Origin of the sequence: Pseudomonas sp. B7 (assembly GCF_016735645.1) — a bacterium.
Classification (GTDB): Bacteria; Pseudomonadota; Gammaproteobacteria; order Pseudomonadales; family Pseudomonadaceae; genus Aquipseudomonas; species Aquipseudomonas glycinae.
This window is the reverse complement of the sequence record NZ_JAERRE010000017.1, coordinates 1-56,212: the sequence shown is the minus strand read 5'-3', so window position 1 is coordinate 56,212 and position 56,212 is coordinate 1. Positions and strand designations below refer to the sequence as shown.

58 protein-coding genes (1 of these 58 cut by a window edge) are annotated in these 56,212 nt (G+C 60.2%); 37 read left to right on the top strand and 21 right to left on the bottom strand.

Going from position 1 to position 56,212, the window contains the following annotated elements; all coding sequences use genetic code 11:
- The 7 genes from JKA62_RS27875 to JKA62_RS27845 all read right to left on the bottom strand — a co-directional run.
- Positions 1-267, bottom strand: the 5' portion of a protein-coding gene (locus JKA62_RS27875) for a ribonuclease E inhibitor RraB (RefSeq protein ID WP_007959978.1). Its footprint begins 81 nt before the window's first position; only the first 267 of its 348 coding nucleotides appear in the window; it begins with the start codon at positions 265-267; its stop codon lies off the left edge, out of view.
- A gap of 210 nt (positions 268-477) precedes the next feature.
- Entirely contained in the window at positions 478-711 is a 234-nt protein-coding gene (locus JKA62_RS27870) for a hypothetical protein (protein WP_007959980.1), read from the bottom strand.
- Positions 712-867: 156 nt separating this feature from the next.
- The gene (speE, locus tag JKA62_RS27865; protein ID WP_011333216.1) at positions 868-1,743 is read right to left on the bottom strand and encodes a polyamine aminopropyltransferase; all 876 of its coding nucleotides are present in this window, start codon (positions 1,741-1,743) and stop codon (positions 868-870) included.
- A gap of 134 nt (positions 1,744-1,877) precedes the next feature.
- Positions 1,878-2,069: a PLDc N-terminal domain-containing protein gene (locus JKA62_RS27860; protein ID WP_007959984.1), complete on the bottom strand. Its 192-nt coding sequence runs from the start codon at positions 2,067-2,069 to the stop codon at positions 1,878-1,880.
- A 71-nt stretch (positions 2,070-2,140) separates the two neighbouring features.
- Positions 2,141-2,671 (bottom strand): hypothetical protein, encoded by a 531-nt coding sequence (locus JKA62_RS27855; protein ID WP_011333215.1) that lies wholly within the window; start codon positions 2,669-2,671, stop codon positions 2,141-2,143.
- A gap of 90 nt (positions 2,672-2,761) precedes the next feature.
- A complete protein-coding gene (locus JKA62_RS27850; protein ID WP_011333214.1) occupies positions 2,762-3,280 on the bottom strand; it encodes an ankyrin repeat domain-containing protein in 519 nt (172 codons plus the stop codon).
- Positions 3,281-3,377: 97 nt separating this feature from the next.
- Positions 3,378-5,216, bottom strand: a complete 1,839-nt coding sequence (locus JKA62_RS27845) for a long-chain-acyl-CoA synthetase (protein WP_011333213.1) — start codon at positions 5,214-5,216, stop codon at positions 3,378-3,380.
- Between the two features lie 388 nt (positions 5,217-5,604).
- On the opposite strand from JKA62_RS27845, the gene JKA62_RS27840 reads away from it, so the two are divergent.
- On the top strand, positions 5,605-5,883 hold the full coding sequence (locus JKA62_RS27840) for a DUF3509 domain-containing protein (protein WP_041475181.1): 279 nt from the start codon (positions 5,605-5,607) through the stop codon (positions 5,881-5,883).
- Between the two features lie 77 nt (positions 5,884-5,960).
- On the opposite strand, the gene mtnC is transcribed toward JKA62_RS27840, so the two are convergent.
- The 5 genes from mtnC to aroC all read right to left on the bottom strand — a co-directional run bounded on the left by mtnC (position 5,961) and on the right by aroC (position 10,176).
- Positions 5,961-6,644 carry an acireductone synthase gene (gene mtnC / locus JKA62_RS27835; RefSeq protein WP_011333211.1) on the bottom strand — a complete coding sequence of 228 codons (684 nt, stop codon included), beginning with the start codon at positions 6,642-6,644 and terminating at the stop codon, positions 5,961-5,963.
- Between the two features lie 3 nt (positions 6,645-6,647).
- Positions 6,648-7,193, bottom strand: coding sequence for a 1,2-dihydroxy-3-keto-5-methylthiopentene dioxygenase (locus JKA62_RS27830; protein ID WP_039770173.1), 546 nt, complete (start codon positions 7,191-7,193; stop codon positions 6,648-6,650).
- Positions 7,194-7,284: 91 nt separating this feature from the next.
- Positions 7,285-7,911 (bottom strand): methylthioribulose 1-phosphate dehydratase, encoded by a 627-nt coding sequence (locus JKA62_RS27825; protein ID WP_011333209.1) that lies wholly within the window; start codon positions 7,909-7,911, stop codon positions 7,285-7,287.
- Entirely contained in the window at positions 7,908-9,053 is a 1,146-nt protein-coding gene (locus JKA62_RS27820) for an MFS transporter (RefSeq protein WP_201820448.1), read from the bottom strand. The genes JKA62_RS27825 and JKA62_RS27820 overlap by 4 nt, the downstream gene beginning before the upstream one ends.
- A gap of 31 nt (positions 9,054-9,084) precedes the next feature.
- Positions 9,085-10,176: a chorismate synthase gene (aroC, locus tag JKA62_RS27815; protein WP_011333207.1), complete on the bottom strand. Its 1,092-nt coding sequence runs from the start codon at positions 10,174-10,176 to the stop codon at positions 9,085-9,087.
- A 130-nt stretch (positions 10,177-10,306) separates the two neighbouring features.
- Here aroC and JKA62_RS27810 point away from each other — a divergent pair, with 130 nt between their 5' ends.
- A complete protein-coding gene (locus JKA62_RS27810; protein ID WP_201820446.1) occupies positions 10,307-11,260 on the top strand; it encodes an alpha/beta hydrolase in 954 nt (317 codons plus the stop codon).
- 96 nt (positions 11,261-11,356) lie between these two features.
- Positions 11,357-12,148 carry a hypothetical protein gene (locus tag JKA62_RS27805; protein ID WP_011333205.1) on the top strand — a complete coding sequence of 264 codons (792 nt, stop codon included), beginning with the start codon at positions 11,357-11,359 and terminating at the stop codon, positions 12,146-12,148.
- 42 nt (positions 12,149-12,190) lie between these two features.
- Here JKA62_RS27805 and prmB read toward each other — a convergent pair whose 3' ends face one another.
- Positions 12,191-13,099 (bottom strand): 50S ribosomal protein L3 N(5)-glutamine methyltransferase, encoded by a 909-nt coding sequence (prmB, locus tag JKA62_RS27800; RefSeq protein ID WP_007960007.1) that lies wholly within the window; start codon positions 13,097-13,099, stop codon positions 12,191-12,193.
- A gap of 239 nt (positions 13,100-13,338) precedes the next feature.
- Between prmB and JKA62_RS27795 the strand changes: the two genes are divergently transcribed.
- The 5 genes from JKA62_RS27795 (at position 13,339) to JKA62_RS27775 (ending at position 16,110) form a co-directional block, all read left to right on the top strand.
- A complete protein-coding gene (locus JKA62_RS27795) occupies positions 13,339-13,929 on the top strand; it encodes a cysteine hydrolase family protein (RefSeq protein WP_011333204.1) in 591 nt (196 codons plus the stop codon).
- A gap of 131 nt (positions 13,930-14,060) precedes the next feature.
- On the top strand, positions 14,061-14,381 hold the full coding sequence (locus JKA62_RS27790) for a hypothetical protein (protein ID WP_007960009.1): 321 nt from the start codon (positions 14,061-14,063) through the stop codon (positions 14,379-14,381).
- A 74-nt stretch (positions 14,382-14,455) separates the two neighbouring features.
- Positions 14,456-15,013, top strand: coding sequence for a Smr/MutS family protein (locus JKA62_RS27785; RefSeq protein ID WP_011333203.1), 558 nt, complete (start codon positions 14,456-14,458; stop codon positions 15,011-15,013).
- Positions 15,014-15,090: 77 nt separating this feature from the next.
- On the top strand, positions 15,091-15,636 hold the full coding sequence (gene folE, locus JKA62_RS27780) for a GTP cyclohydrolase I FolE (protein WP_011333202.1): 546 nt from the start codon (positions 15,091-15,093) through the stop codon (positions 15,634-15,636).
- Between the two features lie 102 nt (positions 15,637-15,738).
- A complete protein-coding gene (locus tag JKA62_RS27775; RefSeq protein WP_011333201.1) occupies positions 15,739-16,110 on the top strand; it encodes a glutaredoxin family protein in 372 nt (123 codons plus the stop codon).
- Positions 16,111-16,142: 32 nt separating this feature from the next.
- On the opposite strand, the gene JKA62_RS27770 is transcribed toward JKA62_RS27775, so the two are convergent.
- The gene (locus tag JKA62_RS27770) at positions 16,143-17,309 is read right to left on the bottom strand and encodes an aminotransferase-like domain-containing protein (protein WP_011333200.1); all 1,167 of its coding nucleotides are present in this window, start codon (positions 17,307-17,309) and stop codon (positions 16,143-16,145) included.
- A gap of 82 nt (positions 17,310-17,391) precedes the next feature.
- Here JKA62_RS27770 and JKA62_RS27765 point away from each other — a divergent pair, with 82 nt between their 5' ends.
- From JKA62_RS27765 to JKA62_RS27750, 4 genes are all read left to right on the top strand, one after another.
- On the top strand, positions 17,392-17,835 hold the full coding sequence (locus JKA62_RS27765) for a MarR family winged helix-turn-helix transcriptional regulator (RefSeq protein WP_011333199.1): 444 nt from the start codon (positions 17,392-17,394) through the stop codon (positions 17,833-17,835).
- Positions 17,836-18,031: 196 nt separating this feature from the next.
- Positions 18,032-19,381 (top strand): NCS2 family permease, encoded by a 1,350-nt coding sequence (locus JKA62_RS27760; RefSeq protein WP_011333198.1) that lies wholly within the window; start codon positions 18,032-18,034, stop codon positions 19,379-19,381.
- 87 nt (positions 19,382-19,468) lie between these two features.
- Positions 19,469-20,098 carry a LysE family translocator gene (locus JKA62_RS27755; protein ID WP_011333197.1) on the top strand — a complete coding sequence of 210 codons (630 nt, stop codon included), beginning with the start codon at positions 19,469-19,471 and terminating at the stop codon, positions 20,096-20,098.
- 169 nt (positions 20,099-20,267) lie between these two features.
- Complete coding sequence (locus JKA62_RS27750) at positions 20,268-21,893, top strand: hypothetical protein (RefSeq protein WP_011333196.1); 1,626 nt, start codon at positions 20,268-20,270, stop codon at positions 21,891-21,893.
- Positions 21,894-21,997: 104 nt separating this feature from the next.
- On the opposite strand, the gene uraH is transcribed toward JKA62_RS27750, so the two are convergent.
- Positions 21,998-22,351: a hydroxyisourate hydrolase gene (gene uraH, locus JKA62_RS27745; protein ID WP_011333195.1), complete on the bottom strand. Its 354-nt coding sequence runs from the start codon at positions 22,349-22,351 to the stop codon at positions 21,998-22,000.
- Between the two features lie 430 nt (positions 22,352-22,781).
- On the opposite strand from uraH, the gene puuE reads away from it, so the two are divergent.
- The 9 genes from puuE (at position 22,782) to JKA62_RS27700 (ending at position 30,853) form a co-directional block, all read left to right on the top strand.
- Positions 22,782-23,708: an allantoinase PuuE gene (gene puuE / locus JKA62_RS27740; protein WP_064594599.1), complete on the top strand. Its 927-nt coding sequence runs from the start codon at positions 22,782-22,784 to the stop codon at positions 23,706-23,708.
- A complete protein-coding gene (gene uraD / locus JKA62_RS27735) occupies positions 23,705-24,220 on the top strand; it encodes a 2-oxo-4-hydroxy-4-carboxy-5-ureidoimidazoline decarboxylase (RefSeq protein ID WP_011333192.1) in 516 nt (171 codons plus the stop codon). Before puuE ends, uraD begins: the two co-directional genes overlap by 4 nt.
- 90 nt (positions 24,221-24,310) lie before the next feature.
- Complete coding sequence (alc, locus tag JKA62_RS27730; RefSeq protein WP_011333191.1) at positions 24,311-25,306, top strand: allantoicase; 996 nt, start codon at positions 24,311-24,313, stop codon at positions 25,304-25,306.
- 120 nt (positions 25,307-25,426) lie between these two features.
- Positions 25,427-25,930, top strand: a complete 504-nt coding sequence (locus tag JKA62_RS27725) for an ureidoglycolate lyase (RefSeq protein WP_011333190.1) — start codon at positions 25,427-25,429, stop codon at positions 25,928-25,930.
- A 51-nt stretch (positions 25,931-25,981) separates the two neighbouring features.
- On the top strand, positions 25,982-27,295 hold the full coding sequence (locus tag JKA62_RS27720; protein ID WP_011333189.1) for a urate hydroxylase PuuD: 1,314 nt from the start codon (positions 25,982-25,984) through the stop codon (positions 27,293-27,295).
- A gap of 169 nt (positions 27,296-27,464) precedes the next feature.
- Entirely contained in the window at positions 27,465-28,823 is a 1,359-nt protein-coding gene (locus tag JKA62_RS27715) for a nucleobase:cation symporter-2 family protein (RefSeq protein WP_011333188.1), read from the top strand.
- A gap of 86 nt (positions 28,824-28,909) precedes the next feature.
- Entirely contained in the window at positions 28,910-29,695 is a 786-nt protein-coding gene (locus JKA62_RS27710) for an outer membrane protein OmpK (protein WP_011333187.1), read from the top strand.
- A 1-nt stretch (position 29,696) separates the two neighbouring features.
- Complete coding sequence (locus tag JKA62_RS27705) at positions 29,697-30,071, top strand: hypothetical protein (RefSeq protein ID WP_011333186.1); 375 nt, start codon at positions 29,697-29,699, stop codon at positions 30,069-30,071.
- Positions 30,068-30,853 carry an outer membrane protein OmpK gene (locus tag JKA62_RS27700; RefSeq protein WP_011333185.1) on the top strand — a complete coding sequence of 262 codons (786 nt, stop codon included), beginning with the start codon at positions 30,068-30,070 and terminating at the stop codon, positions 30,851-30,853. Before JKA62_RS27705 ends, JKA62_RS27700 begins: the two co-directional genes overlap by 4 nt.
- Positions 30,854-30,991: 138 nt before the next feature.
- On the opposite strand, the gene JKA62_RS27695 is transcribed toward JKA62_RS27700, so the two are convergent.
- Both JKA62_RS27695 and JKA62_RS27690 read right to left on the bottom strand, forming a co-directional pair.
- The gene (locus JKA62_RS27695) at positions 30,992-32,164 is read right to left on the bottom strand and encodes a patatin-like phospholipase family protein (protein WP_011333184.1); all 1,173 of its coding nucleotides are present in this window, start codon (positions 32,162-32,164) and stop codon (positions 30,992-30,994) included.
- A gap of 35 nt (positions 32,165-32,199) precedes the next feature.
- On the bottom strand, positions 32,200-33,132 hold the full coding sequence (locus tag JKA62_RS27690; protein WP_007960061.1) for a lipid A biosynthesis lauroyl acyltransferase: 933 nt from the start codon (positions 33,130-33,132) through the stop codon (positions 32,200-32,202).
- Between the two features lie 117 nt (positions 33,133-33,249).
- Between JKA62_RS27690 and minC the strand changes: the two genes are divergently transcribed.
- From minC to JKA62_RS27650, 8 genes are all read left to right on the top strand, one after another.
- Positions 33,250-33,987, top strand: coding sequence for a septum site-determining protein MinC (gene minC / locus JKA62_RS27685; protein WP_011333183.1), 738 nt, complete (start codon positions 33,250-33,252; stop codon positions 33,985-33,987).
- Positions 33,988-34,156: 169 nt separating this feature from the next.
- Positions 34,157-34,969, top strand: coding sequence for a septum site-determining protein MinD (gene minD / locus JKA62_RS27680; protein WP_007960065.1), 813 nt, complete (start codon positions 34,157-34,159; stop codon positions 34,967-34,969).
- Positions 34,969-35,223 carry a cell division topological specificity factor MinE gene (gene minE, locus JKA62_RS27675; protein WP_007960071.1) on the top strand — a complete coding sequence of 85 codons (255 nt, stop codon included), beginning with the start codon at positions 34,969-34,971 and terminating at the stop codon, positions 35,221-35,223. The genes minD and minE overlap by 1 nt, the downstream gene beginning before the upstream one ends.
- A gap of 91 nt (positions 35,224-35,314) precedes the next feature.
- Positions 35,315-35,950: an RluA family pseudouridine synthase gene (locus JKA62_RS27670; RefSeq protein ID WP_011333182.1), complete on the top strand. Its 636-nt coding sequence runs from the start codon at positions 35,315-35,317 to the stop codon at positions 35,948-35,950.
- Positions 35,951-35,996: 46 nt separating this feature from the next.
- Positions 35,997-37,097, top strand: a complete 1,101-nt coding sequence (locus JKA62_RS27665; protein WP_011333181.1) for a hypothetical protein — start codon at positions 35,997-35,999, stop codon at positions 37,095-37,097.
- 76 nt (positions 37,098-37,173) lie between these two features.
- On the top strand, positions 37,174-38,463 hold the full coding sequence (locus JKA62_RS27660) for a M18 family aminopeptidase (protein WP_108560439.1): 1,290 nt from the start codon (positions 37,174-37,176) through the stop codon (positions 38,461-38,463).
- A 159-nt stretch (positions 38,464-38,622) separates the two neighbouring features.
- A complete protein-coding gene (locus JKA62_RS27655; RefSeq protein ID WP_221616130.1) occupies positions 38,623-38,772 on the top strand; it encodes a hypothetical protein in 150 nt (49 codons plus the stop codon).
- 76 nt (positions 38,773-38,848) lie between these two features.
- On the top strand, positions 38,849-41,008 hold the full coding sequence (locus tag JKA62_RS27650) for a mechanosensitive ion channel family protein (protein ID WP_064378703.1): 2,160 nt from the start codon (positions 38,849-38,851) through the stop codon (positions 41,006-41,008).
- Positions 41,009-41,434: 426 nt separating this feature from the next.
- On the opposite strand, the gene JKA62_RS27645 is transcribed toward JKA62_RS27650, so the two are convergent.
- Positions 41,435-42,148 carry a UTRA domain-containing protein gene (locus JKA62_RS27645; RefSeq protein WP_011333178.1) on the bottom strand — a complete coding sequence of 238 codons (714 nt, stop codon included), beginning with the start codon at positions 42,146-42,148 and terminating at the stop codon, positions 41,435-41,437.
- Positions 42,149-42,500: 352 nt separating this feature from the next.
- Between JKA62_RS27645 and JKA62_RS27640 the strand changes: the two genes are divergently transcribed.
- The 6 genes from JKA62_RS27640 (at position 42,501) to JKA62_RS27615 (ending at position 47,855) form a co-directional block, all read left to right on the top strand.
- Complete coding sequence (locus JKA62_RS27640) at positions 42,501-43,565, top strand: ABC transporter substrate-binding protein (RefSeq protein ID WP_011333177.1); 1,065 nt, start codon at positions 42,501-42,503, stop codon at positions 43,563-43,565.
- A gap of 180 nt (positions 43,566-43,745) precedes the next feature.
- Positions 43,746-44,552, top strand: a complete 807-nt coding sequence (locus tag JKA62_RS27635) for an alkaline phosphatase family protein (protein WP_201820443.1) — start codon at positions 43,746-43,748, stop codon at positions 44,550-44,552.
- A 5-nt stretch (positions 44,553-44,557) separates the two neighbouring features.
- Positions 44,558-45,394, top strand: a complete 837-nt coding sequence (locus JKA62_RS27630) for an ABC transporter permease (protein WP_011333175.1) — start codon at positions 44,558-44,560, stop codon at positions 45,392-45,394.
- Positions 45,381-46,181, top strand: coding sequence for an ABC transporter permease (locus JKA62_RS27625; protein ID WP_201820439.1), 801 nt, complete (start codon positions 45,381-45,383; stop codon positions 46,179-46,181). The genes JKA62_RS27630 and JKA62_RS27625 overlap by 14 nt, the downstream gene beginning before the upstream one ends.
- Positions 46,178-47,167, top strand: coding sequence for an ABC transporter ATP-binding protein (locus tag JKA62_RS27620; protein ID WP_011333173.1), 990 nt, complete (start codon positions 46,178-46,180; stop codon positions 47,165-47,167). The genes JKA62_RS27625 and JKA62_RS27620 overlap by 4 nt, the downstream gene beginning before the upstream one ends.
- A 34-nt stretch (positions 47,168-47,201) precedes the next feature.
- Entirely contained in the window at positions 47,202-47,855 is a 654-nt protein-coding gene (locus tag JKA62_RS27615; RefSeq protein ID WP_011333172.1) for an HAD family hydrolase, read from the top strand.
- Between the two features lie 45 nt (positions 47,856-47,900).
- Here JKA62_RS27615 and JKA62_RS27610 read toward each other — a convergent pair whose 3' ends face one another.
- Positions 47,901-48,863, bottom strand: coding sequence for a zinc-binding dehydrogenase (locus JKA62_RS27610; protein WP_011333171.1), 963 nt, complete (start codon positions 48,861-48,863; stop codon positions 47,901-47,903).
- A gap of 181 nt (positions 48,864-49,044) precedes the next feature.
- Here JKA62_RS27610 and JKA62_RS27605 point away from each other — a divergent pair, with 181 nt between their 5' ends.
- Positions 49,045-51,129, top strand: a complete 2,085-nt coding sequence (locus tag JKA62_RS27605; RefSeq protein WP_170929008.1) for a carboxy terminal-processing peptidase — start codon at positions 49,045-49,047, stop codon at positions 51,127-51,129.
- A 134-nt stretch (positions 51,130-51,263) separates the two neighbouring features.
- On the top strand, positions 51,264-53,054 hold the full coding sequence (locus JKA62_RS27600) for a bifunctional diguanylate cyclase/phosphodiesterase (RefSeq protein WP_201820436.1): 1,791 nt from the start codon (positions 51,264-51,266) through the stop codon (positions 53,052-53,054).
- 37 nt (positions 53,055-53,091) lie between these two features.
- Here the strand turns inward: JKA62_RS27600 and JKA62_RS27595 are convergent, their stop codons facing one another.
- The gene (locus JKA62_RS27595; protein ID WP_011333168.1) at positions 53,092-53,508 is read right to left on the bottom strand and encodes a hypothetical protein; all 417 of its coding nucleotides are present in this window, start codon (positions 53,506-53,508) and stop codon (positions 53,092-53,094) included.
- Between the two features lie 8 nt (positions 53,509-53,516).
- Positions 53,517-56,212, bottom strand: a 2,696-nt coding sequence (locus JKA62_RS27590; protein WP_201820433.1) for an RHS repeat-associated core domain-containing protein, incomplete at its 5' end; no start/stop codon positions are given.

Genomic DNA, 56,212 nt, shown 5'->3' with positions numbered 1-56,212 from the left:
CGAAAAACCCTGCTCGAAATCGCCAATGTCGTCGTAGGTTGCGTACATCACCTTGCTCAATTCCAGAGACCAGGCGCCGTCGTCGCGCGCACTGACCTGGGCATTGATGGATTCACCGCGAAATTTGCCTGCCGCCCTGCGTGCCCGCTCCTCGTCCGGGAAAATGGCGTAGAACTCGATGGGATGGAATCGGGAAAAATCGAAACCGCCTTCTTTCATGCGGCGCAGCACGCTGCTGCTGATGTCTTCTTGATAGGCTGTGCTCATGAATCGTCCCCCTCGCATAGATGGATAGACTTTCCGTATTCCCTGCACTGGCCCACAGGGCCCGGGTGCTTACGGCAACCGCGTTGCCGGCGGGAAACAAGCATGTAGCTGACAAGACCAGACCTTAGCGATCCGTTCGCTGATCTCGCTTGCAGAGTAGCCCCAAGATAGAGCCGCTGCCAAGGCCTGGTACATGAAGAAAATGAAGATTCAGATTGGGGTGATGCTGCGGATTTCGATGCTGTTCTGGGTTTTCAGGCTTTTCACGCCGGCATCGGCGGTGCGCCCTTCCAGATCGTTCAGGTCAAGCTCGGCGGCGACTGGCAGCAATCGTTCCTTGATGAGGCGAGCTGCCCGTTCATGACTGGGGCATTCCTCGCACTCGAAGACTTCGTCGATCGTTTCACCATGATCGTCCACGAAAGTGACTTTCCACTTTGACATCGGAGCCTCCTCGATCAAACCCGCAAATGGGCTTACACCTATCTCGACTTTTAACAGGATTGATCGTTCAAAAGGTTTACACCGATGCAACATGAAAAAAGCCGAGGCCGGCGTGTTTTCGCACACCGGCCTCGGCTTTTTCTGACCCGTGATCGATCAGTCGTTGCTTGGCTTGTTCACCGCTTGCAACACGTATTGCGGCAAGGCGAAGGCGCCGATATGGATTTCCGGGTTGTAGTAGCGGGTGACGATGCCGCTACCGATGAAGCGCTGTTGCAGAACTTCGCGGCTCAGCTTGCGATAGGCCGGGTTGGTCGAGCCCCAGGCAAAGGTCATCGAACCGCCGATGTAGGTCGGGACGGCTGCCTGATAGAAGTGCCAGTCCGGGAACAGGCTGCGCAGGCGGCCGGCGGTGGTTTTCACTTCTTCGATCTGCATGAACGGCGTGCCGTTCTGGGTCACGAGGATGCCGCCCTCGTTCAGGCAGCGGTGGCAGGCCTGGTAGAAGTTTTCCGAGAACAGCACTTCGCCCGGACCGATCGGGTCGGTGGAGTCGGAAATGATCACGTCGAATTTTTCAGTGGTGGTGGCGACGAAACGCATGCCGTCGTCGATCACCAGGTTCAGGCGTGGATCGTCGTACGCACCGCTGGAGTGGTTCGGCAGAAACTCTTTGCACATGTCGACCACGGTGCCGTCGATCTCGACCATGGTGATGTGCTCGACGCTGGCGTGTTTGGTCACTTCGCGCAGCATGCCGCCGTCGCCGCCGCCAATGATCAGCACGCGCTTGGCGGTGCCGTGGGCGAGGATCGGCACGTGGGTGAGCATTTCGTGGTAGATGAACTCATCGGCTTCGGTGGTCTGGATCACGCCGTCCAGCGCCATCACCCGGCCCATGCGCGGGTTCTGGAAAATCACCAGGTGCTGGTGTTCGGTGCGCACTTCGTGCAGCAGTTTTTCCATGCGAAAACGCTGGCCGTAGCCTTCGTAGAGGGTTTCCAGGTATTCGCTGGTCTTGGTGACGGTCATGGTGAAGTGCTCCGATGAATGCGCGGGCGCCAATCGTCAGGTTCGATTGCCCGGGAAAGGCGCGCATTCTACGTTGCCGAAGATGACAGGTCGAACCTCAGTTCATCGGCCCGACCCGATCAGGGTGCGAACGGTCAGATCCGCACGTTGCCCCGCGGCCCGGCAATCGCCCAGATGATCAGGCCCAGCACCGGCAGCAGGATGATCAGCAGCACCCAGAGGATTTTCATCCCGGTCTCGGCGCCGCTTTTCAGCACATTGATGATCGCCCAGATGTCGAGCGCAAGAATGATCAGGCCGACCAGGCCGTTGAACGTGGAACCCATGGTGTCGCTCCAGAATAGTGGCATGCACTTTTAGGATAGACGGTCGCGCACAGGGTTCCCTTTTATTGCATTCAGACGTGAACGGCGACCTTCAGGGCTTCCAGCGACGGCGCGGCGGCAATGCCGACTTCGGCGCACAGTTCCAGCACGCGCGGCACGTCGTTGCCGTAAACCAGCACCACTTGCAGCTCGTCGTCGAGCAGCTGGCTGAAGTTCATCAGGGTGTAACCGCCGTTTTCCTTGTTCAGGCTGCTCATCTGCACCTGGATGCGGTTGAGCGCGGTCAGCGCCTCGGTCTTGGCCAGTTGCTTGGGCTTGAGGTTGAACTCGACGCCCGGGCCGAACGAAGCCACGATCTGTGCGAACAGGTCAACGTAGGTGTCCGCCTGAAACAGTACGGTCTCGGGCAGGCTGCCGACCACCACCCATTCGCCCAGCGGAATCGGGAAAGTGTCGTCGTAGTTGATGTCCGGGTTGGCGGTCAGAAAAGCATCGGCATCGGCGTAGGCCTGCGCCGCTTCGTCAGCGACCTTCAGGATCTCGTCTTCGCCCATGCAGCCGGAGCTGATTTTGCTGATGAGTTCGGCGAGTGCGGCTTTCATGGGAGCGGATCCTGTGGCGAAGAGAATTTTGAGGGCGCGAAGGATAGCGCATTCTCGCCTTCGCCACAGAACGGGTTCCGGCCAGCGGCTTCAGCCCAGCAGTTTTTCCAGCTGCGCGGTGGTGTCCACAGCGCCCATGGTGCGGGCCGCGTCCAGCGCGGTGATGCCGTTGGCATCCTTGGCTTTCGGATCGGCGCCCTGGTCGATCAGGTAGTCGACGATTTCAACCCGGTTGAACATCGCCGCCATCATCAACGCCGTGCGTCCGTCGAAAGAGGCACCTTCAATCTGCGCCCCACCTTCGACCAACGCCTTGACCACGGCCAGGTCACCCTTGAACGCCGCGCCGGCAATCGGGCTTTGGCCGTTGCCGTTACGTTGTTCCGGGTCGGCCTTGTGCTTGAGCAACACTTGCACCGCGTCCACATGCCCGTAGTAACTGGCGAGCATCAGCAGGGTGTCGCCCTTGCTGTTGGTCAGGTTCACCGGCAGACCGGCAGTGATCAGGCGATCCAGCATTACCGCATCGCCCTCACGCGCCTTGTTGAATACCTGCTCGGTGAATTCGGCGGCTTCTTCTGGGGTCATCTGGCGGCTTTGGTCGGACATGGGGCAACTCCACTTTCGGTCGATCGGAAAGCCGATAGTTTCCCGAGCGCGGCGATAGCTGTCATCCCCTTTTTTCCGAGACCGCCGATAGCCAATATCAATAACGGAACTTGCCTGCCCGGATGTCCGCAAGGATTCCATCCGAGACCTGCACGTAGGTTTCTGTCCCTGGCAGCCAGGCATAAATCGGGTCATCGCCTGTCTGGCGGGGATCGAAGCCTTCGTTTTTCAGGCGCGTCTTCTGGTATTTGAAGGTGCCGGTGGTTTCCATTTTCACCTTGACCCGTAAGAACAACGGCACCGCGTAGGCCGGCATACGCTGGCGGACGAAGGCCAACAGTTCGGCGAAATCCAGGGTCGCCAAAGACTCGGCCGGGGTGATCGCCGCCATCCCGGCGCGACCGTTGGTGTTGGGGATTTCCACACCATAGGCCACGGCTTCGGAAATGTGCGGATGTTGGAGCAGCAGGTTCTCGACCTCGGTGGTCGAGACGTTCTCTCCCTTCCAGCGGTAGGTGTCGCCGAGGCGGTCGACAAACTGTGCATGACCAAAACCGATGTTGCGCAGCAGATCGCCGGTATTGAAAAAGCGATCCCCTTTGATGAACACGTCCTGCAGCACGACTTTGGCGGTTTTCTGCGGATCGGTGTAGCCGTCCAGCGGCGCCTTGTCGTCGATCCGCGCCAGCAGCAGGCCTCGCTCGCCCCGACCGACCTTGCGCATGAACCCGTCAGCGCCACGAATCGGCTCGCCGCTGTCCTGGTCGTAGGCGACCAGTTCCCAGGCCATCAGCGAGAAGCCGATGGTGTTGTCGAAATTGAGGATGTTGGTGAAGCCAATATTGCCGTCGCTGGCCGCGTACAGCTCGCAAATGTGATCCACGCCGAAACGGGTCTTGAACTCGGCCCACGCGCCGGGCCGCAGGCCGTTGCCGATCATTTTGCGCACGTCGTGACGGCTGTCGTCGGCGCTGAGCGGCTGATCCACCAGATAACGGCACAACTCGCCGACGTAACCGATGGTGGTTGCGCGGTAGCGGCGCACGTCGCTCCAGAACTGGCGGGCGCTGAACTTGCGGCGAATCGCGAAACCCGAAGCGCCATTAACCGCCGAACCCCAACACACGCAAAGCCCGGTGGCGTGGTACAGCGGCAAGGTGCAATAGACGATGTCGTCCGGGCGCATGTCGAGGGCGATCATGCCGAAGCTCGCCGAACTGCGCATCCAGCGGCCGTGCTTGAACACGCCGGCCTTGGGCAAACCGGTGGTGCCGGAGGTGTAGATGTAGAAACAGGGGTCGTCGAAGAAAATCTGCCGGCTGCTGGCCGGGTTGTCGCCCGAGGCGTCGGCACTGGCGCTGATCAGGTTGATGTAGCCCTCGGGCGCGATGCCCGGATGGCTGAAGGTATCCTGATCGGCGACGAACCAGGCGCGCGTTGCCGGGATCGACACTTGCTCGCGTACCGCCGCAAATGCCGGCAGCAGTTCCTCACCGACGACAATCGCCGCCGGCGTCACCAGATTGATGCTGTGGATCAGCGTATCGCGGGTCTGCGAGGTATTGAGCAGCGCGCTGACGGCGCCGACCTTGGCCAGGGCCAGAATCGTCACCAGCAGTTCCGGGCGGTTCTCGATGAACACCGCCACCACATCGCCCTTGCCGATACCCTGGCCGATCAAATAGTGGGCAATGCGGTTGGCCCACTGGTTGACCTGTGAATAACTCAGCACCACCTCGCCCGACAGCAGCGCGGGGCCTTCGGGATTGCGCAGGGTCGCTTGCTCGAATGTCCAGCCCAGGCCACAGGTTTGGGTCGGATCCTTGACGTTGGCCACCTTCATGCCTTTCACCACCCGCGGGATGGCTTTGGCAATCATCGGCAGTTTGCGGAGCATCATGCCCCAGGTAATCGTGTCGCTCGGCGCGTGGCGCATGGCAGCTCCCGTTCGACCTTGACGTGCAGGCCGGATTTTTATTGTCGGGCAATCGGGTGAGGCAACCGGCGCTTCTCGAGCGGGGGTCGTGGCCGAAAATACGTCAGGGCTTCGCGGGCTGTACACGCGGTTTTTGCAATGTTTTGTATCCGCCAGCGCTATATGGCGAAGCGGGATTGCTGCCGGACGGAATGGTTCCATCGGATCGACAGCGATCCCGCAAAATGCAGGATGCACGATGGCCATTCATGCAGATTGCACGACAGCCGAAATGAGAAAATTTTATAACCTGCTGTTTTATAACGATTTTTAAAAAAATAAATACTGGCACAATCGCTGCAACTCCCTACGCATGCTTGCCATTCAAGTGCATACGGAGCTGAAAGACATGAGCCTGATCCAAGAAAAATTTACCTCCCTGTTCTCCAACTTCGACGTCACCACTGCGCCACGTCCCGATGGCGGGATCCTGCTGACACTGAAGAGTGCCGACGGCAAAGTGTTCAAACGTGCGCTGACCTATCAGCAACTGCATGCCGGCGATCAACTGTCGTGGGCGATCAGCGCGATCCGTCGTGATCTGGCAGAACAAGCCAGCGAGCTGCCGCAGATCGGCATGCTGCAAAGTCAGCAACGTTTTGCCCTGCCGACTTATCACTCGATGTAATTCGAACACCGTATAAACAGACAGGCCGTGGAGCTTTCGCTTCACGGCCTGTTTTTTTGCGCGGCGATTGTGTGAACTCAGAACGCTTCGGGTTCGATCCCAGTGAAGCTGTCGACGGTCACATGACCTTCCAGCTCCCCGCCCTCACGAGCCAGGCCGCAGGTTTGCAGGCCGGCTGACTGGGCGGCGTCGAGTTCCTGGACGATGTCGGAGAGGAACAGGATTTCCTGCGGTTCGACTCCGATGGCCTGCTGGATATTGGTATATGACTGCGGCTCGCGCTTGGGGCCCGACGTGGTGTCGAAGTAGCCACTGAACAACGGCGTCAGATCTCCTGCTTCCGAGCAGCCGAAAATCAGCTTCTGCGCCTGGATCGAACCGGACGAATAAACAAAAAGTTGATAACCGGCCTGATGCCAGCGCTGGAGCGCTTCAACAGCGTCCGGGTAAACATGGCCTTTCAACTGCCCGGCCTGATAACCCTGCTCCCAGACCATGCCTTGCAACGCTTTCAGCGGCGTGGCTTTGCGGTCTTCGGCGATCCAGGCCAGCAGAATTTCCACGACTCGCTCGACGTCAGCCTGCGGTTCGTTGCTGTCGCGGCGCACGGCATCCAGTTGCTCGGCAACGTCGGCGCGCTGGGCGTTCTGACGGACGAAGTCCGGCAGGTGTTTGGCGGCATATGGGAACAGCACGTCGAACACAAAACTCACCGCGCTGGTGGTGCCTTCGATGTCGGTGAGAATGACCTTGATCGACATCGCTCAGTCCTCCAGACGCGGGAAGCGACCGGCGATGTCTTCGCCGGTGAAGTTGGCGACCCAGCCTTCAGGGTTGTTGAACAGACGGATCGCCACGAAATGCGGGTTCTCGCCCATATCGAACCAATGCTTGGTACCGGCCGGCACCGAAATCAGGTCGTTCTTCTCGCACAGCACGGCGTAGACGTAATCGTCGATGTGCAGGGTAAACAGACCGCGACCGGCAACGAAGAAGCGTACTTCGTCTTCGCCATGCCGATGTTCTTCGAGGAACTTGGCGCGCAATTCGGCTTTTTGTGGGTGGTCGCTGTTGAGGCTGATCACGTCGACCGTGATGTAGCCGCGCTCAGTCATCAGTTTGTCGATCTGCTCTTTATAAGCACCGATCACTTCTTCCTGGCTGGCGCCGGGCTGGATCTTCGCGGCGGCTTGCCAACGGTCGAAGCGCACGCCCTGCTCGGCCAGGGTCGAAGCGATGTCTTCGAAATGGGTCAGCACCTTGTTCGGAATCTCGGGGCTGGAAACGTGATAGACGGACAGGCTGCTCATGGGGCATTCCTCGGTATCGGCCTTGCCGTCCGGTTCTTCGAGACCGGTCGGGCACTGCATTCATCGGGCAAAGGGGCTGGTTCTGGTGAAGTCAGCCTTGGCGGTTCATGACGCTGCGGGTCTTCAACTCGCATTCAAACAGGAATTCAAAGGCCTCGATCTGGCGCAACGCGTCGCTCATCTGCGCGCCCCAGGTGTAGAGGCCGTGGCCGCGAATCAGATAACCCACGCAATCGGGATGGGCCTCGAGCCAAGGCTGCACCTTGGCAGCGAGGCGTGCAATGTCCTGATCGTTGTCGAAGATCGGCACGCGCACCCGGGATTCGTGGGTCGAGACGCCGCTGAAGGCTTTTTGCAGTTCGTAGTCTTCGAACTCGATGAAGTCTTGCGGCGTCAGGCGCGACAGCACCGTGGCGTTCACCGAGTGGGTGTGCAACACCGCGCCGATTTCCGGGCGCCAGCTGTAGAGCTGGGTGTGCAGCAGGGTTTCGGCGGACGGTTTTTTGCCGGGTTCCAGGCTGTTGCCGGACAGATCGGTGGCGAGCACGTCGTCCAGGCCCAACTGGCCCTTGTGCTTGCCGGACACGGTCAGCAGCGCTTCGCTCGGCGACAGGCGCGTCGAGTAATTGCTGCTGGTGGCCGGCGACCAGCCGCGACCATAAAGAAAACGCCCGGCGTCGACAATTTGCTGGGCAAGCTGTTCACGGGTAAGGCTCATGGCCTGTCCTCTTGCATTCGAATGGCAATGATAACGGCAGCGGCGAGCGCTGCGAGACTGGCAATACTAAAGGTCAATGTCGCGCCGAGGGCATTCCAGCTGTAGCCGGAATACAACGCGCCGAACGCACCACCGGTGCCAGCCAGCGCGGCATACAACGCCTGACCCTGCCCTTGCTGACGCGCGCCGAAGCTACGTTGCACGAACGCGATGGCAGCCGCATGAAAGCTGCCGAACGTCGCCGCGTGCAGCACCTGGGCAAACAGCAAGACCCACAGGAACTCGGCGAACGAACCTAGCAGCAACCAGCGCAACGCCGTCAGCAGAAAACTCGCCATCAACACCCGCCGCAGGGAAAAACGCGCGAGGATCCGGCTCATGGCCATGAACATCAGCACTTCCGCCACCACGCCGACCGCCCAGAGCATGCCGATCACGCCGCGGCTGTAGCCCAGTCGTTCGAGGTGCAGGGTCAAAAACGTGTAATACGGCCCGTGACTCATCTGCATCAGCGCCACGCAACCGTAAAACGCCAGCACCCCGGGATTGCGCAACTGTTTGAGAAAGCCCTCGCCCGTCGGACGGTTGCCCTGAGGCGGTTGCGCATTCGGCACCCACAGACTGCTGAGGACGATGCCGGCCATGATCAACACCAGCGCCGCCGGGTAGATGTCGAGGCTGAGCCATTCGAACAGGCGACCGAGGGCGACCACGGTGATGATGAAACCGATCGAGCCCCACAGGCGAATCTGACTGTAGCGGGAGGTCTGGCCCTGCAAATGCGCCAGAGTGATGACTTCGAACTGCGGCAGCACCGCGTGCCAGAAAAACGCGTGCAAGGCCATGACCATCGCCAGCCAGGCGTAGGTCTTGCTGACGAAAATCAATGAGAACGTCAGCAGCGTGCACACCGCGCCGAAGCGCACGATGGCCAGGCGCCTGCCGGTGTAATCGCCAAGCCAACCCCAGATGTTCGGTGCTACGCAGCGCATCAGCATCGGGATCGCCACCAGTTCGCCGATCCGCGCGGCACTGAAACCGAGGTGATCGAAGTACAGCGCCAGAAACGGCGCCGTCGAACCGAGCAAGGCGAAATAGAACAGATAGAAACTGGACAGCCGCCAGTACGGGAGCGCCGCCACGGTCAGACCGCGGCGGCTTTGAGATCACCCATCAAAGCTGACCCAGCACCGGGGTGCTCACGCGCACATCGGCGTTCTGGCCACGGTGGCGCAGCAGGTGATCCATCAACACGATGGCCATCATCGCCTCGGCAATCGGCGTGGCGCGGATACCGACACATGGGTCGTGACGGCCCTTGGTAATGACATCGACCGGGTTGCCATCGATGTCGATCGAACGGCCCGGGGTGGTGATGCTCGAGGTCGGCTTCAAGGCCAGGTGCGCGACGATCGGCTGCCCCGAAGAGATCCCGCCAAGGATGCCGCCCGCGTTGTTGCTGAGGAAACCTTCCGGGGTCAGCTCGTCACGGTGTTCGGTGCCGCGCTGGGCGACGCAGGCGAAACCGGCGCCGATTTCCACACCTTTGACCGCGTTGATGCTCATCAGCGCATGGGCCAGTTCGGCATCGAGACGGTCGAAGATCGGCTCGCCCAGGCCCGGCATCACGCCTTCGGCAACCACGGTGATCTTCGCCCCGACGGAGTCTTGATCGCGGCGCAACTGATCCATATAAGCTTCCAGCTCCGGCACTTTGTCCGGGTCCGGGCTGAAGAAGGCATTCTGCTCGACCGATTCCCAGGTCTTGAACGGGATTTCGATCGGGCCGAGCTGGCTCATGTAGCCGCGAATGACGATGCCTTGGCTTGCCAGGTACTTCTTGGCGATGGCGCCAGCCGCGACGCGCATGGCGGTTTCCCGCGCGGAGCTGCGACCGCCGCCGCGATAATCGCGCTCGCCGTATTTGTGGTGGTAGGTGTAGTCGGCGTGGGCCGGGCGGAACAGGTCCTTGATCGCCGAGTAGTCCTTGGACTTCTGGTCGGTGTTGCGAATCAGCAGGCCGATGGAGCAGCCGGTGGTGCGGCCCTCGAACACGCCGGAAAGGATTTCGACTTCGTCGGCTTCCTGGCGCTGGGTGGTGTGGCGGCTGGTGCCCGGCTTGCGACGGTCGAGGTCGCGTTGCAGATCTTCAAGGGAAATCTCCAGGCCCGGCGGGCAGCCGTCGACAATGGCGACCAACGCCGGACCATGGCTTTCGCCCGCGGTGGTGACAGTGAACAGCTTGCCGTAGGTATTGCCGGACATGCAGGACGCTCCGTGAAATCGAACCCAGATTCGTGATGCGCGCCAGTATACGCAGGCTAACCGAGTAGTTCATCCTCGAACCTTAGCGGTGTGGGTGAGTCCAACCGGCACCTTGGCAAATGATGGCGTGATGATGCTGCGAGTTTTGATCTTGAGCCTTTCCCTGTTTACCGGCTTCGTCCAGGCGACTGTCCTGCAACGTCCGGTCACGTTGACGACTGACAACGGCGAACTTTTCGGCTCGCTATTGCTGCCGAAATCCGACAACCCCGTGCCGGTTGTCCTGATCCTTTCTGGCTCGGGTCCTACCGATCGTGACGGAAACAACCCCGACGGCGGGCGCAATGACAGCCTCAAGCGACTGGCCTGGGTGCTGGCCAAACACAACGTCGCCAGTGTGCGTTTCGACAAGCGCGGCGTGGCTGCCAGCCTGGCCGCAACCCCGGACGAGCGAAACCTGTCGGTGGAAGCCTACGTGGCGGACGCCGTGGCCTGGGGGCAGAAGCTGAAAGCCGATCCGCGCTTCGGTCCGTTGATCCTGCTCGGCCACAGCGAAGGCGCGCTGATTGCCAGCCTGGCCGCTCCAAAGGTCGACGCGGCGGCGGTCATTTCGCTTTCCGGCACGGCCCGGCCGATCGATCAGGTGCTGCGCCGGCAACTGGCCCGCAGCCTCCCTCCCCCGTTGATGTTGCGCAGCAACGAACTGCTCGACAGCCTCAAGGCCGGGCATACCGACGACAATGTGCCAGCCCCGTTGCAGGTGATTTTCCGTCCGAGTGTGCAGCCGTACCTGATTTCGCTGTTCCGTCAGGATCCGGCGGCGGCCTTCGCTCAACTGCAAATGCCGGCGCTGATCGTGCAAGGCAGCAACGACATTCAGGTCCAGGTCGATGATGCGAAATTGCTCAAGGCCGCCAAACCGGACGCGCAACTGGCGCTGATCGAAGGCATGAACCACGTGTTGCGCATCGTGCCCAACGACGTGAAGCGGCAACTGGCCTCCTACAAGGACCCGAATTTGCCGCTGGCGGCGGAACTGGGGACACGCGTCCTTGGATTTATTGACGGACTTCGCACCCGTTGAGCTCTTTTACCCTCTAGTCCTATGGAAAACGGCCGATAAGCCTTTGTCGCCAGCGTACTGGCTGGCGGCAAGCAGCTTGGACAGGATCTCGCCGTTATGACCGATACCCAGACTTCACCCGACACCACCGCTGAAAAAGACGCACCGCCAGCGGTCGAGCTGCCCTGGGCGGATGTCCACGTCGAGCACCACAAGATGCTCCGCCTGGCGCCGTTGCAGACCGACCGCAACACCGGCGGGCGGCCGCTGCGCTTCGTTGAATTCGGTTACGCCGAGCGCAACGGCAAAGAACACAGCCTGATGCGCATGGCGATCAAGTTGCCCGCTCAGCGAGTGCGCAAAGAGCAGAATCACCTGGACGTGTGGGTCGACCACACCACCAAGCGTGTGCATTTCGGCCCGGACAGCGGTTTGCAGATCGAACCGCTGAACCGTGGCATCGGCCGTTTCATGGCTGCCCAAGGCATCAACTGGGCAAAAAAACGCTGGCCCACCTACACCGTCGACGGCATGGACTTGAACAACAAGGACGCGCTGAACGAAGACACTCGCTTGCGCCGCGATCACTTTCTGCGGGTGCATGGCTTTGATGTGGTTTACGCCGACGCCCAGCATTTGAAGGGCAGCGTCAAAGAAGTGAAGGTCGGCGACCTGCTGGGTGACTGGAACAGCGAAAAGCTGCAGATTGTCGAAATTCTCGAAGCTGCGCAGATGTTGCAGCAGGCCGAGCAGAATCTGGCCGAGCAGGAAGTGAAGCTGAAGAAGCAGGAAGACAAGGTCAGCAAGTTCAAGCGCGAAGACGCCGGGCTGCGTTTCACTATTACCTGTCTGGTGGCGTTTGCGGTGTTTCAGGCCGGGTTGCTGATCTGGATTGCTACGCACCGCTAAGCCAATGATCGTTCCCACAGAGGTGGGAACGATCGGTCCAGGTCAGACGCGGGAAGCGAACAGTGCCTGATGGGCGCGACACTGTTCGGCGGTCAGCATGAACACACCATGCCCGCCGCGCTCGAACTCCAGCCACGCGAAGTCGACCTCCGGATACAGCGCTTCGACGTGGACCTGGCTGTTGCCCACCTCGACAATCAGCAAACCCTTCTCGGTCAGATGATCCGCCGCTTCGGCGAGCATCCGGCGTACCAGGTTCAAGCCATCGTCGCCACAGGCAAGGCCCAGTTCCGGCTCGTGCTGGTATTCGTCCGGCATGTCGGCGAAATCTTCCGCATCGACGTAGGGCGGGTTCGACACGATCAGGTCGAAACGTTGACCCGGCAGACCATCGAAACCATCGCCCTGTACGGTGAACACCCGCTCATCGACGCCATGACGCTCGATGTTCTGGTTCGCCACTTCCAGCGCTTCGAACGACAGATCCGCCAGCACCACTTCGGCGTTCTGGAACTCGTAGGCGCACGCGATGCCGATGCAGCCGGAGCCGGTGCACAGGTCGAGAATCCGCGCCGGCTCGTCGCCGATCCATGGGGCAAAACGGTTTTCGATCAGTTCGCCAATCGGCGAGCGCGGGATCAGCACGCGCTCATCGACGATGAACGACATGCCGCAGAACCAGGCTTCGCCCAGCAGGTAAGCGGTCGGAATGCGCTCTTCGATGCGGCGCTTGAGCAGGCGCTGAAGATTGACCAGCTCATCGTCCTCCAGCGCGCAATCCAGATAGCTGTCGGCGATTTCCCACGGCAGGTGCAAGGCACCAAGCACTAGCTGCCGGGCTTCGTCCCAGGCATTGTCGGTGCCATGGCCGAAAAACAGATCCTCCCCATGGAAGCGGCTGACGGCCCAACGGATATGGTCGCGTAGGGTACGAAGTCGGGAAGTGATCACGGGGCAGAACTCCAGAAAAAACGACTGGCGATTCTAGCAGCCAAAACGCGCCGCGACGACGCAGGAAAGATTCCGGGGCGACGGTAGGACTCTTCCGATTTTCCCCTCGGCTATTGAACAGATCGTGTAACTTGACAAGGCTGCAGGCCAGCAACGACGGTGCCTACGATGGTAGCGATTCACAGAACCGCTCAGCCAGAGGACAATGTCGCAAAAGCCCCACCCGAAGGAGCCCCAGAATGTCCGTTCCAAAAACGATGTTTCAACTCAGCGGTCGCGGTTACGCAGCGGCCACGTTGAGCCATGCCACCGTGGTCATCATCGATGCCCAGAAAGAGTACCTCAGCGGCCCGCTGGCCCTGAGCGGCATGGACGCGGCTGTCGCGAACATCAAACAACTGGTTGCCGCCGCCCGCGCAGCCGGTCGGCCGATCGTGCACGTGCGTCACCTCGGCACCGTCGGCGGTCTGTTCGACCCGCAGGGCGAACGCGGCGAGTTCATCCCCGGTCTGGAACCCCAGGGCGATGAAACCATCATCGGCAAGTTGCTGCCGAGCGCCTTTCACGGCACCGAACTCTATGATCGTCTGCAAACCATCGGCTCGCTGGACCTGATCGTCTGCGGCTTCATGAGTCACTCCAGCGTCAGCACGACTGTGCGCGCGGCGAAAAACCTGGGCTTCCGCTGCACCCTCGTCGAAGACGCCTGCGCCACCCGCGATCTGCCGTTCAAGGGCCGCGTGCTCAGCGCCGAACAGGTGCAGGAAGCGGAAATGGCAATCATGGCCGACAACTTCGCCACCCTCGCCCTGACCCAGGATCTGATCTGATCGACCGTAAATGAGCGGCTCAGCCCGCCGCTCATCTGCAAAAACCTCGCATTTGCTTCAATTACCCTAGCCTCAGGAACAACCCGGTCAACTCCCGGTCGAAGGGCCGATACCCATTGAGGAAGGTCGGAATGAAGTTATCCGATGGATTTGACGCACGCCGCTTGCGGCCCAAAGGCCAAAGCAACTGGCGATTTCGATTCGGCGCGGCGATCGCGGCCATTCTGGCCACGTTCGGCGTGCTGCTGGCGATGGCCGGGGCCGCCAGCCTGCTGGGGCGCCCGCCGGCGCTCGGCGACCTGAACGCAACACCGCTCGGCTCGGCGATCATTCTCGCGGTCGGCCTGCTGTTCCTGTATTTCGGCGTGGCCCTGTGGCGTCGTTGCCGGCGCCGCGCACGGCAATCGCGAGAATTGAACATGTCCCCGCACCTGATGAAAAAACACGATTGAATTGAGGGCCTGGCTTTTTGCCGGGCCGTTTTGTGTCCGTTTGGGTAAACTGGCCGCCCTTCGCGGAGGCTGACATGCAAGACGACGATTTTTCCCTGTTCAAAAGTGCGATTCAAGGCGTCAAGCCGATCAAGCACGACCGCGCCGACACCGGCAAACCCAAGACTGACCGTGACCGGATCGCCAAGCTGCGCCAGTCCGCCACCGTGCGCACCGACACCACCACCGTTGATGGCCTGTCCGATCAGTTCGTGATCGACGTCGGTCCCGAAGACGAGTTGATGTGGGCCCGCGACGGGGTGCAGGAAAGCCAGATGCGCAAGCTCAAGATCGGGCAGATCCCGTTCGAAGGCAGCCTCGACCTGCACGGCATGAGCGTAGAAAAAGCCCGCGAAACCCTTTGGGCGTTTCTCGCCGAAGCCACCAGATTCGAAATCCGCTGCGTACGCGTCACCCACGGCAAGGCCGTGCGTCTGGACGGCAAGCGGCCGATGATCAAAAGCCACGTCAACACCTGGCTGCGCCAGCATGCGCAAGTGCTCGGTTTCTGCTCGTGCCAGGCGAAACATGGCGGCGCCGGCGCGGTTTACGTGATGCTGAAACGCACCATGATGGAAGGCCGCGACGAATAAACCCGTCACACCGAACTTGCAGGGTCGTGTCCGCCACCGTACCCTTGCCCTTTGCGAAAATCCCCACAGGTAGTTTCATGTCCCTGGAACAGAATTACACCGCGATTCTCGGCCAACTGGGCGAGGACGTCTCCCGCGAGGGCCTGCTCGACACGCCAAAGCGTGCCGCCAAAGCCATGCAGTACCTCTGCCGCGGTTATCAACAGACGCTCGAAGAGGTCACCAACGGTGCCCTGTTCAGCTCCGACAACAGCGAAATGGTGCTGGTCAAGGACATCGAGCTCTACTCGTTGTGCGAACACCACCTGCTGCCGTTCATCGGCAAGGCCCACGTCGCGTACATCCCGAGCGGCAAAGTGCTGGGCCTGTCGAAGGTCGCGCGGATCGTCGACATGTACGCCCGCCGCCTGCAGATCCAGGAAAACCTCAGCCGCCAGATCGCCGATGCGGTCCAGCAGGTCACCGGCGCGCTGGGCGTGGCCGTGGTGATCGAGGCCAAGCACATGTGCATGATGATGCGCGGTGTGGAGAAACAGAATTCGTCGATGATCACTTCGGTGATGCTCGGTGAGTTCCGTGAAAACGCGGCGACCCGCAGCGAGTTTCTCAGCCTGATCAAGTAATGCGTGACAGAAAAAAACCGGCGTTGATCGCCGGTTTTTTTTCGTCCGTGAAAAATCGGGTAAGCTGCGCGCCTTCTTCAATGTCCCTGTGAGGCTTGTAACGTGTTCGTCAAAGCGCTTCGTGTCGGCCTCGGCCAACTGATCATCTTCGTTGATTTCCTGACCCGTCCGGGCAAGAAACAACGCCCCGCCGCTGCCCAGGCTGAGGTTGACGCCGCCGCCAGGGACCTGACCCTGTATCAGTTCCACGCCTGCCCGTTCTGCGTGAAGACCCGCCGCAGCCTGCGTCGCCTGAATGTGCCGGTGGCCCTGAAGGATGCGAAAAACAACGAGCAGGATCGTCAGACCCTGCTGGAACAGGGCGGCAAGATCAAGGTGCCGTGCCTGCGCATCGAAGAGAACGGCCAGACCACCTGGATGTATGAGTCCAACACGATCATCGAATATCTGAACCAGCGGTTCGCCGCAGTCTGAATCAAAAAAAACCGGCCTGATGGCCGGTTTTTTTATGCCGCCTGCACGGCCTGTGCCTGGCGCACCACCGCCGCCAGACGCTTGAGCCCTTCATCGAGTCGTGAAGGATCGATGTGACTGAAGTTCAGGCGCAGATGACCGGGATTGCGATCCGGCTCGGGGAAGAATGGTTCGCCCGGCATGAACGCCACATCGTCGGCCAGCGCGGTGTTCAGCAACGTGCGCGTGTCCAATGGCTGCTTCAGGGTCAACCAGAAAAACAGCCCGCCCTGCGGCGTGTTCCAGTCCGCCAGATCGGCGAAATGGGTTTCCAGCGCCGCTTGAAAGGCGTCGCGGCGCTGACGGTAGAAGCCGCGCAATTCACTCAAGTGCTGTTGATATTTCTCACTGCCAATCCACTGCAATGCCTGCCACTGACCGATGCGGTTGGTGTGCAGATCCGCCGATTGCTTGAGTTTGAGCAGATGCGGGAAAAGGTCCGGGCTGGCAATCAGGTAGCCGACTCGCAGGCCCGGCAACAGGGTTTTCGACACGGTGCCGGTGTAGATCCAGCTGGATTTCTTCAGGCGTCCGGCAATCGGTCGGGCGCTGCCGCCGTCGAAGGTCAGTTCGCGATAGGGTTCGTCTTCGATCAGGGTCACGCCGAATTCGTCGAGCAATGCCGCAACGGCTTCGCGCTTGGCTTCGCTGTAGCGCACGGCGGACGGGTTCTGGAAGGTCGGGATCAGATAGATGAACGCCGGGCGATGCTGTTCCAGACGCTGACGCAATTGCGCGAGGTTCGGGCCGTCAGCCTCCAGCGGCACGGTCAGGCAATCGGCGCCGAACAGCTGGAAGATCTGCAGGGCCGCCAGATAGGTCGGCGCTTCGAGCAGGATTTCGGTGCCCTTGTCGATGTACAGCTTGGCCGCCAGATCCAGAGTTTGCTGGGAGCCGCTGACCACCAGCACCTGACTCGCCTCACACGGCAAACCCAGCGCTCTCGCCTCTGCTGCCAGCGCTTCGCGCAGTGCCGGCTCGCCTTCGCTCATGCCGTACTGGCCGAGAGACAGTGGCATGTCGGCCCATTCAACCTTCGGCAGCATGGCTTCAGCCGGCAAACCGCCAGCAAACGACATCACTTCCGGGCGCTGGGCCGCGGCAAGGATTTCACGGATCAGAGAACTTTTGAGGCGCGAGACACGTTCGGAAAAAGCCATGGAGGTCACCGCTAGCGAGGCATGGTAAAAATGAGTCAAACTTGTTGACTGAAATTACGACAGCCTCACTGGAAACATCAATATGCTTGACCTTAAAAACTGCGCCAGCCAGCAACAAGCCATGGAAGCGTTTTTCTTCGGTTACCAGGCGTTCACCGCCAAGGCCGATGAAATGCTCGAGCGTCGCGGCTTGTCCCGCGTGCATCAACGCATCGTGTTTTTCATCGCTCGCTATCCGAACCTGAGCGTCAAGGAATTGCTCGCGCTACTCGGCGTCAGCAAGCAGGCGCTGAACATGCCGTTGCGGCAATTGCAGGAAATGCACTTGGTGGACAGCGTGGCGTCCGAGACAGACAAGCGTAAACGCCTGCTGGAGCTGACCGTTGAAGGGGCGAAATTTGAACAGGCGCTGCGTCGGGAACAGGTGAAATTGCTTGAACGCGTCTTTGCCGAAGCCGGCGAAACGGCGGTAAACGGTTGGCTGGCGGTGAATCTGGCGCTGGGAACCAATCGCCCGAACGAGTGATATAGCTCGATCAACTGTCTTTTCGTCTACAAAACCAAAAACAATATTTGCTTTATTTGTACACAAAAGCATAATCCACAGCGTGCGAGTTCCTGACCGAATGGTCAACAAATTCGCGTATGCCTCAAAGGGCCGCTGCCACCCCTCATGGGTCCGGTCCTGGAAATAACAATAAAACTCTTGAGGAGTACTCGCTGTGGAAAGCCGCAAATCCGAAGCATCGACGCTGGAACTCTCGCCGCCCTTACGCACGGGCCTGCTTGAGCGCATCTTCAAACTCAGCTTGCATGGCACCACGGTGAAGACCGAGCTGATTGCCGGTCTGACAACCTTCATCACCATGGCCTACATCATTTTCGTCAACCCGAACATCATGGCCGATGCCGGGATCGATCACGGTGCAGCCTTCGTCGCCACCTGTATCGCCGCCGCGCTGGGCTGCCTGCTCATGGGCCTCTACGCCAACTGGCCGGTGGGCCTGGCGCCGGGCATGGGCCTCAACGCATTCTTCACCTACACCGTGGTCGGCACCATGGGCTACAACTGGGAAACGGCCCTCGGTGCGGTGTTCGTCTCGGGCGTGCTGTTCATGATCCTGACCTTTTCGCGGATTCGCGAATGGCTGCTCAACAGCATTCCGGTCAGCCTGCGCTACGCGATGGGCGCCGGTGTGGGTCTGTTCCTCGGGCTGATCGGCCTGAAAACCGCCGGTATCGTCGTCGATAGCCCGGCCACCCTGATCAAGCTCGGCTCGCTGCGCGAACCCGGTCCGCTGCTTGCCGCCATCTGCTTCCTGATGATCGCGATCCTCAGTTATCACAAAGTGTTCGGCGCAATCCTCATCAGCATCATCACCGTGACCCTGGCAGGCTGGGGCCTGGGCATCGTGCACTATGAAGGGATAATGTCCACCCCGCCGAGCCTGGCGCCGACCTTCATGGCCATGAATGTCGCCGGTGTATTCAACGTCAGCATGATCAGCGTGGTACTGGCTTTCCTGTTCGTACACATGTTCGACACCGCCGGCACCTTGATGGGCGTCGCCCAGCGCGCCAATCTGGTGAACCCTGACGGCCGTATCGAAAACCTGTCCCGCGCCATGAAAGCCGACAGCGCCTCCAGCGTATTCGGCGCGGTCGTCGGCGTTCCGCCCGTCACCAGCTACGTGGAAAGTGCCGCCGGCGTAGCCGCTGGTGGTCGGACTGGTCTTACCGCAGTCACCGTGGGTGTGCTATTTATAGCCGCGATGTTCTTTGCACCGCTGGCCGGCATGATTCCCGCCTATGCCACCGCTGGCGCGCTGATTTACGTAGCGATGCTGATGATGGGCGGCATGGCACACATCGAATGGGACGAAGCGACCGACAGCATTCCGGCGATCGTCACCGCGATCATGATGCCGCTGACCTTCTCGGTCGCCGACGGTATCGCGCTGGGCTTCATTACCTATGTCGCGCTGAAGGCCGGCACCGGTAAATACAAAGAGATTTCCGTCAGCCTGTGGGTGCTCTGCGCGATCTTCATCGCCAAGTTCATCTTCCTGTAAGCGCTACGCGGTTCACGCTTCAAAACAGCCTCACCCCACCGGGTGGGGCTTTTGCACATTTTTGATAACGATAAAAAGGAGCAAGTGATGAGTCTGGAAACCTGGCTGCTGTTCAGCGGCGCTGCGCTGGTAGTGATCCTGATTCCGGGGCCGCTGTCGTTGCTGATGATCAGCAACAGTCTGAACTACGGTCTGCGTCGTTCGTACCCGGCGTTTCTTGGCGGCGTGTTCGCCTCGATCTGCCTGCTCAGCGCCTCGGCGCTGGGGTTGGGCGCCCTGTTGCTGGCGTCCGAGAAACTGTTCAGTGCCCTGAAAATCATCGGTGCGATCTACCTGTTCTACCTTGCCTGGCAGAGCTGGCAGCAATCGCGTCAGCCGTCGATGGGTGCCGAAGTGCCTCAGGCCGCACCGGTTCCGAAATTCCGCGCGCTGTTCAGCCGGGCCTTCGTGCTGGGCGCGAGCAATCCGAAAGACATTTTGTTTTTCGCCGCGTTTCTGCCGCAATTTCTCAGCGCCGAGCAACCGTTCCTGCCGCAACTGCTGGTGATGATCGCCACCTGGACGCTGCTCGATCTGCTGTGCAAATTGACCTACGGCCTCGGTGCCCATGGCGCGGCGCGTTATCTGCGCAGCGGCAAGGGGCAGAGCTGGTTCAACCGCATCAGCGCCGGACTCTTCGGGGGGGCTGGTGCAGCTTCACTGCTGAGCAGCCACTGATCCGCGATCAGACTGACCGCCATTTCCAGGTGAAGTGGCGGTAGTTGTCCACCTGGAAACGTCCGGCATCAACTGTGTCACCCGATAGACATATGTACCGCACGGCAACGTGCAGGCTTGAGGATCATTGAACGCTCCCGTCATCTGGACCCCGTGAGCACAACAATCCATGAGCCCGAAGAAACCGATCCGCCCCAGAACCCCGCCCACTTCAGATCAAGGCATCCCGAGGGCCCGCGATACGTCGCCTGAAATCACCGTCAGGCAAGCGGCTCACATCGAACAGCCGCCCCTCGATCAGACGACCGATCCGCTCACCGGCCCCGGCAATCTGCCGTCCGGCTCCTCGCCTGCGCACTATCAGATCGCCGATCTGCCCCTCGGCACCCCTATCGCTCGCGTCACAAACGATCGCCCGATTGCCGGTTACTTTCTTCCACCGCGCCTGGTGGACAGATTACCCCAGCCCGACTCACTGACAGGATTTCGCAAGGCCGGGCCGTATACCTACGTCGACCTGATCGACGGCGGAACGGTTTTGCTCGGCGCGGATTTACAAAGCAATATCAGAGCCCGAATGTCGAACGAACTCTGGGCTTCCGGCCCCCGACTCGAGCAGGTGGCAGGCACCCTGCAATGGCGCACGGTGGCCTCGAACGGTTCATCGACCATCGACGCTTCGCAACTTTTTATCACCCGCGTTCCCGCACCCGCTGACGAAGCGCACGCTACACCACCCAAACGTCCTCGTATTGCGGGTGATGAACAGCAACCGACTGACCCCTCCAGCGCGAACCGCGCGATTGCCGACGCAGAGCTGGATGCGCTGATCGATCCCTGGAAGACCTGGGGCATCATCGGCCAACCGGGCTCACCTGACGACATCAATATCAACGGATCCCGATACCGGACCCTGCCCCGTGGTCCCGCACACAACGATCCAATTGTTTACATCAAGCATCCGTATCACCTGATGTACGACTACGCCACGCTGGATCGGACACTGCGCACCGACTTCCTGCAGCAACCTCGCGGCGCCATTCGTGTTCCGCCTGCCCTGCATTGGGAAGTCGATCCGGCCCTGCCATTTCAGCGGCCGATGAAAGAAACCGTCGCCACCTATTTCCCCGAGTTGTCGGACGTCACCCTGCACAATGTCGCCAAACGGCAATTCACACTCGCCAATGGCTCCGAGCTTGCAACGGGCAGCGGTCTGACGCTGTTGCGTCAAGCGTTCAATGACTGGAAAACCGGCACCGTCAACCCGCGTCCGGAGTTGGTCGATCCGTTGTTGATGCTTGATTCACTGCCGCGATCCATAACGGAAGGCAACCAGAAGGTCGAGCTGCCCGTTGCCAACGTGAAAGCCGGTCTGCGTCGCCTGGACTTCGATCCGGCCCGGTTTCCAGAGGAATGGAGATACTTCATGCCGAGCCAGTCGGCGGTCGATATAAAACGCTTTGCGGCGGGGCTTCTGACGCGCAACGGCTACAGCGTTTTCGAACCGAGCCCTGCACAAAGCTTTGCGGCCGTTGTGTTCACACGGACAGGGCATGACTTCGTCTTTTTCCTCAGCCTGCATCGCGTCAGGGGACGCCAGATTCAGCAGCCTGCTAATCAGGATCCGAATGCCGCGAATATCAGGCTGATCGATCAGGTCGGTCCGGACGCCGCGCAAGCCGTGGAAGCGGCTCACCCGGCGAACAAGGTCGTCTGGCTCAGAGGGGGCGTGCAGACGCTCGCCCCTTATCCGGATACGTTTTTCATCATCAGGGATGATTACGCAAGGCTTTGATGCCTCACAGACGCGAGGATAAAAAAAGCCCGCAGTGTGAGCGGGCGAAAGACCAAAGAAGCTATATGCGCAGTCGCTTCCCGGCAGGGGCAGCTGCTTGGGGGTCAGCTGCCCCGATAGGTGGAATAGCTGTAAGGCGAGATCAGCAACGGTACGTGGTAGTGATCCTGTTCGGCAGAGATGCCGAACCGCAGCACCACCACGTCCAGGAATGCCGGCTCCGGCAACTGGACGCCACGGGCGCGGTAGTAATCGCCGGCGTGGAACTGAACCTGATAGACACCGGTACGGTAGTCATCGCCTTGCAGCAGTGGCGCATCGACCCGGCCATCGCTGTTGGTAAGCGCACTGGCGACCAATTCCAGGTGCGAACCTTCAACGCGGTACAGCTCGACCTTGATCGAGCTGCCCGGGCAACCGTGTGCAGCGTCCAAAACGTGTGTTGTCAAACGTCCCATTGATTCTGCGCGCCTGCCTGCGTGGAGCAGTCAGACTTCGCGCCTCCCGAAGTCAGTTGAAAAGGAGACCGCACCGTTTCGGAGCACGAAAAGCTGCGGCGAGCGATTGATTAAGACACTTTTCAAAAAAATTGTACACAATAAAAACGACATTTTTCCTCTCACCCCCGCCATCCTTCGATTTCCCGGTGATTTGCCCCATAACCTCGCATTCATTGAACCCCCAATCCATTAGCTGACTGGTCAGGCAGGTTTCTTGCAGGTTCACGCCATTAACAGCAAAAGATGACGGCCGGTGAAAAATGCGAAAATTCAGGCTTACAAATTGAGAATAAAGTTGTATACAATCAGCCCATCGCTGTGACGCCAGCCTGCCATCCAAACTTCAGGGCGCCACACAATCTGTCAACGAATAAGAAGGAAGACTGCAGTGAGCGCTGACTACCCACGCGACCTGATCGGTTACGGCAGTAACCCTCCTCACCCACACTGGCCGGGCAATGCCCGGATCGCCCTGTCGTTCGTACTCAATTACGAAGAAGGCGGCGAGCGCAACATCCTGCACGGCGACAAAGAATCGGAAGCCTTCCTCTCGGAAATGGTCGCGGCCCAGCCTCTGCAAGGCGCGCGCAACATGAGCATGGAATCGCTTTACGAGTATGGCAGCCGTGCCGGCGTCTGGCGGATCCTGAAACTGTTCAAGGAATTCGACATTCCGCTGACCATCTTCGCCGTGGCCATGGCCGCCCAACGTCACCCGGACGTGATCCGCGCGATGGTCGCGGCCGGTCACGAGATCTGCAGCCACGGTTACCGCTGGATCGACTACCAGTACATGGACGAGGCGCAGGAACGCGAGCACATGCTCGAAGCGATCCGCATCCTCACCGAACTCACCGGCGAACGCCCGCTGGGCTGGTACACCGGTCGCACCGGCCCGAACACCCGTCGCCTGGTGATGGAAGAAGGCGGTTTCCTCTACGACTGCGACACCTATGACGACGACCTGCCCTACTGGGAACCGAACAACCCGACCGGCAAGCCGCACCTGGTGATCCCGTACACCCTGGACACCAACGACATGCGCTTCACCCAGGTCCAGGGTTTCAACAAGGGCGACGATTTCTTCGAATACCTCAAGGATGCGTTCGACGTGCTGTATGCCGAAGGCGCCGAAGCACCGAAGATGCTATCGATCGGCCTGCACTGCCGTCTGATCGGCCGTCCGGCGCGTCTGGCTTCGCTTAAGCGCTTTATCGAATACGCTAAAAGTCATGAACAGGTGTGGTTCAGCCGTCGCGTCGACATCGCACGTCACTGGCACGAAACCCACCCGTACCAAGGGGCTGCCAAATGAGCACCTTTCAAACCCTGCAACCGTCGACCCTGAGCCGCGACGCCTTCGTCAAAGCCTTCGCCGACATCTACGAACATTCGCCATGGGTGGCCGAGAAGGCCTTCGACCTGGGCCAGGACGCATCGATCGACCAGATCGAAACCCTGCACCAGCGCATGAGCGACATCCTGTTGAGCGCCGATTACGCCAGTCAACTGGCACTGATCAACGCTCACCCGGACCTGGCCGGCAAAGCTGCCGTCCAGGGCGAGTTGACCGAAGCCAGCACCCATGAACAGGCTGGCGCCGGTATTCACCAATGCACGGCCGAAGAGTTCCAGCGCTTCACCGAGCTGAACGACGCCTACAAGGCCAAGTTCAAGTTTCCCTTCATCATGGCGGTAAAAGGCAGCAACCGGCATCAGATCCTCGCGGCGTTCGAAACGCGCATTCACAACCCGGTCGACACCGAGTTCAAATGCGCGCTGGCGGAGATCAACAAGATCGCCCTGTTCCGATTACTGACTCTCTAGCGAGCATGGCCCGAGAAACCTCTAGAACGCTTGTGTTTCCCAGGGCCCTGCAAGCATCCCAAGCCACTTATTTAAAGGCAGACAAGAAGAATGAAAGCTTACGCCGTACCTTTCGAGAAGTTCGTCAACCTGGCCGATGCACGTCTGGGCACCAAAATCATCTCGGTCACCGATGACTGGTTCGCAGACGCCAATCGTCTGTTTCAGCCGACCCCGGCCGTGTGGAAGGAGGGCGTGTTCGATGACAACGGCAAGTGGATGGACGGCTGGGAGTCCCGCCGCAAGCGCTTCGAAGGCTACGACAGCGCGGTGATCCGCCTGGGCGTACCGGGTTCGATCAAAGGCGTGGACATCGACACTTCATTCTTCACCGGCAACTTCCCGCCATCGGCCTCGCTGGAAGCCTGCTTCCTGGCGTCGGGCGAGCCGGACGAAAACACCCAGTGGACTGAAGTGCTGTCTGCCGTCGAACTGCAAGGCAACAGCCACCACTACCACGAAATCAGCAACGACAAGGCGTTCAGCCACCTGCGCTTCAACATCTACCCGGATGGCGGCGTGGCCCGTCTGCGCGTGTACGGCATTCCGTTCCGCGACTGGTCGGCTGTTGGCGACAACGAGCAAGTCGACCTGGCCGCAGCCCTCAACGGTGGCCGCGCCCTCGCCTGCTCCGACGAACACTTCGGCCGCATGAGCAACATCCTCAACCCGGGCCGTGGCATCAACATGGGCGACGGCTGGGAAACCGCACGTCGTCGCACGCCGGGCAATGACTGGGTGATCGTCGCGCTGGGCCACCCGGGCGAGATCGAAAAAATCATCGTCGACACCCTGCACTTCAAGGGCAACTACCCGGACACCTGCTCGATCCAGGGCGCGTTCGTCAAGGGCGGCACCGACAGCCAGATCGAAACCCAGTCGCTGTTCTGGCGCGAACTGCTGCCAAGCCAGAAGCTGGAAATGCACGCCGAACACACCTTCGTCGAGCAGATCAACGCACTGGGCCCGATCACCCACATCCGTCTGAACGTGTTCCCGGATGGTGGTGTGAGCCGCCTGCGCGTACTGGGCAAGGTCGCTAAATAAGCGCTGAACCCGATCGCCAGCAGGCCGGCTCCCACAAGGAAATGTATTCCAGATGTGGGAGCTGGCCTGCCAGCGATAGCAACAGAACCAACAACACAGAATTCGGATAAGAAGAACAGCATGCGCACACTGACGATTGAACCGCTGACCAAAGAAGCCTTCGCCCCTTTCGGTGACGTGATCGAAACCGACGGCAGCGATCACTTCATGATCAACAACGGTTCGACCATGCGCTTCCACAAACTGGCGACGGTCGAAACCGCAACGCCTGAGGACAACGCGATCATCAGCATTTTCCGCGCCGACGCGCAGGACATGCCGCTGACCGTCAGCATGCTGGAACGCCATCCGCTGGGCAGCCAGGCTTTCATTCCGCTGCTCGGCAACCCCTTTCTGATCGTGGTCGCGCCACTTGGCGATGTACCTGTATCAGGCTTGGTCCGCGCCTTCGTCACCAACGGCAGGCAGGGCATCAATTACCATCGCGGCGTCTGGCACCACCCGGTGCTGACGATCGAAAAGCGGGATGACTTCCTGGTGGTTGATCGCAGTGGCAAAGGCAATAACTGCGATGAGCATTTTTTCAAAGAGGATGAGCGTTTGATCCTCGCCCCCCACCAATAAGAGAAGGTCTGATCACTCGACAACAAGAGTGACAGGCGAGAGGTAAAGACTGTGGAAGCACATCTGTTGGAATGGCTGAACCTGAGCGTGCGCTGGGTTCACATGATCACTGGCGTGGCCTGGATCGGCGCGTCGTTCTACTTCGTCTGGCTGGAGAACAACCTCAACCGCGTCAACCCGAAAACCGGTCTTGCCGGTGATCTGTGGGCGATCCACGGCGGCGGTATCTATCACCTGGAAAAATACAAACTGGCCCCTCCGTCGATGCCGGAGAACCTGCACTGGTTCAAATGGGAAGCCTATTTCACCTGGATGTCGGGGATCGCGCTGCTGTGCGTGGTGTTCTACTCCAACCCCGTGCTCTACCTCGTGGCACCCGGCAGCGGCCTGACCGGCCCTGAAGGCGTGGCCATCGGCATCGGTTCGCTGATCGCCGGCTGGTTCATCTACGACTTCCTCTGCGATTCGCCTCTGGGCAAAAAACCTGCCCTGCTCGGCTTCATCCTGTTCGTGCTGATCATCGGCGCGGCGTATGGCTTCAGCAAGGTGTTCAGCGGTCGTGGTGCATACCTGCACGTCGGCGCGATCATCGGCACCATCATGGTCGGCAACGTGTTCCGCATCATCATGCCGGCGCAGCGCGCACTGGTCGCCGCGATCGCCGAGAACCGCACGCCGGATCCGGCCCTGCCGGCCAAAGGCCTGCTGCGTTCGCGTCACAACAACTACTTCACCCTGCCGGTGCTGTTCATCATGATCAGCAACCACTTCCCGAGCACCTACGGCAGCCAGTACAACTGGCTGATCCTGGCCGGGATTGCGGTGTTGGCGGTGTTGGTGCGTCACTACTTCAACACCCGTCACGACAGCCACAAGTTTGCCTGGACCCTGCCGGTGGCAGCGGTGGGCATGATCAGTCTGGCGTACGTCACCGGCCCGGCGCCGATGTCGAACGCGCCGGACGTGGCCAAGGCGCCTGCAAAAATCGAGTACCAGCCACTGCCGGAAACGGCGCTGGGTGGTGGCGCGAAACCGGCTGAAGCAGCACAACCAGCCGCCCCTGCTGCACCGGCCGCCGCTCCGGCCCAGGCGTCCAACGCCGGCCCTGCGTTCGACAAGGTGCACAACGTGATCCAGGAACGCTGCGCGGTCTGCCACTCGGCCAAACCGACCAGCCCGCTGTTCAGCGCTGCCCCGGCCGGTGTGATGTTCGACACCCCCGAGCAGATCCGCCAGAACGCGGCACGGATCCAGGCGCAAGCCATCACCACGCAGATCATGCCACTGGGCAACATCACTCAGATGACCCAGCAGGAACGTGACCTGATCGGTGCATGGATCGCCCAGGGAGCCCAGACCAACTAAGCCGTAAAAACCTCGCGAGCAGGCTCGCGCCCACACGGATCATCCGGATCCTGTGGGCGCCGGCTTGCCTGCGATTGGCCGCATAAGCGGTCTGCCTGATGCAAAGAGGGCAGCGGCAAGCAACCCGGCCGCTGTTCATCACAAGAATAAAAAAGATCCGAGGTGTTGCATGTCCGAGCTGTCCAAAGCGCGCATCCCCGACGCACCCGCCATTCAGCGCTTGCCCCTTTTGCAACTGATCCTGGTCGGTTTGCAACATGTACTGCTGATGTACGGCGGCGCCATCGCGGTACCGTTGATCATTGGACAGGCCGCTGGCCTGAGTCGTGAAGAAATCGCCTTCCTGATCAACGCCGACCTGCTGGTCGCCGGCATCGCCACCATCGTGCAGTCCCTGGGGATCGGCCCGATGGGCATACGCATGCCGGTGATGATGGGCGCCAGTTTCGCCGCCGTCGGCAGCATGGTCGCCATGGCCGGCATGCCCGGCATCGGTCTGCAGGGAATCTTCGGCGCCACCATCGCCGCCGGGTTCTTCGGCATGATCATCGCGCCGTTCATGTCCAAGGTCGTGCGCTTCTTCCCTCCCCTGGTGACCGGCACGGTCATCACCTCGATCGGTTTATCGTTGTTCCCCGTGGCCGTAAACTGGGCCGGTGGCGGCGCTGGCGCCGCACAATTCGGTTCACCGATTTACCTGGCCATCGCCGCACTGGTGCTGGCCACCATTCTGTTGATCCACCGCTTCATGCGTGGTTTCTGGGTCAACATTTCCGTACTGATCGGCATGTGCCTGGGCTACGTGCTCTGCGGCGCCATCGGCATGGTCGACCTGAGCGGCATGGCCAACGCGCCGTGGGTTCAGTTCGTCACCCCGCTGCATTTCGGCATGCCGAAGTTCGAACTGGCACCGATCCTGTCGATGTGCCTGGTGGTGGTGATCATCTTCGTCGAGTCCACCGGTATGTTCCTCGCACTGGGCAAAATCACCGGCCAGGAAGTCTGCCCGCGCATGCTGCGTCGCGGCCTGCTGTGTGATGCCGGCGCATCGTTCTTCGCCGGCTTCTTCAACACCTTCACCCACTCCTCCTTCGCGCAGAACATCGGTCTGGTGCAGATGACCGGCGTGCGCTGCCGTTCGGTGACCATCGTTGCCGGTGGTTTGCTGATCGTCCTGAGCCTGCTGCCGAAAGCGGCGTTCCTGGTGGCATCGATTCCACCGGCGGTGCTCGGCGGCGCAGCGATTGCGATGTTCGGCATGGTGGCCGCCACCGGCATCAAGATCCTGCAAGAGGCCGACATCGGCGACCGTCGCAACCAATTGCTGGTAGCCGTGAGCATCGGCATGGGCCTGATCCCGGTGGTGCGTCCGGAATTCTTCGCCCACCTGCCGTTGTGGATGAGCCCGATCACCCACAGCGGGATCGCCATGGCCACCCTCAGCGCGCTGACGCTGAACCTGTTGTTCAACATCCTCGGCGGCGCCGAACGCGCAGCGATCAACGACTGCCACGCACACCCGCACTGATCCGAAGAGTAAAAAAGGGGGCTCGCCCAAGCCTGCCCCCTCGCGACAGCTTTGCCTCAAACAATAAAAACAAGAGGGAGCAACAGATGATCCGGACTCAAACCAACGTGTTGTTGAGCGGCGGCCTGCTGGCCGCATCGCAAGCCATGGCCGGCGATTTATTGCTGTGGCAGACCAACAGCCTGAGCTACCTGTACGGCAAGAACTTCGCGATCAACCCGTCAATCCAGCAGACGGTAACGTTCGAGCACGCCGACAAGTGGAAGTACGGCGACAACTTCCTGTTCGTCGACAAGATCTTCTACAACGGCCAGGAAGACCGCAACAAAGGCCCCCACGCGTTCTACGGCGAATTCAGCCCGCGCCTGTCGTTCGGCAAGATCTTCGACAGGAAGCTGGAGTTCGGCCCGATCAAGGACGTGCTGCTGGCCATGACCTACGAGTACGGCGAAGGCGACAGCGAGGCCTATCTGATCGGCCCCGGCTTCGACCTCAAGGTGCCGGGTTTCAACTATTTCACCCTGAACTTCTATCGCCGCCAGACCGAAGGCCCGCGCCCCGGCGATGGCGTCTGGCAGATCACTCCCGGCTGGTCCTACAGCATTCCCGTGGGCAACTCTGACCTGCTGATCGACGGCTATCTGGACTGGGTGGTCGACAACGACCAGAACTCCCGTGGCACCTATCACGCCAACCTGCACATCAACCCGCAGATCAAATACGACCTGGGCAAAGCGCTCGGCTGGGGTGAAAAGCAGGTGTACGTCGGCACCGAATACAGCTACTGGAAAAACAAATACGGGGTCGAAAGCACCCACAGTTTCGACACCAACCAGAACACCGCCAGCCTGCTGGTGAAGGTGCACTTCTAAGATGACCCGCAACCGTGCCCGCTACCTGTCGTCGGTGCTCTGTTGCGGGGCACTTGAGGCCTGGCCGTTGAGTCAGTATTCTCCGCGGCCTCCTGAATTCGGTCTAAAAAAAAGCCCGAATTTAATTCCTGACCGAAAAGCCAACTTATCCCGGCCGCGGTCAGTACCGAGGCATCCCGAAAACACGCTCAATCGACTGTTTTTCAGCAGCCGACGGGCGTTTTTTTGCTTTTCGAAAAGCCTTGGCTCAGCTCTTGCTAACAGCATGAAAGCTGACCGGATGGATGACTTTCGCAGCAACGAAAAAAGGCGCCACACCAGAGCGCCGACTCAAAAAAACAAACGTGGAACACCTACTTTGGGAGCAACCGAATGAAACGTATGTGCACCAGCCTGATGCTTGCGGGATCGCTGCTGGCAGGGGGTCAGGCCATGGCCGACGGCCTGCTGCAATGGCAGAACAACAGCCTGACCTACCTCTATGGCAAGGACTTCCAGGTCAACCCGCGCATTCAGCAGACCGTCACCTTCGAGCACGCCGATGCCTGGAAGTACGGCGACAATTTCCTGTTCGTCGACAAGATCTTCTACAACGGCAAGGATGACGGCGGTGTGGGTTCGAACACCTACTACGGCGAAATCAGCCCGCGTCTGTCGTTCGGCAAGATCTTCGATCAGAAACTGGCTTTCGGTCCGGTCACCGACGTGCTGCTGGCCATGACTTACGAGTTCGGTGAAGGCGATACCGAGTCGTACCTGATCGGTCCGGGCTTCGACCTGGCAATCCCGGGCTTCGACTACTTCCAGCTGAACTTCTACCAACGCCACACCGAAGGTTCCCGCGCCGGTGACAACGTCTGGCAGATCACCCCGGTCTGGTCCTACACGATTCCGGTCGGTGACTCGAACATCCTGATCGACGGTTTCATGGACTGGGTGGTCGACAACGACTCCAACTCCAAAGGCGATTACCACGCCAACCTGCACTTCAATCCACAAATCAAATACGACCTGGGCAAAGCGCTGAGCATTGGCGAGAAGCAGTTGTATGTGGGTGTCGAGTACGACTACTGGTCGGACAAGTACGGGATCAAGGACAGCCAGTATTTCAAAACCGATCAGAGCACCACGAGCTTCCTGGTGAAGTTCCACTTCTGATCCTGGTGTCAGTGGCGTCTGAAAGGACGCCTTCGCGAGCAAGCCCTCTCCCACACTGGTTTTGTGTCGTTCACGGCGGTTGTGGACACCCGAAAACCTGTGGGAGCTGGCTTGCCAGCGATGGCTGCACCACACATCTCAGGCCGGGACCAGCGCCTCGCCAATCCCGAGAAACCGGCACAGTTCATCGCGCTTGGCCAAAGCATCGCGCCGCCCAAGGTCGATCAATTCGCTGCAATACCCCGCCTCGAACAGCAAGTAACTCAACACCCCTGCCCCGCTCGTCTTGGTCGCCCCCGGCCCACGCAGAAACAGACGTAACGCCGCCGGCAATTCCTGGCGATGCCGCGCCGCAATTTCATCGATCGGCTGGCTGGGTGAAATCACCAGCACGTCCACCGGCGCCACACCCAACGCGCGGGTCGGCGTACCTTCAGGCATCAGACGGCTGAACTGGTTCAGACGCTGAAGCAGCTCGATGTCGCTTTCCAGGCTATCAATGAAGGTGCTGTTGAGCATATGCCCGCCGATCTGTGCCAGCGTCGGTTGCTGCCCGGTATAGGTGCGTTCCAGCGGTTGCGCCGGATCGAAACCGCGCGGGTTGCCGCTGACGCCCACCACCAGCACCCGGCTCGCGCCCAGATGCAGCGCCGGGCTGATCGGTGCCGATTGCCGCACCGCGCCATCGCCGAAATACTCATCGCCGATCTTCACCGGCGCGAACAACAGCGGGATCGCCGAACTGGCCAGCAGGTGCTCCACCGACAACTGTGTCGGTACGCCGATGCGCCGATGACGCAGCCAGGAGTCGATGGTCCCGCCGCCCTGGTAGAACGTCACCGCCTGTCCCGACTCGTAGCCGAACGCCGTGACCGCCACTGCGTGCAATTGCTTGCGCGCGATGGACTCGGCGATGCCGGGCATGTGCAGTTTTTCATTGAGCAGATGGCGTAGCGGCGAACTGTTGAGCAGCGCCACCGGCATTTGCCGGCCCATGCCCAACAGGCTATGGGTGACAAAACGACTGGCCTGGTGGATCACTCCCGGCCAGTCGCTGCGCAACACGCGATGGCTGCGAAAGCCTTGCCAGAACAGCGTCAGACGTTCGATGGCCGCGCGAAAGTCCGTAGCACCGCTGGCGAGGCTGACCGCGTTGATCGCCCCGGCCGATGTGCCGACGATCACCGGAAACGGATTGTCCGCCCCCAGCGGCAGCAATTCGGCAATTGCCGCCAGTACCCCCACCTGATACGCCGCCCGAGCCCCGCCGCCGGAAAGAATCAAACCTGTGACCGGTTCAGCTGGGCTCATCGCAACGCTCCGTGGTGCTTATGGTAATGGGTCAATCAACCGCGTTTGGCGTACAGCTTCGGCTCGCCTGGCGGACGACTCTTGAAGCGCCGATGTGCCCACAAGTATTGCTCGGGACACTCACGCAACACGCCTTCGACCCACTGATTGATGCGGATGCAATCTTCTTCTTCGGTCTCGCCCGGGAAACCTTCCAGCGGCGGATGAATCACCAGACGATAACCGCTGCCGTCAGCCAGACGTTCCTGGGTGAACGGCACCACCAGCGCCTTGCCCAGCCGGGCGAACTTGCTGGTGGCAGTGACCGTTGCGGCCTGAATACCGAACAGCGGCACAAAGATACTTTGCTTGGCGCCGTAGTCCTGATCCGGTGCATACCAGATCGCCCGGCCTGCGCGCAGCAACTTGAGCATGCCGCGCACGTCGTCACGTTCCACCGCCAGCGAGTCGAGATTGTGCCGCTCGCGGCCCTGACGCTGGACGAAGTCGAACAGCGGGTTCTTGTGTTCGCGGTACATGCCGTCGATGGTGTGCTGCTGGCCGAGCAGCGCCGCGCCGATTTCCAGGGTGGTGAAATGCACCGCCATCAGAATCACGCCCTTGCCTTCACGCTGGGCCTTTTGCAGATGCTCCAGGCCTTCGACGTGAGCCAGTTTCGCCAGCCGCTGACGCGACCACCACCAGCTCATGGCCATTTCAAAGAAGGCGATGCCGGTGGAGGCAAAGTTTTCCTTGAGCAGGCGCTTGCGTTCGGCGGCGGACTTTTCCGGGAAACACAGTTCCAGATTGCGCTTGGCGATGCGCCGTCGGTCGCCGGCGAAGCGATACATCAGGGCACCGAGAAAACGGCCGATGGCGAGCAATGCCGGATAAGGCAACTGCACGATCAGCCACAACAGCCCGAGGCCGCACCAGAGCGGCCAGAAGCGTGGGGCAAGAAATGCTTTTCGAAAACGCGGGCGATCCATTAAAGCTTCCGTAAATACAGTGGCCGCGCATTCTACATCGTTCGACCCGGCTTGCGGCCTGCGGGCGTTCTCGTTATAAGTCTCGGCACTTTTAGTGACAAGCCGTTGTATGCCGACATGAGCCAAACCGAACCGAAAGACCAAGATCCCGTGTTCCAGCTGAAGGGCAGCATGCTCGCCATTACGGTGCTGGAGCTGTCCCGCAACGACCTGGACAGCCTCGATCGGCAATTGGCCGCCAAAGTCGCCCAGGCACCGAATTTCTTCAGCAACGCGCCGCTGGTTCTGGCGCTGGACAAACTGCCGCCCAGTGAAGGCGCAGTCGACCTGCCGGGCCTGATGCGTGTGTGCCGCCAGCACGGCCTGCGCACCCTGGCGATCCGCGCCAGCCGCATCGAAGACATTGCCGCCGCCATCGCCATCGACATCCCGGTACTGCCGCCGTCCGGCGCCCGCGAGCGACCGCTGGAAAGCGCTGAACCCGTCGCACCGAAGAAGCCGGAAAAACCGCCGGAGCCAACCGTCAAACCGACCCGCGTCATCACCACGCCAGTACGTGGTGGCCAACAGATATATGCCCAAGGTGGCGATCTGGTGGTGGTTTCCTCGGTCAGTCCGGGGGCGGAACTTCTCGCCGATGGCAACATCCATGTATACGGCCCGATGCGCGGTCGTGCGCTGGCCGGGGTCAAGGGCGACACCAAGGCGCGGATTTTCTGTCAGCAACTGAGCGCTGAACTGATCTCCATCGCAGGCCATTACAAGGTTTCCGAGGACCTGCGTCGCGATCCGATGTGGGGTTCGGGCGTACAGGTCAGCCTGTCGGGCGACGTGTTGAACATCATTCGGCTTTAACGGATACTGCCGCATTTTCCAAGCATCTCTAAAACGTAGCGAAAACGGCTCAAACGAAGTAGGAAAAAGGCCAAAAGCCGGATTCCAGCCAAGGCTGTCCGACTGCAGTAGTTTTCTAGAGATGTTTTTCAGGGGCTGAACAGTCCTTCTTCCTTAGGGGTGAAACACCTTGGCCAAGATTCTCGTGGTTACATCCGGCAAGGGTGGTGTGGGTAAGACCACCACCAGCGCCGCTATCGGTACCGGCCTCGCTCTGCGCGGCCACAAAACAGTGATCGTCGACTTCGACGTGGGCTTGCGTAACCTTGACCTGATCATGGGTTGCGAGCGCCGCGTGGTGTATGACTTCGTCAACGTGGTTAACGGCGAAGCCAACCTGCAACAGGCCCTGATCAAAGACAAGCGCCTGGAAAACCTCTATGTACTGGCCGCCAGCCAGACCCGCGACAAAGACGCGCTGACCGTCGAAGGCGTGGAAAAAGTCCTGATGGAGCTCAAGGAACAATTCGAGTTCGTCGTCTGCGACTCCCCGGCGGGTATCGAAAAAGGCGCGCACCTGGCCATGTACTTCGCTGACGAAGCGATCGTCGTGACCAACCCGGAAGTGTCCTCGGTACGTGACTCCGACCGCATGCTCGGCCTGCTGGCCAGCAAGTCCCGTCGCGCCGAACGCGGCGAAGAGCCGATCCAGGAACACCTGCTGATCACCCGCTATCACCCGGAGCGCGTCGAAAAAGGCGAGATGCTGGGCGTCGAAGACGTCAAGGAAATCCTCGCCGTACGCCTGCTGGGCGTCATTCCGGAATCCCAGGCCGTGCTCAAGGCCTCCAACCAGGGCGTACCTGTGATCCTCGATGATCAGAGCGACGCCGGCCAGGCCTACAGCGATACCGTTGATCGCCTGCTGGGCAAGGAAAAAGAACACCGGTTCCTGAATGTCGAGAAGAAGGGATTCTTCGAGCGTCTGTTTGGAGGTAGGTAATGAACCTTTTTGACTTCTTTCGTGCCAACAAAAAGCCAAGTACCGCCTCGGTCGCGAAAGAGCGTCTACAGATCATCGTGGCGCATGAACGCGGCCAGCGCAGCACCCCGGACTACCTGCCATCCTTGCAGAAGGAACTGGTGGAAGTGATCCGCAAGTACGTCAACATCGGCAACGACGACGTGCACGTGGCACTGGAGAGCCAGGGCAGCTGCTCGATTCTGGAACTCAACATCACCCTGCCAGACCGCTGAGTCGATCCGGCAGGAACGACGGCGGCTCAGGGCCCTTCCGACACCGGAGGGGCCCTGAGCCGCCGTTGGCATTTGTTACGAGGCTGTTTTAATGCCGTTGTCCAACGTCCAAATCATTCATCAGGACGCCGCCGTTCTGGTGGTGAACAAACCGACCCTGTTGCTCTCCGTCCCTGGCCGGGCCGACGACAACAAGGACTGCCTGATCACCCGCCTGCAGGAAAACGGCTACCCCGAAGCGCGTATCGTCCATCGCCTGGACTGGGAAACCTCGGGGATCATTCTGCTGGCCCGTGATGCCGACACCCACCGTGAGCTGTCGCGCCAGTTTCACGATCGTGAAACAGAGAAAGCCTACACTGCGCTCTGCTGGGGTCAGCCGGAACTGGACAGCGGCAGCATCGATCTGCCCCTGCGCTACGATCCGCCGACCAAGCCGCGCCACGTGGTCGATCACGAACTCGGCAAACACGCCCTGACCTTCTGGCGCGTGCTGGAGCGCTGCGACGACTGGTGCCGCGTCGAGCTCACACCGATCACCGGCCGCTCGCACCAGTTGCGCGTGCACATGCTGTCCATCGGTCACCCGTTGCTTGGTGACGGCCTCTACGCCCACGAGCAAGCCCTGGCCGCCTGGCCTCGTCTGTGCCTGCACGCGAGCATGCTCAGCTTCACCCATCCCCAGTCCGGCGAACGCTTGCGTTTCGAATGCCCGGCACCGTTTTAAGCACTGTCGGACCGACAGCTGCCCGATTTATAGGATTTTGTTCCGGATGAGTTGTACTGATTCCCTGGCAACACCCGTCAAGAAGACCCGTCATCAACTGCTTTATCTGATTTACGGCAATCAGGATGCCTACCGGCGCGAAGCCAAGTTCAGCATCCTGACCGCCTTGTCCCACGCCAGAAACGGCAAGCGCCCGGCGATCAGGATTCTGACTGACCGACCGCAAGACTACGTAGGCTGGCCGGTCGACACCGTGTTGCTCGACGACGCGACCCTGACCCGCTGGCAAGGACAGAACGGTTACCACCACCGGCGCAAGGCCTGCGCGATTGCCGCCGGCTTGCAACTGGCCGAGAAAACCCTGTTCGTCGACACCGACACCCTGTTCACCAGCCACCCGAGCAGCCTGTTCCAATACATCGATGCGAATCAGTCGGTAATGGATCGCTTCGAATACGACTGGGAAGACGTTTTCGAACGGCCGGACTACCTGAAGCTCGCTCGCGACCTCAGTGTCCACGGTGTTTCCCCGCAGAACGGTTTCAAGCTCTACAACAGCGGCCTGTGCGGTATCACCGACCGCGACTCGGCATTGTTCGAAGAGTCGATCAGGCTGATCGACGAGTGGACGGCCGACGGGTTCGAGATTCACACCATCGAGCAAATCGCCCTGTCCTACGCGATGCGCGAACGGCCGGTGGTGGAAGCGCGCAAACACATCTACCACTACTTCGCGGAAAAACGCTTCTTCCACGCGATGCAGGCGTTTTTCTTCGCCCAGCACGGCGAGAAATTCAGCCAGCGACTGGTGGACCTGTGTGCCGATGTGCCGCGAGTCAAACCCTTTCCGTCCGCCTGGCAGCGCCTGAAGATCAAATGGAAGCTGCGCAACCAGAGCGGTGCCATGCGCAAGGTCGGCCGGGACCTGTTGTACGGCAGCGCCGCGCCGGATCATCCGTACTACAGCGCCTGTCGCCATGAGTGGTGGGAATGCGCCTCGCGGGAGATCCTGCGCTGGGACGAGAGCCGCCAGAAAAAGCTTCTGGAACAGAGCCGCTGGCCCAAGCAGCTGCCTCGCCCGGACAAGCCTGAAGACGAAAAAGCGATCATGAACTACTTGAAAAAACGCGTGGCCGCCGCTCGTTGACGCGAGCGGCACATGCCATGTCCCAAGCATCAGGCCGATGCGTTAAACTCCCGCCCATTGCTGTCTGGAGCTTCTTATGCGCGAAGAGTTGAACCAAGGCCTGATCGACTTCCTCAAGGCCTCCCCTACCCCGTTCCACGCCACCGCCAGCCTTGTTCAACGCCTGGAGGCCGCCGGTTATGTGCGCCTCGACGAGCGCGAAACCTGGCACACCGAAGCCAATGGTCGTTACTACGTCACCCGTAACGACTCCTCGATCGTCGCGATCAAGATGGGCCGCAACTCGCCGCTGCACGACGGCATCCGCCTGGTCGGCGCCCACACCGACAGCCCGTGCCTGCGGGTCAAGCCACAACCTGAATTGCAACGCCAGGGCTTCTGGCAGCTCGGCGTCGAAGTCTACGGCGGTGCGCTGCTGGCGCCATGGTTCGACCGCGACCTGTCGCTGGCCGGCCGCGTCACTTTCCGCCGCGACGGCAAAGTCGAAAGCCAGCTGATCGACTTCAAGGCCCCGATCGCGATCATTCCCAACCTGGCGATTCACCTCAACCGTGAAGCCAACCAGGGCTGGGCCATTAACGCCCAGACCGAACTGCCGCCGATTCTCGCGCAGTTCGCCGGTGACGAGCGCGTGGACTTCCGCGCGGTGCTCACCGATCAACTGGCCCGCGAACACGGCCTCAACGCCGACGTGGTGCTGGATTACGAGCTGAGCTTCTACGACACCCAGAGCGCTGCGGTCATCGGCCTGCACGGTGATTTCATCGCCGGCGCGCGCCTGGACAACCTGCTGTCGTGCTACGCCGGCCTGCAAGCCTTGCTGAACGCCGACACCGAAGAAACCTGCGTGCTGGTGTGCAACGACCACGAAGAAGTCGGCTCCTGCTCGGCCTGCGGCGCCGACGGCCCGATGCTCGAACAGACCCTGCGCCGTCTGCTGCCGGAAGGTGATGAATTCGTACGCACCATCCAGAAGTCCCTGCTGGTTTCTGCCGACAACGCCCACGGCGTGCACCCGAACTACGCCGAGAAGCACGACGCCAACCACGGCCCGAAACTCAACGCCGGCCCGGTGATCAAGGTCAACAGCAACCAGCGCTACGCCACCAACAGCGAAACCGCCGGTTTCTTCCGCCATCTGTGCATGGCCGAAGAAGTGCCGGTGCAAAGCTTCGTGGTGCGCAGCGACATGGGTTGCGGCTCGACCATCGGCCCGATCACCGCCAGCCATCTGGGCGTGCGCACGGTCGACATCGGCCTGCCGACCTTCGCCATGCACTCGATCCGCGAACTGTGCGGCAGCCATGACCTGGCCCACCTGGTCAAAGTGCTGAGCGCGTTCTACGCCAGCCGCGAACTTCCGTAGAACACAGCCGGGATCGCAGCCTCGAGCTGCGGTCCCCCGGCCCGTAAAACCGGCTCATTTCTGATACACATCAGCACCGTCCATCGAAAACCCACCTAGACTTGCATAATCCCTTTCGACAAGGCTGTCGCCATGATCTCGATGTCTGCATTCCACTCCATGCTCATTCCCATCCTGTGCGGAATGATTCTGCTGGCCATCGGATTCAACTTCCGTGACAAGAACGCCGGTGTGTTCGCGATGTGGATCGGCATGCTGATGATCCTGGCCACCGTGGTCTACAAGATCCTGGCCAAACTCAACGAATAAATCCGCGCCCGGCTCGCATTGAATCTGGCGGGCTCGTACACTCGCCCGATCCGCCCCTTGCGAGGTTGACCGCCTAGTGTTCGCTCGTCTTTTTGCCCTGCCCTGCCTGTTTCTCGTCTGCCTGATGACCCTGATGTCGCCGGCACCTGCCGACGCCGCCGGTCTGCCGGGACTGCTCACGGGTAGCGGCAAGACTCAGCCCGAAGCTCAGGAACCGCTCGGCCAGTCGCTGGACGAGGTCATCAAGTCGCTGGAAAACGACAAGCAACGTGCCCAGTTGCTGACCGACCTGAAAAAACTGCGCGATGCCACGAAAAAAGCCCAGGCCACCCCGGAAGAAGGGGTGCTGGGACTGATCGGCGGCACCCTCGCCACTTTCGAAAAACAATTCTCTGGCGCCGACAGCCCGCTCAATCGCTGGTCCGCTGAATTCGACATGGCCCAGGACGAACTCAAAGGCCTGATGCTGCCGGCCAGCGAATGGCTGCCGATCATCTTCGCCTTCGCCGTGATCCTCGCGGTCTGGAGCCTGCTCGCCGCCGCACTGATCTGGCTCGGTCACCGGGTACGCATGCGCTTCGGCCTGACCGAAGAACTGCCGCAACATCCCCGAGCCCTCGACATGCTGCGCTTCGCCCTGCGCAAGCTCGGGCCGTGGATGATCGCCCTGGTCATCACGGTGTACATGAGTTACGCACTGCCCTCGTCGCTGGGCAAAAGCCTGGCGATGGTACTGGCTTATGCGCTGGTGGTCGGCACCTGTTTCTCGGCCATCTGCGTGATCGCCTTCTCCGTACTCGACGGTCCGCACCGTCATCGCGCGCTGTACATCCTGCGTCACCAGGCCTTTCGGCCGTTGTGGCTGATCGGCAGCTTCGCCGCGTTCGGTGAAGCCCTGAGCGATCCGCGACTGGTGGCCGGCCTCGGCGTGCACCTGGCCCACACCGCCGCCACCGTCGCCAACGTGCTCGCGGCGCTGTCGACCGGCCTGTTCATCCTGCGTTTCCGCCGGCCGATCGCCCACCTGATCCGCAACCAACCGCTGTCCCGCCGCCTGACCCGCCGCGCCCTGAGCGACACCATCGAAATCCTCGGCACCTTCTGGTACGTCCCGGCGCTGGTGCTGGTGGGTATTTCGCTGTTCGCCACCTTCGTCTCCGCCGGCGACACCAGCACCGCCCTGCGCCAGTCGCTGATTTGCACCGTGCTGCTGGTGTTGTGCATGGTCATCAACGGCCTCGTCCGCCGCCACGCCCTCAAACCCCAACGCGGACCGAAACGCCACGCGCTGTATTCCGAACGCCTGAAAAGCTTCTTCTACACCCTCGCCCATTTGCTGGTGTGGCTGGCCTTCATCGAACTCGGCCTGCGGGTGTGGGGCATGTCGCTGATCGGCTTCACCGAAGGCGAAGGCCACGACGTCAGCGTCAAACTGTTCAGTTTGATCGGCACGCTGATCTTCGCGTGGCTGATCTGGATCCTCAGCGACACCGCCGTGCACCACGCCCTCACCCGTTCTCGCAAAGGCCTGGCCAACGCCCGCGCGCAAACCATGATGCCGCTGATCCGCAACGTACTGTTCGTGGCGATCTTCATCATCGCCCTGATCGTCGCCCTGGCGAACATGGGCATGAACGTCACGCCCCTGCTGGCCGGTGCCGGCGTGATCGGCCTGGCGATCGGCTTCGGTGCGCAATCGCTGGTGGCCGACCTGATCACCGGCCTGTTCATCATCATCGAAGACTCTTTGGCCATCGACGACTACGTCGACGTCGGCGGGCACCTGGGCACCGTCGAAGGCCTGACCATCCGCACCGTACGCCTGCGGGACATCGACGGCATCGTCCACACCATCCCGTTCAGCGAAATCAAAAGCATAAAAAACTACTCCCGCGAATTCGGCTACGCCATCTTCCGCGTCGCCGTGCCGTTCAACATGAGCATCGACGAAGCCATCAAACTGATGCGCGACGTCGGCCAGAAAATGCGCACAGATCCACTGCAGCGGCGCAACATCTGGTCACCGCTGGAATTTCAGGGCGTGGAAAGTTTCGAGTCCGGCAACGCGATATTGCGTGCAAGATTCAAGACCGCACCGATCAAACAATGGGAAGTTTCACGGGCATTCAACCTGTCGCTGAAACGGCATCTGGACGAGGCCGGACTGGACTTGGCGACGCCAAGGATGAATGTGCAAGTGATCACCGCAGGCGGTGGTGGCCAAACTCAAGAATAGACCCGAAGAATCGGGCCAACTTCAAGGCCCTCATCGCTGGCAAGCCAGCTCCCACCACTCACCACGATGAGCGTTAGCTCGAGTACCGCTCTTGACGTGCCGGCCCCATCGGCCGGCTGAGTGGAGGGATTCATCCGGGGGGGGAGCGCAGCGGGGGTGGGTGCGCAGCGCCCGTGCGGCGCAGCCGCATGCATCGAGAGGAGGTGCAGCGAAGCAAACCGTAGGCGATGCCCCCGGATGAATCCCGGAACGAAGGAACACCGAGCCTCAGCGAGGTGCCGAACGCAGGGGCCCAGCGTTTTGGTTACTTTGGGGCGTTTGCCAAAGTGACTCGCCGTAAGGGCGAAACCGTCAGCGGCAGCACCCGAAGCAACGGATATTCACCCAAAACAACCCAAAACCTGGTCGGCCCAGAGGCCGCCAAGGTCAAACCACATCAACCCCCACGTGAATCGCATCATGCCGCCAAAACTCCAGATCACAATCAATCAACCGCCCAAACTGATCATAATTAACCCGAGCAATCCTCAACCCCGGACTCCCCACCGACACCCGCAACGCCGCCGCCGCATCGACCGATAAAGACGTAGGCACAATCTCGAACCGCACCCGCCCATAGTGCAAATCGTAATGCCGCGCATACAGCTCGGTAATCGACTGATTCAGATCAAACTCGAGAATCCCCGGAAAAAACTGCGGATTCAGATAATGCTCCACATACAACACCAGCCGCCCATCGATCCGCCGCGACCGGCAAATCTGAATCACGCTCGACAACGCCGGCAACTGCAACCACGCACAGACCGCCGCTGAAGCCGGCTGCAACCGCGCCGAAATCACCTCGGTCGACGGCACCCGCCCCTGCGCACTGACCATCGCGTGAAAGTGACTGCGCTGCATCAGGTTGTAGGCCAGACGCGGCGGCGACACGAACCAGCCCCGACGCTCCTCGCGATAAATCTGCCCTTGCGCCTCCAGCTGCAACAAGGCTTCACGCACCGTAATCCGGGTCGTGCCGAACAACTCGCTGAGCTTGCGCTCCGCTGGCAGTTTGCTCCCCGCTGCGAGCAACCCATGGTCGAGTTGTTCCTGAAGAATCTGGCCAATGGCTGTCACCGCTTTTGTTGCCTCATCGCGCATCAACGTTACCTATCTGGACTAGACCAGCACTGTTTCGGGGCAAAAACCGCACAGCGATAGCGCCGCTTGGTCGTGTTGCAAGCCTAGGCAGTGCAGATGACCGAGAGATGACAAAACTACCGAACGGTCGCCCTGACAACTTGCAATACATCGGCCAAGTCCCTTGCCCACCGGGACTTTGCGGGTGGTCTACGCTTACCGGGCACTCGTCGATACCGGAGAAAGAAAAGGCTGGGCGACCCATCGCCGACATCAAAGTGTCATCCGGCCACCTTAAATTGGCTCAGGTATTGCTGACCTAGACCAACACAAACCGCAATCGCAGCGTTGAACACGACCAAGGAGCTTCGGAATGAAACAGCTTTTCCTGGCAACACTGTTAGGCTCGACCATTGCCATGTGCACCGCCGCCATGGCGGCTGATGATCTGAAAACCCTCGAAGCCGCTGCGAAAGCGGAAGGTGCCGTCAACAGCGTCGGCATGCCCGATGACTGGGCCAACTGGAAAGGCACCTGGGAAGACCTGGCCAAGAACTACGGCCTGAAACACATCGACACCGACATGAGCTCGGCCCAGGAAATCGCCAAGTTTGCCGCCGAAAAAGACAACGCCACCGCCGACATCGGCGACGTCGGCGCGGCCTTCGGCCCGATCGCGGTCAAGCAAGGCGTGGTGCAACCGTACAAGCCGAGCACCTGGGATCAAGTGCCGGACTGGGCCAAGGACAAGGACGGCAACTGGGCGCTGGCCTACACCGGCACCATCGCCTTCATCGTCAACAAGAAGCTGCTGCACGGTTCCGAAGTACCGACCAAATGGGCTGACCTCAAGGGCGGCAAATACAAGGTTTCCATCGGTGACGTGAGCACCGCTGCACAAGCGGCCAACGGCGTGCTCGCCGCAGCGCTGGCCAACGGCGGCGACGAGAAAAACCTCCAGCCTGCCCTGCTGCTTTTCGCAGACATCGCCAAGCAGGGTCGCCTGTCGATGGCCAACCCGACCATCGCCACCATGGAAAAAGGCGAGATCGAAGTCGGCGTGGTCTGGGACTTCAACGGCCTGAGCTACAAGGCGAAGATGGCCAACCCGGATGACTACGTGGTGCTGATCCCGTCCGACGGTTCGGTGATTTCCGGCTACACCACCATCATCAACAAATACGCGAAGAACCCGAACGCTGCCAAGCTGACCCGCGAATACATCTTCAGCGATGCCGGCCAGACCAACCTCGCCCGCGGCAACGCTCGCCCGATCCGCGCCGAGCACCTGCAACTGCCGGAAGACGTGAAAGCCAAGCTGCTGCCGAACGAGCAGTACAAGAAGGTCACGCCGATCAAGGACGCCGATGCCTGGGAAAAAACCTCCAAGGCCCTGCCGCAGAAGTGGAACGAAGAAGTCATCGTAGAAATGAAGTAAGCCCGTAAACCCAACAGGGTTTGACGCAAAACTCTGTGGGAGCGGGCTTGCCCGCGATGGCAATTTCACATTCAACAAATGTGTTGAATTGCATGACGCCTTCGCGGGCAAGCCCGCTCCCACAGGATCCGTGTTGATTTCGAGTTTTCCGATTTATTGTTTCGCGGAGTTTTTGCCCCTATGAAGCACACCGTCATCCTTGTCGTGCTCGACGGCCTCAACTACGAGGTCGCGCGTCACGCCATGGGGCATCTGCAGGCTTACGTTGGCGCAGGACGCGCCGCGCTCTACCAGTTGGAGTGCGAGCTGCCGGCCCTGTCCCGACCGCTTTACGAATGCATCCTCACGGGCGTACCGCCGATCGACAGCGGCATCGTCCACAACAACGTCTCGCGCCTGTCCAATCAGCGCAGCATCTATGACTACGCCCGCGATGCCGGTCTGAAAACCGCCGCCGCGGCCTACCACTGGGTCAGCGAGCTGTACAACCGCTCGCCGTTCGTGGCGGCACGGGATCGGCATACCGATGACCCGACGCTACCGATCCAGCATGGCCACTTCTACTGGAACGATCACTACCCGGATTCGCACCTGTTCGCCGACGCCGAAAACCTGCGCCTGCGCCATGCCCCGGATTTTCTTCTGATCCATCCGATGAACATCGACGACGCCGGCCACAAGCACGGCCTCGACACCCCGCAATACCGCAACAGTGCACGCAGCGCCGACATCATCCTCGCCGACTACCTGCAAGGCTGGCTCGACGCCGGTTGCCAGGTGCTGGTGACCGCCGACCACGGCATGAACAACGACCGCTCGCACAACGGCCTGCTGCCGGAAGAACGCCAGGTACCGTTGTTTGTACTCGGTGACGCCTTCAGTTTAAACACCGACGCCATGCCGAAGCAGACCGACATCTGCGGCACCGTCTGCGAGCTGCTCGGCGTACCTCACGACAAACCTGTGTGCCGGGAGTTGCTCAAGTGAACTCAATGACTCGCGGCAAATGGCTGGCCGCCCTGTGCCTGGTGCCTTTCGCACTGTTCTTTATCGTGTTCGAAATCGCCCCACTGATCTGGGTGATGATCAACAGCCTGCAATCGGAAGAATTCGGTTGGGGCTTTGCCAACTTCAGCAAGATCTTCAATTCGAAGTTCTATCTGCAGGCGATCCAGTACAGCCTCGAAATCAGTTTCTGGTCGAGTGTGTTCGGGATCATCATCGCGGTGCTGGGCGCCTACTCCCTGCGCCGGGTCGATTCAAAACTGCGCAACTTCGTCAACGCCTTCGCCAACATGACCAGCAACTTCGCCGGCGTGCCCCTGGCGTTTGCGTTCATCATCCTGCTCGGTTTCAACGGCAGCATCACCATCATGCTGAAGCAGGCCGGGATCATCGAGGACTTCAACCTGTATTCGAAAACCGGGTTGATCATCCTCTACACCTACTTCCAGATTCCCCTCGGCGTGTTGCTGCTGTACCCGGCATTCGACGCCCTGCGTGAAGACTGGCGCGAATCCGCCGCACTGCTCGGCGCCGACAGCTGGCAGTTCTGGCGCCACATCGGCCTGCCGGTACTGACCCCGGCCCTGCTCGGCACCTTCGTGATCCTGCTGGCCAACGCCCTCGGCGCCTACGCCACGGTCTACGCCCTGACCACCGGCAACTTCAACGTATTGCCGATCCGGATTGCGGCGATGGTATCCGGCGACATTTCCCTCGACCCGAACCTGGCCAGCGCCCTGGCCGTGGTGCTGGTGGCGCTGATGACCCTGGTGACTGTCGTGCATCAATTGCTGTTGAAGAGGAGCTACCATGTCTCGCGCTGAATCCGGCCCGGCCGGCGTCTACCACCGCGTCGTGGTCTATCTGTTGTTCGCAATCCTGCTGCTGCCGTTGCTGGGCACCTTGATCTACTCGATCGCCAGCAGTTGGTCGGCGACCGTGTTGCCCAGCGGTTTCACCTTCAAGTGGTACATCCAGTTGTGGAGCGATCCGCGCTTCCTGCACGCCTTCGGCCAGTCGCTGCTGGTGTGCGTCGGCGCGCTGATCCTGTCCGTGGTGCTGATCCTGCCGCTGCTGTTCGTGGTGCATTACCACTTCCCGAAACTCGATGCGCTGATGAACATCCTGATCCTGCTGCCCTTCGCAGTGCCGCCGGTGGTGTCGTCGGTGGGGCTGTTGCAGCTCTACGGTTCCGGGCCGATGGCGATGGTTGGCACACCGTGGATTCTGATCGGCTGCTACTTCACCGTGGCACTGCCGTTCATGTACCGGGCGATCACCAACAACCTGCAGGCGATCAACCTGCGCGACCTGATGGACGCCGCCCAACTGCTCGGCGCCAGCACCTTTCAGGCAGCTTTCCTGGTGGTGCTGCCGAACCTGCGCAAGGGCCTGATGATCGCATTGCTGTTGTCGTTCTCGTTCCTGTTCGGTGAGTTCGTGTTCGCCAACATCCTGGTCGGCACCCGCTACGAAACCCTGCAGGTCTACCTCAACAACATGCGCAACAGCAGCGGCCACTTCACCAGTGCGCTGGTGATTTCCTACTTCTTTTTCGTGCTGGTCCTGACCTGGGTCGCCAACATCTTGAACAAGGACAAAAGCGAATGAGCTATGTCAGCGTCCAACACCTTCAGAAAAACTACGCCGGCACCACCGTGTTCAGCGACATCAACTGCGAAATCCAGAAGGGCGAATTCGTCACCCTGCTCGGCCCGTCCGGTTGCGGAAAATCCACCCTGCTGCGCTGCATTGCCGGCCTGACGCCGGTGGATGGCGGCAAGATTCTGCTCGATGGTGTCGACATCGTGCCGCTCACCCCGCAGAAACGCGGGATCGGCATGGTGTTCCAGAGCTATGCGCTGTTCCCCAACATGACCGTCGAACAGAACGTCGCCTTCGGTTTGCGCATGCAAAAGGTCAATGCCGACGACAGCCACAAGCGGGTTGCCGAGGTGTTGAAATTGGTTGAACTCAACGATTTCGCCAGCCGCTATCCGCATCAGCTGTCCGGCGGTCAGTGCCAGCGTGTCGCCCTCGCCCGCTCGCTGGTGACCCGTCCGCGCCTGTTGCTGCTGGATGAACCGCTGTCGGCCCTCGATGCACGGATTCGCAAACACTTGCGCGAACAGATCCGTCAGATCCAGCGCGAACTCGGCCTGACCACGATTTTCGTCACTCACGATCAGGAAGAAGCCCTGACCATGTCTGACCGGATTTTCCTGATGAATCAGGGAAAGATCGTACAAAGCGGCGACGCCGAAACCCTCTACACCGCCCCGGTCGACGTATTCGCCGCCGGCTTCATCGGCAACTACAACCTGCTGGATGCGGAGAGTGCGTCGAAACTGTTGCAGCGGCCGATCAACCACCGCATCGCGATCCGCCCGGAGGCCATCGAATTGAGCCTCAGCGGCGAGCCCGATGCGCAGATTCGCAGCCACAGCCTGCTGGGCAACGTGATTCGCTACCGCGTCGAAGCCCGGGGCGTGGAACTGGTGGTGGATGTGCTCAACCGCTCGGCGGCGGATCTGCATCCCGACGGTCAGCGCCTGTCACTTTCCATCGATCCCACCGCCCTGTGTGAGGTAGCCTGATGACTTTGCTGACACCCAAAAGGGAACTGAACTGATGGCCCTGGCAATTTTTGATCTGGACGAAACCCTGATCCACGGCGACTGCGCCACCCTCTGGAGCGAGCAGATGGGGCGCCTGGGCTGGGTCGATCCCGAGTCGTTCATGCGCCGGAACAACGAGCTGATGGACGCCTACAGCCATGGCAAGTTGCGCATGGAAGACTACATGGACTTCAGCCTCGAACCGCTGATCGGTCGCACCCCGGAGGAAGTCGAGCACTTGGTTGGCCCATGGGTTGAGGATTTCATCGAGCCGATCATCTTCAGCGACGCCACCAAAACCATCGCTGCCCATCGCAAGGCCGGTGACCGGATTCTGGTGATCTCGGCCTCGGGCACGCACCTGGTCAAACCGATTGCCGATCGACTGGGCATCGACGAGGTGCTGGGAATCGAACTGGAAGTGGCGCATGGCGTGTACAGCGGCCACACCGTGGGCACCCTGACCTACCGCGAAGGCAAGATCACCCGCTTGCTGGAATGGCTGGATGCCGAAGAAGAAAATCTTGAGGGCGCGAGTTTCTATTCCGACTCACGCAATGATCTGCCGCTGCTGCTGAAGGTGGATTACCCGCATGTGGTCAATCCGGATCCGGTGTTGCTGGCAGAGGCCGAGAAGTCCGGCTGGCCGATCCACCTCTGGAAGTAAGCGATGGTCTTGTGGGAGCAGACCTGCTCCCACAAGCAATGATGATCAGCTCAGGCTTTCGTCGATCACCAGCACCAGCTTCCCTGCCACGGTGTTGCTCGCAAGCTCTGCAAACGCAGCCTCGGCATCCTTGATCGGGAAAGCCTTGGCCAGTTGCGGCTTCAGGCGCCCTTCGGAAAACAGCGGCCACACGTGCTGGCTCAGATCGCTGAACAGGTCGGCCTTGAACTGATCGTCACGGCTGCGCAGGGTCGAGCCCAGCAGTTGCACGCGCTTGGCCAGCACCTGGGCCAGATCCAGTTTTGCCTCACGGCCGCCCATCAGACCGATCAGCACCCAGCGTCCGTCCTGGGCCAGCAACTTCAGATTCAACGCCGAATAATTGCCGCCCACCGGATCGAGGATCACATCGAACGGCCCGAAATCCCGCAGGCTTTCCAGATCGTCGGTGCGCACCACCCCGCCCTGGGCACCCAGCGATTCGCAGTAGGCCAGCCGCTCGGCCGAGCCGACGCTGACCCAGCACGGATTGCCGAAAGCCTTGCACAGTTGAATGGCGGCCGAGCCGATGCCACTGGCCCCGGCGTGCAGAAGAACTTTCTCACCCGGTTTGAGCGCAGCGAGTTGAAACACATTCAGCCAGACGGTCGCGTAAACCTCGGGCAACGCCGCCGCTTCAATCAGCGACACGCCTTCCGGAACCGGCAGCACATGCCGTCCGTCGACGACCACCTCTTGCGCCATCCCGCCCCCGGCCAGCAAGGCGCAGACCCGGTCACCGACCTGCCAGGACGAGCCCGCGCCGACCTCGCTGATCACCCCGGAGCATTCAAGACCCAGCACGTGGCTGGCACCTGGAGGGGGTGGATAAAGACCGGCTTTCTGTAATAAATCCGCGCGATTGAGGCCCGCTGCCGCCACCCGGATGCGAACTTGTCCTACATCACATGTAGGACTTGGTTCATCAACCCATGCCACTTGACCTTCAACGCCTTGCAATGCCTTCACAGTGCCTCCATAGTGAGTCTGGACTGAGCCCGAAGCTGTAGCGCCGGGCTTTTTGCATTATGCGACCGGCCCTGGGGTCTGAACGAACGCTGAACAGCAGTTATCGTACAGAGCGTAGAGGTACCGGCGACTTCAAAGACGGCCTAATATGCGTTATCAATTGTCCCCGCGTCGAATCAGCATGAAGCATCTGCTCCCCAGCACCGCCCTCGCTCTTTTCATCGGTATCGGTCTGTTGCCGGTGTCGGGCACCACATTCGCAGCCAACAGCTGGGACAAGTTACAGCCTGATCGCGACGAAGTGATCGCCAGTCTGAACGTCGTCGAGTTGCTCAAGCGTCACCACTACAGCAAGCCGCCGCTCGACGATGCGCGCTCGGTGATCATCTACGACAGCTACATCAAGCTGCTCGACCCGTCGCGCAGCTATTTCATGGCCAGCGACATCGCCGAATTCGACAAGTGGAAGACCCAGTTCGACGACTTCCTCAAGAGCGGCGACCTCAACGCCGGGTTCACCATCTACAAGCGCTATCTGGATCGCGTGAAGGCGCGTCTGGACTTCGCCCTTGCCGAGCTGAACAAAGGCGTCGACAAGATGGACTTCACCACCAAGGAAACCTTGCTGATCGATCGCAAGGACGCTCCGTGGCTCAAGTCCACCGCCGAACTCGATGACCTGTGGCGCAAACGCGTCAAGGACGAAGTGCTGCGGCAGAAGATCGCCGGCAAAGAGCCGAAGCAGATCCAGGAAACCCTGACCAAACGCTACAAGAATCAACTGGCGCGTCTGGACCAGACCCGCGCCGAAGACATCTTCCAGGCGTACATCAACACCTTCGCCATGTCTTACGATCCGCACACCAACTATCTGTCGCCGGATAACGCGGAGAACTTCGACATCAACATGAGCCTGTCCCTCGAGGGCATCGGCGCCGTGTTGCAGAGCGACAACGATCAGGTGAAAGTCGTGCGTCTGGTGCCGGCAGGCCCGGCCGACAAGACCAAGCAGGTTGCTCCGGCCGACAAGATCATCGGCGTTGCCCAGGGCAACAAAGAGATGGTCGACGTGGTCGGCTGGCGTCTGGACGAAGTGGTCAAGCTGATCCGTGGCCCGAAAGGCACCGTGGTGCGTCTGGAAGTCATCCCGGCCAGCAATGCGCCGAACGATCAGACCAGCAAGATCGTGCCGATTACCCGCGAAGCGGTGAAGCTCGAAGACCAGGCCGTGAAGAAATCCGTGCTGAACCTGAAACAGGACGGCAAGGACTACAAGCTCGGCGTGATCGAGATTCCGGCGTTTTACCTCGACTTCAAGGCCTTCCGTGCTGGCGATCCGGACTACAAGAGCACCACTCGCGACGTCAAGAAACTGCTGACCGAGCTGCAGAAAGAGAAAGTCGACGGCGTGGTCATCGACCTGCGCAACAACGGCGGCGGTTCCCTGCAGGAAGCCACCGAGCTGACCAGCCTGTTCATCGACAAGGGCCCAACCGTGCTCGTGCGTAACGCCGATGGCCGGGTCGATGTACTTGAAGATGAAAACCCGGGCGCGTTCTACAAAGGCCCGATGGCGCTGCTGGTCAACCGCCTGTCCGCCTCGGCTTCGGAGATCTTCGCCGGCGCCATGCAGGACTACCACCGTGCGCTGATCATCGGTGGCCAGACCTTCGGCAAAGGCACCGTGCAGACCATTCAGCCGCTGAACCATGGCGAACTGAAACTGACTCTGGCCAAGTTCTACCGGGTTTCCGGTCAGAGCACCCAGCATCAGGGCGTACTGCCGGACATCGATTACCCGTCGATCATCGACACCAAGGAAATCGGCGAAAGCGCCCTGCCGGAAGCCATGCCGTGGGACACCATCCGTGCGGCGATCAAACCGGCGAGCGATCCGTTCAAGCCGTACCTGGCCCAGCTGAAATCCGAGCATGACACCCGTTCCGCCAAGGACGCGGAGTTCGTGTTCATCCGCGACAAGCTGGCCCTGGCGCAGAAGCTGCTGGAAGAGAAAACCGTCAGCCTCAATGAAGCCGAACGCCGTGCCCAGCACGCCGACATCGACGCCAAGCAACTGGCGATGGAGAACATCCGTCGCAAGGCCAAAGGCGAAGAACCGCTCAAAGAGCTGAAAAAAGAAGACGACGACGCCCTGGCAGCCGCCGAGCCGGACAAGGTCAAACCGGAAGACGACGCCTACCTGAGCGAGACCGGGCGCGTACTGCTGGATTACCTGAAGCTGAGCAATCAGGTCGCAAAGAAGTAAGGTGATGGCAATTTAATGCTGACGATCCCCGGATCGTCATCAAACAGTCATCATTCTGTCGTGCAATAAAGGACTGGGAGCGGTTCTCTTCATCGAGAACGCTCCCAGTCCTTTTTTTATCGCCAGAGATTGCCATGACCACGACCGAACAGCTGAGTGCCTTGAGCTCGATCCTGACTCAAAGCGGATTACACAGCCTGTTCCAGCCGATCATTTGCCTCTCCGAACGGCGCATCCTCGGCTACGAAGCCCTGACCCGCGGCCCGTCCAACAGCCCGCTGCACTCCCCCATCGCCCTGTTCGCCGTGGCCCGTCAGGCCGGACGCTTGAGCGAACTGGAAATCGCCTGCCGCCAAAGCGCCTGTCGCCGTTTCAACGAACAGCAGTTGCCGGGCAAGCTGTTTCTCAACGTCTCTCCCGAATCCTTGCTTGAAGCCGCGCACCAGCCGGGGCGCACGCTGCAGCTGCTTCAGGATTTCGGCATTCCACCGAGTCAGGTGGTGATCGAACTCACCGAGCAGACGCCAATCGATGATTTCCAGTTGCTGCAAACCGCACTGCATCACTATCGGGCGATGGGGTTTTCGATCGCCCTCGATGATCTTGGGGCCGGTTATTCGAGCCTGCGCCTGTGGTCGGAACTGCGGCCGGACTACGTGAAGATTGACCGGCACTTTATCGACGGCATCCATCAGGATGCGTTGAAACGAGAGTTCGTTGGATCGATCCTGCAAATCGCCAAGGCCTCGCGAGCTCAAGTGATTGCCGAAGGCATCGAGTTGCCGGAAGAGCTGGCAGTGCTGACCGAGATGGGTGTGGATCTGGTGCAGGGCTATCTGCTCGGCCGCCCTCAGGAACACCCGCCGCGCGATGCTCGCGCCTTGATGCCCAAGCACGACAGCAGCGCCGTGGCGCTGAACGATGAAGGCAGCGACCTCAGTGCCCTGCTCAACGATCAACCGGCCGTGAATCGCGACACGCCGACCGCCACCGTACTGGAAGCCTTCCGCCGTCAGGCCAACCTCAACTCGCTGGCGGTGCTCGACGAACAGGGTCAGCCGTGCGGCATCGTTCATCGTCACTCGTTATCCGATGCGCTGCTCAAACCGTTCGCCACCGACCTGTTCGCCCGCAAACCGATCAGCCGCCTGATGAACGACGACTTCCTCGCCGTGGAAATGAGCCAGTCGCTGCAACAGGTCAGCCGCCTGATCACCAGCCGCGCCCGGCAACGCATCGAAGAAGACTTCATCATCACCCTCAACGGCGGTTACCTGGGCCTGGGCCGGGTGATTGACGTGCTGAAGCTGATTACCGAACTGAAGATCCAGCAGGCGCGCTATGCCAATCCGCTGACCTTGTTGCCGGGGAATGTGCCGATTCAGCAATGTTTGACGAGGTTGCTGCAACAGGGGCGCGAGTCGGTTATCTGCTATGTCGACATCGACAGCTTCAAACCCTTTAACGATATCTATGGGTATGGACGTGGGGATGAAGTGCTGCTGTGTCTGGCGCAATGCCTCAACGAACGCGTCGACCCGTCCCGCGATTTCGTCGGGCATATCGGAGGGGATGATTTCCTGTTGGTGCTCGGCCCGGAGGATTGGCGCAAACGGCTGAATCAATTGCTTGAGGATTTCCAGAGTCAATGCCGACGCTTCTACCGCCCCGAACATCTTGAAGCTGGGTGTTTTGTTGCGCCGAACCGCCAGGGTATTCGTCAGGAGTTTCCGTTGTTGTCACTGTCCATTGGCGTGGTGCATCTGCATCCTGAAGCGTGTGCGCAGCTGGATGCGAGTCAGTTGGCGGAAATGGCATCGCAGGCGAAGCATCATGCGAAGAATGTTCCGGGGTATAGCGTGCATTTGATTGATAGCCTTTCCCTGTCTAACCTCCATCAATTAAAGACAATCGAGCAGTTCTGACCTCTTCAAATGCACGAAACGGCTAAACCAATAAAACTCACCATTGATCTTGATCTTCAAGGTTCGCTCGAAGTAAATCTTCCCTCCACGACTTAGTAACTATTTCATATATATGTTCAAAAAAACCACGAGGATCTATTATTTCCGTTTTGTCCCATGCAAGCACTCTCGGATTATCAAAGTCGCTCTGAAACTCTCCCGAAAAATCAAAACCAGCATCCTGCAAATGGCTTTCAAGGATTTTATAAATCAAAAACCTATGGCGATAGGTTAGATAATCAAATTCAGGAACAATAAAATTCTTAATTATTTCTTGTTGATCCTCATACTTATTAGGGTCATAAACCCACAATGCCTTACCAAGCGTCTCTTCCCGATCATAAATCGATATCCCACTCAACAAGTGAGAGAGCCGGGGTTCATATGGAAATTCCGTAAATGGTTGCATCAACATAACTTCACCTATCTTGGAAAGCCAGTAAATGGCCGTGTAATATCTCGTTTATCAAATTTCACTTCCGCCCCATCCAAGCTATCTATATAACGAGGATTGCTTAGATCTCTTTCATTAGGTTTATAGCCACGACCTGCTCCTGGCAGTTTCATCCTAACAATAGGATTTTGGTCAGCATCATACCCTGTAGGCTCAGGAACTTTTTTATGCATCCTGGATAAAGCAAAATGCAACGCTCGAAACTGCATCATCCAACTACGGAATTGAGAACTCGGCCCCACCATCCCTCTAACGCCTTTTTTTGTTGGATGTGAGCCGTCTATTGACCTCTGCTTTAAAGCTGCATCGTCAATTTCTGGCCCATGTTTTTCTACAGAGTGCATTCTGTATTGTCTGTTCCAAGCTAATACCTGACGTTTAGCTTCAGCTTCATTTTTTGGCCCATCTTTACCAACCGCCGGAACGATAGGCAACCCTTGATTTACGTTAGGTTTGTTAGCCTGAATTGGTACTGAGCACTTCTGGATCTTATTGTTTTTGGGCGGCGGACAGTTGGACGTCAACCCCAGCGGATCCACCCACCCCGTCGGATTCGGCACGTACTGATACTGATTGAGTCCCCCGGCCAACTTCACCGGATCCGGCGTCAGGTACCGTCCCACGTCCGGGTCGTAGTACCGGTGCCGGTTGTAATGCAGCCCGCTTTCGTCATCGAAATATTGCCCCTGAAACCGCAGCGGCTGGTTCAGGTAGTCCTCGGTCGCGAGCTCCAGCGAGGTGACCTTGCCGTAGGCGCTGTATTTGGCTGACCAGACGATCTCGCCGCTGTAGTCGGTCAGTTCCTGCGGGGTGCCGAGGTGGTCGAGTTGGTAGTAGAACGGGCAGGCGCGTTTCGGGCCTTTGCCGTCGAGCATCGCCAAGGGGCGGAAGGTGCCGGGTTCGTAGATGAAGCTGCGGTGCTGGGTCGGGCTGCTTTCGGCGATCAGGTGGTCGCCTTGCCAGAAGAACTCGGTGGTCTGGCCGTTGACGGTTTTGCGGATGCGCCGGCCGAAGGCGTCGTATTGGTAGGTCGCGCTGGTGCCGTCGGGACGGGTGAGGCCGATCAGGCGGTGCTGGCTGTCGTAGCGGTAGTCGGTGACCAGTGTTTGCGCACGGCCGCGGCGTTCGCGGATCAGGTTGCCGAAGGCGTCGTAGTCGTAGTGCCGGTCGCCCTGTATTTGCAGGCGATTGCCTTTGATCTGTGTCGGGCCGGGGCGGTCCTGCATCAGCAGGTTGCCGGCCGGGTCGTGGGCGAAGTTTTCCGGCAGGTCGTCGCGGGTGTGGCGTACGCGGATCAGCCGGTCGAGGGCGTCGTACTGGTAGCTGCGCTGGCCGTGGCGGGTGTCGGCGATGTGTTCGAGATTGCCGTTGGCGCTGTAGGCAAAGTCGCGACGGTACAGCGCACTGCGTTGATGGCCTACGGCGTGGGCGCGTAAGCGGCCCTGTTCATCGTAGGCATATTCGCTGCGCAGCAGGCCTTGCTGGCGCTGCTGTTCGCGGCCGTTCTGGTAGACGTGACGGGTGAGCAAGGCGCCGTTGAGGTCGATCGCGGTCAGCGCCCCGCCCTTGGCGTAGTGGTAGTCGAGCTTGCTGTTGTCCGGCAGGCGCATCCGGCTGAGCTGGCCGCAGGCGTCGTAGGTGTAACGCAGGGTGCCCCAGCCCTGATGCTCGCGCACCAGCCGGTCCTGCAGGTCGTATTCGAAAGCCAGCGGGTGATCCTGGCCGTCATCCACGCCGACCAAACGGCCTAAACGGTCATACCGGTAGCTGACCTCGACCCCGTCCGGCAGGGTCTTGAGCAGCAATCGCCCAGCAGCATCACGTTGATAGCCGGTGACCAGCGTCGAGCCGTCATCGCCGAACTCGGTCTTTTCCAGCAGGTGGCCATTCCGGTCGTAGGCGTAGGCGGTACGCCGGCCATCGAAGCCGGTTTCCTGTCGGATCAGTCCGGTCGGCGTGTAGTCCAGCCGGTACTTTTCGCCAGATTCGTTCTCGATTTCCGTCAGCAGCAGTTGCGCATGGTCGTAGCGGTATTGCAGTCGCGTGCCGTCGGGGTTGATCCGCCGGCTGACCAGGTGCAGGTCGTCGTCATATTCGTAGCGGGTGATACGCCCCAGTTCATCGCGCTCGGCGGTGATCTGGCCGTAGGCGCTGTAACTGAAAGCCCGTGTGGCCCCGGTAGGCAGCGTTGTTTGGATCAGCCGGCCAACGGCGTCCCAGGCATGGCGAGTGACCGCTCCGTGTTCGTCCTGCGCAGTAATCCGCCGCCCCAACGCGTCGTAGGAAAACTTGCGAACCCCACCGTCCGGCAGACTTTCCTCGACCAACTGACCCAGGTCGTTCCACACAAACACGTGCCGGCCGCTGTCCGGATAACGGATCGACAGCAACCGCCCCTGTGCATCGCGGTGGTAGTGGGTGACATGGCCGTCCGGATCGACCGCCTCGGTGATGTCCCCTTGGGCATTACGCCGGTACGTCCACACGGCATCGCCACGTGAGCGGCTGTGCAGGAAACCGTTGCGGTACTCGTAGGACGTCGGCGCATCGTCCGGCGGAATCAGCGCGATCAGCCGTCCGGCATCGTCGTAGCGGTATTCGGTGACCGCCCCCAGCGCATCCTGCTCGGCGACCAACCGACCTTGCGCGTCATAGGCCTTGAGCT

What these genes read in the sequence shown, in the direction of transcription:
- JKA62_RS27870 (WP_007959980.1), bottom strand. Translation starts at nt 711, where the DNA reads ATGTCAAAGTGGAAAGTCACTTTCGTGGACGATCATGGTGAAACGATC.
- speE (WP_011333216.1), bottom strand. Translation starts at nt 1,743, where the DNA reads ATGACCGTCACCAAGACCAGCGAATACCTGGAAACCCTCTACGAAGGC.
- JKA62_RS27860 (WP_007959984.1), bottom strand. Translation starts at nt 2,069, where the DNA reads ATGGGTTCCACGTTCAACGGCCTGGTCGGCCTGATCATTCTTGCGCTC.
- JKA62_RS27855 (WP_011333215.1), bottom strand. Translation starts at nt 2,671, where the DNA reads ATGAAAGCCGCACTCGCCGAACTCATCAGCAAAATCAGCTCCGGCTGC.
- JKA62_RS27850 (WP_011333214.1), bottom strand. Translation starts at nt 3,280, where the DNA reads ATGTCCGACCAAAGCCGCCAGATGACCCCAGAAGAAGCCGCCGAATTC.
- JKA62_RS27845 (WP_011333213.1), bottom strand. Translation starts at nt 5,216, where the DNA reads ATGCGCCACGCGCCGAGCGACACGATTACCTGGGGCATGATGCTCCGC.
- JKA62_RS27840 (WP_041475181.1), top strand. Translation starts at nt 5,605, where the DNA reads ATGAGCCTGATCCAAGAAAAATTTACCTCCCTGTTCTCCAACTTCGAC.
- mtnC (WP_011333211.1), bottom strand. Translation starts at nt 6,644, where the DNA reads ATGTCGATCAAGGTCATTCTCACCGACATCGAAGGCACCACCAGCGCG.
- JKA62_RS27830 (WP_039770173.1), bottom strand. Translation starts at nt 7,193, where the DNA reads ATGAGCAGCCTGTCCGTCTATCACGTTTCCAGCCCCGAGATTCCGAAC.
- JKA62_RS27825 (WP_011333209.1), bottom strand. Translation starts at nt 7,911, where the DNA reads ATGAGCCTTACCCGTGAACAGCTTGCCCAGCAAATTGTCGACGCCGGG.
- aroC (WP_011333207.1), bottom strand. Translation starts at nt 10,176, where the DNA reads ATGTCCGGCAATACCTACGGCAAGCTGTTCACTGTCACCACCGCGGGC.
- JKA62_RS27810 (WP_201820446.1), top strand. Translation starts at nt 10,307, where the DNA reads ATGATGCTGCGAGTTTTGATCTTGAGCCTTTCCCTGTTTACCGGCTTC.
- JKA62_RS27805 (WP_011333205.1), top strand. Translation starts at nt 11,357, where the DNA reads ATGACCGATACCCAGACTTCACCCGACACCACCGCTGAAAAAGACGCA.
- JKA62_RS27795 (WP_011333204.1), top strand. Translation starts at nt 13,339, where the DNA reads ATGTCCGTTCCAAAAACGATGTTTCAACTCAGCGGTCGCGGTTACGCA.
- JKA62_RS27790 (WP_007960009.1), top strand. Translation starts at nt 14,061, where the DNA reads ATGAAGTTATCCGATGGATTTGACGCACGCCGCTTGCGGCCCAAAGGC.
- JKA62_RS27785 (WP_011333203.1), top strand. Translation starts at nt 14,456, where the DNA reads ATGCAAGACGACGATTTTTCCCTGTTCAAAAGTGCGATTCAAGGCGTC.
- folE (WP_011333202.1), top strand. Translation starts at nt 15,091, where the DNA reads ATGTCCCTGGAACAGAATTACACCGCGATTCTCGGCCAACTGGGCGAG.
- JKA62_RS27770 (WP_011333200.1), bottom strand. Translation starts at nt 17,309, where the DNA reads ATGGCTTTTTCCGAACGTGTCTCGCGCCTCAAAAGTTCTCTGATCCGT.
- JKA62_RS27765 (WP_011333199.1), top strand. Translation starts at nt 17,392, where the DNA reads ATGCTTGACCTTAAAAACTGCGCCAGCCAGCAACAAGCCATGGAAGCG.
- JKA62_RS27755 (WP_011333197.1), top strand. Translation starts at nt 19,469, where the DNA reads ATGAGTCTGGAAACCTGGCTGCTGTTCAGCGGCGCTGCGCTGGTAGTG.
- JKA62_RS27750 (WP_011333196.1), top strand. Translation starts at nt 20,268, where the DNA reads ATGAGCCCGAAGAAACCGATCCGCCCCAGAACCCCGCCCACTTCAGAT.
- uraH (WP_011333195.1), bottom strand. Translation starts at nt 22,351, where the DNA reads ATGGGACGTTTGACAACACACGTTTTGGACGCTGCACACGGTTGCCCG.
- uraD (WP_011333192.1), top strand. Translation starts at nt 23,705, where the DNA reads ATGAGCACCTTTCAAACCCTGCAACCGTCGACCCTGAGCCGCGACGCC.
- alc (WP_011333191.1), top strand. Translation starts at nt 24,311, where the DNA reads ATGAAAGCTTACGCCGTACCTTTCGAGAAGTTCGTCAACCTGGCCGAT.
- JKA62_RS27725 (WP_011333190.1), top strand. Translation starts at nt 25,427, where the DNA reads ATGCGCACACTGACGATTGAACCGCTGACCAAAGAAGCCTTCGCCCCT.
- JKA62_RS27715 (WP_011333188.1), top strand. Translation starts at nt 27,465, where the DNA reads ATGTCCGAGCTGTCCAAAGCGCGCATCCCCGACGCACCCGCCATTCAG.
- JKA62_RS27710 (WP_011333187.1), top strand. Translation starts at nt 28,910, where the DNA reads ATGATCCGGACTCAAACCAACGTGTTGTTGAGCGGCGGCCTGCTGGCC.
- JKA62_RS27705 (WP_011333186.1), top strand. Translation starts at nt 29,697, where the DNA reads ATGACCCGCAACCGTGCCCGCTACCTGTCGTCGGTGCTCTGTTGCGGG.
- JKA62_RS27700 (WP_011333185.1), top strand. Translation starts at nt 30,068, where the DNA reads ATGAAACGTATGTGCACCAGCCTGATGCTTGCGGGATCGCTGCTGGCA.
- JKA62_RS27695 (WP_011333184.1), bottom strand. Translation starts at nt 32,164, where the DNA reads ATGAGCCCAGCTGAACCGGTCACAGGTTTGATTCTTTCCGGCGGCGGG.
- JKA62_RS27690 (WP_007960061.1), bottom strand. Translation starts at nt 33,132, where the DNA reads ATGGATCGCCCGCGTTTTCGAAAAGCATTTCTTGCCCCACGCTTCTGG.
- minC (WP_011333183.1), top strand. Translation starts at nt 33,250, where the DNA reads ATGAGCCAAACCGAACCGAAAGACCAAGATCCCGTGTTCCAGCTGAAG.
- minE (WP_007960071.1), top strand. Translation starts at nt 34,969, where the DNA reads ATGAACCTTTTTGACTTCTTTCGTGCCAACAAAAAGCCAAGTACCGCC.
- JKA62_RS27670 (WP_011333182.1), top strand. Translation starts at nt 35,315, where the DNA reads ATGCCGTTGTCCAACGTCCAAATCATTCATCAGGACGCCGCCGTTCTG.
- JKA62_RS27665 (WP_011333181.1), top strand. Translation starts at nt 35,997, where the DNA reads ATGAGTTGTACTGATTCCCTGGCAACACCCGTCAAGAAGACCCGTCAT.
- JKA62_RS27660 (WP_108560439.1), top strand. Translation starts at nt 37,174, where the DNA reads ATGCGCGAAGAGTTGAACCAAGGCCTGATCGACTTCCTCAAGGCCTCC.
- JKA62_RS27655 (WP_221616130.1), top strand. Translation starts at nt 38,623, where the DNA reads ATGCTCATTCCCATCCTGTGCGGAATGATTCTGCTGGCCATCGGATTC.
- JKA62_RS27645 (WP_011333178.1), bottom strand. Translation starts at nt 42,148, where the DNA reads ATGCGCGATGAGGCAACAAAAGCGGTGACAGCCATTGGCCAGATTCTT.
- JKA62_RS27640 (WP_011333177.1), top strand. Translation starts at nt 42,501, where the DNA reads ATGAAACAGCTTTTCCTGGCAACACTGTTAGGCTCGACCATTGCCATG.
- JKA62_RS27635 (WP_201820443.1), top strand. Translation starts at nt 43,746, where the DNA reads ATGAAGCACACCGTCATCCTTGTCGTGCTCGACGGCCTCAACTACGAG.
- JKA62_RS27630 (WP_011333175.1), top strand. Translation starts at nt 44,558, where the DNA reads ATGACTCGCGGCAAATGGCTGGCCGCCCTGTGCCTGGTGCCTTTCGCA.
- JKA62_RS27625 (WP_201820439.1), top strand. Translation starts at nt 45,381, where the DNA reads ATGTCTCGCGCTGAATCCGGCCCGGCCGGCGTCTACCACCGCGTCGTG.
- JKA62_RS27620 (WP_011333173.1), top strand. Translation starts at nt 46,178, where the DNA reads ATGAGCTATGTCAGCGTCCAACACCTTCAGAAAAACTACGCCGGCACC.
- JKA62_RS27615 (WP_011333172.1), top strand. Translation starts at nt 47,202, where the DNA reads ATGGCCCTGGCAATTTTTGATCTGGACGAAACCCTGATCCACGGCGAC.
- JKA62_RS27605 (WP_170929008.1), top strand. Translation starts at nt 49,045, where the DNA reads ATGAAGCATCTGCTCCCCAGCACCGCCCTCGCTCTTTTCATCGGTATC.
- JKA62_RS27600 (WP_201820436.1), top strand. Translation starts at nt 51,264, where the DNA reads ATGACCACGACCGAACAGCTGAGTGCCTTGAGCTCGATCCTGACTCAA.
- JKA62_RS27595 (WP_011333168.1), bottom strand. Translation starts at nt 53,508, where the DNA reads ATGTTGATGCAACCATTTACGGAATTTCCATATGAACCCCGGCTCTCT.